This window comes from Duganella margarita, from assembly GCF_009857535.1.
Classification (GTDB): Bacteria; Pseudomonadota; Gammaproteobacteria; order Burkholderiales; family Burkholderiaceae_D; genus Rugamonas; species Rugamonas margarita.
Genome location: NZ_WWCS01000017.1, coordinates 57,672 through 113,950 on the forward strand (window position 1 = coordinate 57,672; position 56,279 = coordinate 113,950).

At 63.4% G+C, this 56,279-nt stretch carries 56 protein-coding genes and 1 riboswitch (2 of these 57 cut by a window edge); of the genes, 26 read left to right on the top strand and 30 right to left on the bottom strand.

Annotation, left to right across the window (positions count from 1 at the left end):
• The 3 genes from lpxK to GTP55_RS22240 form a co-directional block, all read right to left on the bottom strand.
• A protein-coding gene (gene lpxK, locus GTP55_RS22230) for a tetraacyldisaccharide 4'-kinase (RefSeq protein ID WP_161047015.1) crosses the window boundary here: on the bottom strand, nt 1-512 show its beginning. 589 nt of this gene lie to the left of the window's left edge; the window shows 512 of its 1,101 coding nt (coding positions 1-512); its start codon is at nt 510-512; its stop codon lies beyond the left edge, outside the window.
• A gap of 97 nt (nt 513-609) precedes the next feature.
• Entirely contained in the window at nt 610-1,044 is a 435-nt protein-coding gene (locus tag GTP55_RS22235; RefSeq protein WP_161047016.1) for an ExbD/TolR family protein, read from the bottom strand.
• Between the two features lie 21 nt (nt 1,045-1,065).
• Nucleotides 1,066-1,671, bottom strand: a complete 606-nt coding sequence (locus tag GTP55_RS22240; protein WP_161047017.1) for a MotA/TolQ/ExbB proton channel family protein — start codon at nt 1,669-1,671, stop codon at nt 1,066-1,068.
• A gap of 1,092 nt (nt 1,672-2,763) precedes the next feature.
• Here GTP55_RS22240 and xseA point away from each other — a divergent pair.
• Complete coding sequence (xseA, locus tag GTP55_RS22245; protein ID WP_161047018.1) at nt 2,764-4,113, top strand: exodeoxyribonuclease VII large subunit; 1,350 nt, start codon at nt 2,764-2,766, stop codon at nt 4,111-4,113.
• On the opposite strand, the gene glk is transcribed toward xseA, so the two are convergent.
• Nucleotides 4,110-5,102, bottom strand: coding sequence for a glucokinase (gene glk, locus GTP55_RS22250; RefSeq protein WP_161047019.1), 993 nt, complete (start codon nt 5,100-5,102; stop codon nt 4,110-4,112). The two genes, xseA and glk, sit on opposite strands and share 4 nt — an antisense overlap.
• Nucleotides 5,103-5,354: 252 nt before the next feature.
• Here glk and GTP55_RS22255 point away from each other — a divergent pair, with 252 nt between their 5' ends.
• The 7 genes from GTP55_RS22255 (at nt 5,355) to GTP55_RS22285 (ending at nt 10,204) form a co-directional block, all read left to right on the top strand.
• Complete coding sequence (locus GTP55_RS22255; protein ID WP_110846820.1) at nt 5,355-6,332, top strand: LacI family DNA-binding transcriptional regulator; 978 nt, start codon at nt 5,355-5,357, stop codon at nt 6,330-6,332.
• A 121-nt stretch (nt 6,333-6,453) separates the two neighbouring features.
• Nucleotides 6,454-7,032, top strand: a complete 579-nt coding sequence (sodB, locus tag GTP55_RS22260) for a superoxide dismutase [Fe] (protein WP_110846821.1) — start codon at nt 6,454-6,456, stop codon at nt 7,030-7,032.
• Between the two features lie 63 nt (nt 7,033-7,095).
• Nucleotides 7,096-7,638: an alpha/beta fold hydrolase gene (locus tag GTP55_RS22265; protein WP_161047020.1), complete on the top strand. Its 543-nt coding sequence runs from the start codon at nt 7,096-7,098 to the stop codon at nt 7,636-7,638.
• Nucleotides 7,639-7,704: 66 nt separating this feature from the next.
• The gene (locus GTP55_RS22270) at nt 7,705-7,911 is read left to right on the top strand and encodes a hypothetical protein (protein ID WP_161047021.1); all 207 of its coding nucleotides are present in this window, start codon (nt 7,705-7,707) and stop codon (nt 7,909-7,911) included.
• Nucleotides 7,892-8,206 (top strand): hypothetical protein, encoded by a 315-nt coding sequence (locus tag GTP55_RS22275; protein WP_161047022.1) that lies wholly within the window; start codon nt 7,892-7,894, stop codon nt 8,204-8,206. Before GTP55_RS22270 ends, GTP55_RS22275 begins: the two co-directional genes overlap by 20 nt.
• A gap of 54 nt (nt 8,207-8,260) precedes the next feature.
• A complete protein-coding gene (gene mgrA, locus GTP55_RS22280; RefSeq protein ID WP_161047023.1) occupies nt 8,261-9,301 on the top strand; it encodes an L-glyceraldehyde 3-phosphate reductase in 1,041 nt (346 codons plus the stop codon).
• Nucleotides 9,302-10,204, top strand: a complete 903-nt coding sequence (locus tag GTP55_RS22285) for a LysR family transcriptional regulator (RefSeq protein ID WP_161047024.1) — start codon at nt 9,302-9,304, stop codon at nt 10,202-10,204.
• Between the two features lie 4 nt (nt 10,205-10,208).
• Here the strand turns inward: GTP55_RS22285 and GTP55_RS22290 are convergent, their stop codons facing one another.
• On the bottom strand, nt 10,209-10,562 hold the full coding sequence (locus tag GTP55_RS22290) for a hypothetical protein (RefSeq protein WP_161047025.1): 354 nt from the start codon (nt 10,560-10,562) through the stop codon (nt 10,209-10,211).
• 168 nt (nt 10,563-10,730) lie between these two features.
• Here GTP55_RS22290 and GTP55_RS22295 point away from each other — a divergent pair, with 168 nt between their 5' ends.
• From GTP55_RS22295 to GTP55_RS22325, 7 genes are all read left to right on the top strand, one after another.
• Entirely contained in the window at nt 10,731-11,012 is a 282-nt protein-coding gene (locus GTP55_RS22295) for a DUF4148 domain-containing protein (RefSeq protein ID WP_161047026.1), read from the top strand.
• Nucleotides 11,013-11,022: 10 nt separating this feature from the next.
• Nucleotides 11,023-12,462, top strand: a complete 1,440-nt coding sequence (locus GTP55_RS22300) for an efflux transporter outer membrane subunit (RefSeq protein WP_371868403.1) — start codon at nt 11,023-11,025, stop codon at nt 12,460-12,462.
• Between the two features lie 171 nt (nt 12,463-12,633).
• Nucleotides 12,634-13,017 carry a MarR family winged helix-turn-helix transcriptional regulator gene (locus GTP55_RS22305; protein WP_371868404.1) on the top strand — a complete coding sequence of 128 codons (384 nt, stop codon included), beginning with the start codon at nt 12,634-12,636 and terminating at the stop codon, nt 13,015-13,017.
• Between the two features lie 13 nt (nt 13,018-13,030).
• Complete coding sequence (locus tag GTP55_RS22310; RefSeq protein WP_161047028.1) at nt 13,031-15,172, top strand: FUSC family protein; 2,142 nt, start codon at nt 13,031-13,033, stop codon at nt 15,170-15,172.
• Nucleotides 15,150-15,362 carry a DUF1656 domain-containing protein gene (locus GTP55_RS22315; protein ID WP_229258108.1) on the top strand — a complete coding sequence of 71 codons (213 nt, stop codon included), beginning with the start codon at nt 15,150-15,152 and terminating at the stop codon, nt 15,360-15,362. Before GTP55_RS22310 ends, GTP55_RS22315 begins: the two co-directional genes overlap by 23 nt.
• A gap of 28 nt (nt 15,363-15,390) precedes the next feature.
• Nucleotides 15,391-16,251 (top strand): efflux RND transporter periplasmic adaptor subunit, encoded by an 861-nt coding sequence (locus GTP55_RS22320; protein ID WP_161047029.1) that lies wholly within the window; start codon nt 15,391-15,393, stop codon nt 16,249-16,251.
• Nucleotides 16,244-17,143 carry a LysR family transcriptional regulator gene (locus GTP55_RS22325; protein ID WP_161047030.1) on the top strand — a complete coding sequence of 300 codons (900 nt, stop codon included), beginning with the start codon at nt 16,244-16,246 and terminating at the stop codon, nt 17,141-17,143. The genes GTP55_RS22320 and GTP55_RS22325 overlap by 8 nt, the downstream gene beginning before the upstream one ends.
• Here the strand turns inward: GTP55_RS22325 and GTP55_RS22330 are convergent.
• The 5 genes from GTP55_RS22330 to GTP55_RS22350 form a co-directional block, all read right to left on the bottom strand.
• Nucleotides 17,103-17,585 carry an ester cyclase gene (locus tag GTP55_RS22330; protein WP_229258109.1) on the bottom strand — a complete coding sequence of 161 codons (483 nt, stop codon included), beginning with the start codon at nt 17,583-17,585 and terminating at the stop codon, nt 17,103-17,105. The two genes, GTP55_RS22325 and GTP55_RS22330, sit on opposite strands and share 41 nt — an antisense overlap.
• 102 nt (nt 17,586-17,687) lie before the next feature.
• Nucleotides 17,688-18,434 carry an SDR family oxidoreductase gene (locus tag GTP55_RS22335; RefSeq protein WP_161047032.1) on the bottom strand — a complete coding sequence of 249 codons (747 nt, stop codon included), beginning with the start codon at nt 18,432-18,434 and terminating at the stop codon, nt 17,688-17,690.
• Nucleotides 18,435-18,767, bottom strand: coding sequence for a hypothetical protein (locus GTP55_RS22340; protein WP_161047033.1), 333 nt, complete (start codon nt 18,765-18,767; stop codon nt 18,435-18,437). It abuts the gene before it with no gap.
• A gap of 22 nt (nt 18,768-18,789) precedes the next feature.
• Complete coding sequence (locus GTP55_RS22345; RefSeq protein WP_161047034.1) at nt 18,790-19,452, bottom strand: thiol:disulfide interchange protein DsbA/DsbL; 663 nt, start codon at nt 19,450-19,452, stop codon at nt 18,790-18,792.
• 107 nt (nt 19,453-19,559) lie between these two features.
• A complete protein-coding gene (locus GTP55_RS22350; protein WP_161047035.1) occupies nt 19,560-21,539 on the bottom strand; it encodes a TonB-dependent receptor in 1,980 nt (659 codons plus the stop codon).
• 69 nt (nt 21,540-21,608) lie between these two features.
• Nucleotides 21,609-21,779: riboswitch (cobalamin riboswitch) on the bottom strand.
• A 110-nt stretch (nt 21,780-21,889) separates the two neighbouring features.
• Here GTP55_RS22350 and GTP55_RS22355 point away from each other — a divergent pair.
• Complete coding sequence (locus tag GTP55_RS22355) at nt 21,890-22,684, top strand: DODA-type extradiol aromatic ring-opening family dioxygenase (protein WP_202423824.1); 795 nt, start codon at nt 21,890-21,892, stop codon at nt 22,682-22,684.
• Nucleotides 22,685-22,739: 55 nt separating this feature from the next.
• Here the strand turns inward: GTP55_RS22355 and ylqF are convergent, their stop codons facing one another.
• Entirely contained in the window at nt 22,740-23,690 is a 951-nt protein-coding gene (gene ylqF / locus GTP55_RS22360) for a ribosome biogenesis GTPase YlqF (protein WP_161047037.1), read from the bottom strand.
• Between the two features lie 122 nt (nt 23,691-23,812).
• Here ylqF and GTP55_RS22365 point away from each other — a divergent pair, with 122 nt between their 5' ends.
• Both GTP55_RS22365 and GTP55_RS22370 read left to right on the top strand, forming a co-directional pair.
• The gene (locus tag GTP55_RS22365; RefSeq protein WP_161047038.1) at nt 23,813-25,813 is read left to right on the top strand and encodes an OPT family oligopeptide transporter; all 2,001 of its coding nucleotides are present in this window, start codon (nt 23,813-23,815) and stop codon (nt 25,811-25,813) included.
• Between the two features lie 92 nt (nt 25,814-25,905).
• The gene (locus GTP55_RS22370; protein WP_371868406.1) at nt 25,906-27,900 is read left to right on the top strand and encodes an alpha/beta hydrolase family protein; all 1,995 of its coding nucleotides are present in this window, start codon (nt 25,906-25,908) and stop codon (nt 27,898-27,900) included.
• Nucleotides 27,901-27,916: 16 nt separating this feature from the next.
• Here the strand turns inward: GTP55_RS22370 and GTP55_RS22375 are convergent, their stop codons facing one another.
• Complete coding sequence (locus tag GTP55_RS22375) at nt 27,917-28,843, bottom strand: histone deacetylase family protein (RefSeq protein ID WP_161047039.1); 927 nt, start codon at nt 28,841-28,843, stop codon at nt 27,917-27,919.
• A gap of 85 nt (nt 28,844-28,928) precedes the next feature.
• On the opposite strand from GTP55_RS22375, the gene GTP55_RS22380 reads away from it, so the two are divergent.
• The 5 genes from GTP55_RS22380 to GTP55_RS22400 all read left to right on the top strand — a co-directional run bounded on the left by GTP55_RS22380 (nt 28,929) and on the right by GTP55_RS22400 (nt 34,877).
• The gene (locus GTP55_RS22380) at nt 28,929-29,849 is read left to right on the top strand and encodes an AAA family ATPase (RefSeq protein WP_161047040.1); all 921 of its coding nucleotides are present in this window, start codon (nt 28,929-28,931) and stop codon (nt 29,847-29,849) included.
• Nucleotides 29,850-30,845, top strand: coding sequence for a DUF58 domain-containing protein (locus GTP55_RS22385; RefSeq protein ID WP_161047041.1), 996 nt, complete (start codon nt 29,850-29,852; stop codon nt 30,843-30,845).
• Nucleotides 30,842-32,947, top strand: coding sequence for a transglutaminase TgpA family protein (locus GTP55_RS22390; protein WP_161047042.1), 2,106 nt, complete (start codon nt 30,842-30,844; stop codon nt 32,945-32,947). The genes GTP55_RS22385 and GTP55_RS22390 overlap by 4 nt, the downstream gene beginning before the upstream one ends.
• The gene (mltB, locus tag GTP55_RS22395; protein ID WP_161047043.1) at nt 32,938-34,110 is read left to right on the top strand and encodes a lytic murein transglycosylase B; all 1,173 of its coding nucleotides are present in this window, start codon (nt 32,938-32,940) and stop codon (nt 34,108-34,110) included. The genes GTP55_RS22390 and mltB overlap by 10 nt, the downstream gene beginning before the upstream one ends.
• Before the next feature lie 422 nt (nt 34,111-34,532).
• On the top strand, nt 34,533-34,877 hold the full coding sequence (locus GTP55_RS22400) for a hypothetical protein (RefSeq protein ID WP_161047044.1): 345 nt from the start codon (nt 34,533-34,535) through the stop codon (nt 34,875-34,877).
• Nucleotides 34,878-34,973: 96 nt separating this feature from the next.
• On the opposite strand, the gene cysM is transcribed toward GTP55_RS22400, so the two are convergent.
• Nucleotides 34,974-35,876, bottom strand: coding sequence for a cysteine synthase CysM (cysM, locus tag GTP55_RS22405; RefSeq protein ID WP_161047045.1), 903 nt, complete (start codon nt 35,874-35,876; stop codon nt 34,974-34,976).
• Between the two features lie 148 nt (nt 35,877-36,024).
• Between cysM and GTP55_RS22410 the strand changes: the two genes are divergently transcribed.
• Together GTP55_RS22410 and GTP55_RS22415 are read left to right on the top strand one after the other, a co-directional pair.
• Nucleotides 36,025-37,794 (top strand): FAD-dependent oxidoreductase, encoded by a 1,770-nt coding sequence (locus tag GTP55_RS22410; protein ID WP_161047046.1) that lies wholly within the window; start codon nt 36,025-36,027, stop codon nt 37,792-37,794.
• Nucleotides 37,795-37,800: 6 nt separating this feature from the next.
• On the top strand, nt 37,801-38,397 hold the full coding sequence (locus GTP55_RS22415; RefSeq protein WP_229258110.1) for a nucleotidyltransferase family protein: 597 nt from the start codon (nt 37,801-37,803) through the stop codon (nt 38,395-38,397).
• Here GTP55_RS22415 and GTP55_RS29925 read toward each other — a convergent pair.
• Nucleotides 38,394-38,552 carry a hypothetical protein gene (locus tag GTP55_RS29925; protein WP_229258111.1) on the bottom strand — a complete coding sequence of 53 codons (159 nt, stop codon included), beginning with the start codon at nt 38,550-38,552 and terminating at the stop codon, nt 38,394-38,396. The genes GTP55_RS22415 and GTP55_RS29925 overlap by 4 nt on opposite strands.
• Nucleotides 38,553-38,860: 308 nt before the next feature.
• Between GTP55_RS29925 and GTP55_RS22420 the strand changes: the two genes are divergently transcribed.
• On the top strand, nt 38,861-39,415 hold the full coding sequence (locus GTP55_RS22420; protein WP_229258112.1) for a hypothetical protein: 555 nt from the start codon (nt 38,861-38,863) through the stop codon (nt 39,413-39,415).
• Nucleotides 39,416-39,446: 31 nt separating this feature from the next.
• Here GTP55_RS22420 and GTP55_RS22425 read toward each other — a convergent pair whose 3' ends face one another.
• From GTP55_RS22425 to gyrA, 16 genes are all read right to left on the bottom strand, one after another.
• Entirely contained in the window at nt 39,447-40,370 is a 924-nt protein-coding gene (locus GTP55_RS22425) for a polysaccharide deacetylase family protein (protein WP_161047048.1), read from the bottom strand.
• Nucleotides 40,367-41,677 (bottom strand): MBL fold metallo-hydrolase, encoded by a 1,311-nt coding sequence (locus GTP55_RS22430; RefSeq protein WP_161047049.1) that lies wholly within the window; start codon nt 41,675-41,677, stop codon nt 40,367-40,369. The genes GTP55_RS22425 and GTP55_RS22430 overlap by 4 nt, the downstream gene beginning before the upstream one ends.
• A gap of 55 nt (nt 41,678-41,732) precedes the next feature.
• On the bottom strand, nt 41,733-42,053 hold the full coding sequence (locus tag GTP55_RS22435; protein WP_161047050.1) for a ComEA family DNA-binding protein: 321 nt from the start codon (nt 42,051-42,053) through the stop codon (nt 41,733-41,735).
• A gap of 148 nt (nt 42,054-42,201) precedes the next feature.
• Entirely contained in the window at nt 42,202-43,125 is a 924-nt protein-coding gene (rfaE1, locus tag GTP55_RS22440; protein WP_371868407.1) for a D-glycero-beta-D-manno-heptose-7-phosphate kinase, read from the bottom strand.
• Between the two features lie 12 nt (nt 43,126-43,137).
• Nucleotides 43,138-44,505: a UDP-glucose dehydrogenase family protein gene (locus tag GTP55_RS22445; protein WP_161047051.1), complete on the bottom strand. Its 1,368-nt coding sequence runs from the start codon at nt 44,503-44,505 to the stop codon at nt 43,138-43,140.
• An 83-nt stretch (nt 44,506-44,588) separates the two neighbouring features.
• A complete protein-coding gene (gene lapB / locus GTP55_RS22450) occupies nt 44,589-45,764 on the bottom strand; it encodes a lipopolysaccharide assembly protein LapB (protein ID WP_161047052.1) in 1,176 nt (391 codons plus the stop codon).
• A gap of 24 nt (nt 45,765-45,788) precedes the next feature.
• A complete protein-coding gene (locus GTP55_RS22455) occupies nt 45,789-46,091 on the bottom strand; it encodes a LapA family protein (protein WP_161047053.1) in 303 nt (100 codons plus the stop codon).
• A 108-nt stretch (nt 46,092-46,199) separates the two neighbouring features.
• Nucleotides 46,200-46,505 (bottom strand): integration host factor subunit beta, encoded by a 306-nt coding sequence (locus GTP55_RS22460; RefSeq protein ID WP_072787195.1) that lies wholly within the window; start codon nt 46,503-46,505, stop codon nt 46,200-46,202.
• 13 nt (nt 46,506-46,518) lie between these two features.
• Nucleotides 46,519-48,195: a 30S ribosomal protein S1 gene (gene rpsA, locus GTP55_RS22465; RefSeq protein WP_110846857.1), complete on the bottom strand. Its 1,677-nt coding sequence runs from the start codon at nt 48,193-48,195 to the stop codon at nt 46,519-46,521.
• 76 nt (nt 48,196-48,271) lie between these two features.
• A complete protein-coding gene (cmk, locus tag GTP55_RS22470) occupies nt 48,272-48,940 on the bottom strand; it encodes a (d)CMP kinase (protein WP_161047054.1) in 669 nt (222 codons plus the stop codon).
• A 5-nt stretch (nt 48,941-48,945) separates the two neighbouring features.
• Nucleotides 48,946-50,259 carry a 3-phosphoshikimate 1-carboxyvinyltransferase gene (aroA, locus tag GTP55_RS22475; RefSeq protein WP_161047055.1) on the bottom strand — a complete coding sequence of 438 codons (1,314 nt, stop codon included), beginning with the start codon at nt 50,257-50,259 and terminating at the stop codon, nt 48,946-48,948.
• Nucleotides 50,260-50,367: 108 nt separating this feature from the next.
• Nucleotides 50,368-51,282 carry a prephenate dehydrogenase gene (locus GTP55_RS22480; protein ID WP_202423825.1) on the bottom strand — a complete coding sequence of 305 codons (915 nt, stop codon included), beginning with the start codon at nt 51,280-51,282 and terminating at the stop codon, nt 50,368-50,370.
• The gene (hisC, locus tag GTP55_RS22485; RefSeq protein WP_161047056.1) at nt 51,283-52,392 is read right to left on the bottom strand and encodes a histidinol-phosphate transaminase; all 1,110 of its coding nucleotides are present in this window, start codon (nt 52,390-52,392) and stop codon (nt 51,283-51,285) included.
• A 17-nt stretch (nt 52,393-52,409) separates the two neighbouring features.
• Nucleotides 52,410-53,483: a prephenate dehydratase gene (gene pheA / locus GTP55_RS22490; protein ID WP_161047057.1), complete on the bottom strand. Its 1,074-nt coding sequence runs from the start codon at nt 53,481-53,483 to the stop codon at nt 52,410-52,412.
• Between the two features lie 4 nt (nt 53,484-53,487).
• Complete coding sequence (serC, locus tag GTP55_RS22495; RefSeq protein ID WP_161047058.1) at nt 53,488-54,585, bottom strand: 3-phosphoserine/phosphohydroxythreonine transaminase; 1,098 nt, start codon at nt 54,583-54,585, stop codon at nt 53,488-53,490.
• Nucleotides 54,586-54,741: 156 nt separating this feature from the next.
• Nucleotides 54,742-56,279, bottom strand: the 3' portion of a protein-coding gene (gene gyrA, locus GTP55_RS22500; protein WP_161047059.1) for a DNA gyrase subunit A. The gene runs 1,093 nt beyond the window's last position; 1,538 of the gene's 2,631 nt are visible here — the last part of the coding sequence; the start codon falls outside the window, past its right edge; its stop codon occupies nt 54,742-54,744.

Consider the following 56,279-nt stretch of genomic DNA (forward strand, 5'->3'; position numbering starts at 1 on the left):
ATTTCCACATCGCGTTGCAGCTTGTAGTGCTGCAAACCGTCGTCGGTCAGCAGGATATCCACATCGGGATGCGCGGCCAGCAGCGCCAGCCCGGTGGCGGCACGGTCACGTCCCACCATCACCGGTGCACCGGTGCGCTGCTTGATCAGCAAAGGTTCATCGCCCACCTGCGCCGGCGTCGAGGCTGCGCCTACTTCGCGCGCGCCCTCTTCCGCACTGCCAAAGCCGCGCGAAATCACGCCCGGCCGCATGCCCGCCGCCTGCAACGCCTGCACCAGCCAGATGGTCAATGGCGTCTTGCCCGTGCCGCCGATGTAGATATTTCCGACCACCACCACGGGCACCGGCAATCGCGACGACTTCAGCACGCCGGCCCTGAACAACGCCACGCGCACGCCGCTCAACGCCCGGAACACCAGCGACAGCGGCCACAACGCACAAGCCAGCGGCCCGCGCCGCAGCCAGTTACGGGTCAGGGTGGATTCAAGGGACGAAGGATGGGAATCAGACAAGCGATTTCGCCCGCACGTCGTTCCCGCGCAAACGGGAACCCATGCTGAGCGTCCAGGTTGAGCGTTCTATGGATTCCCGCCTGCGCGGGAATGACGGTTATTTTGCGCCACCGGTTTGCGCCGCAAAAGTCAGTTTTTCGTAGCCGGCAATGCGCGCCGCTTCCATCACGTTGATGACCATCTGGTGCATGGCGAACTGGTCGGCATTGACGATCACCACCGGCGACTTGCCGGCGTCGCCGCCCTTGCCCGCCGCCTCGCGCATCGCCTGCGCAAAGCCGTTCACGTCGCGGAACGAGACCGGCTCGCCGTTGATGGTGTAGTTGCCCTTGGCGTCCACCGTCACGTTCAGCTCGAACGGCTTGTCGGTCGCTTTCTGCGCGTCGGCAGTCGGCAGCGTGATCTGCAATTCGGTGAATTTGCTGTAGGTGGTGCTCACCATCAGGAAAATCAGGATCACCAGCAGCACGTCGATAAACGGGATCAGGTTGATCTCCGGATCCTCGCGGCGCTGGCCTTTGCGGAAATTCATGGCGCGTCCTTATTTGCTGCGTTACTTGCGCTTGCTGTGAACGATGTCGACAAACTTCACCGCCTGCTGTTCCATGTCGATGATGAAGCTATCCACCAGCGCGCGGAAGTGGCGGTAGAACACCAGCGTCGGCATCGCGATCGCCAGGCCGAAGCCGGTGTTGTACAAGGCCACCGAGATACCGTGCGCCAGCGCCGCCGGATTGGAACCGGCCGTGTTCTGCGAACCGAAGATCTCGATCATGCCGACCACCGTGCCGAACAGGCCCATCAGCGGCGCCAGCGTGGCGATGGTGCCCAGCGTGGTCAGGAAACGTTCCAGCGTGTGCGCCACGCCGCTGCCCGCCTCTTCGATGGACTCCTTCATCACCTCGCGCGGGGCCTCGACATTGCGCAGCGCGGCCGACAGCACGATGCCCAGCGGCGAACTTTTTTCCAGCTTGTCGATGACGTCGGGGGTAATTTGCTTGTTGCGGTAGACCTGCACCACTTCGTCCAGCAGCTTCTTCGGCAAGAGCTTGCCGCGGCGCAGGTACAGCAAGCGTTCGATGATCAGGGCGGTTGCGACGATGGAAGCGATCAACAACAACCAGATAGGCCAACCTGCAGCTTGGAATATGGCGAGCAAAACGAACTCCTGTGTAGAAAATCGGTACTTGAATGGCGCAATGTATCGTGTTGGGCGAAACTCAGCAAGTGTCTGGCGGAGTTCTCAACATTTTCTGTGGACAATGATGTGTGCAAGATCATCCCTAACTTCCTAAGTGCCTGATCCACAAAGGAATAGTTGCTACGCTTAAAAATCACGCAGGCGCGCACAGTTAATCACAGTTATGCCCACATTCTGTGGACAACGTTGTGAGCAAAGAGCACGACCCATGACTAAGTATATGATTTATAACGATATTTCCACCATGCGCAAAAATAACGCATGCTTTTGATGGGCGAACCGGCCTGTGCACTTCCCCACATTAACTGTGGAAAAGATTGTGTGCAAGCGCTCCCATAACCTGAAATAGCGTTGATTTAAAAGGAAATTTTTGCCTTGAGTAAAAATGTGGCAGATGGGTGTTTCAGGCATGTTTACGGGGCGAAAACGGTGTTATCCACCGCTCTGCAGGGCAAAGCGACCAATCACTTTCAACTATCGGGTTCAACTGTGCACTTCTGCACATTTTGTGTGGATAAGATTGTTAGCAAGGCGCAAGTTAAAAACTCAAGTGATTGATTCGTAATCATTTTTTTGCCATGCGCAAAAATCAAGCACGGCATTTGACAGAGGTCAGACGGGTCCGCAGCGCTTGTCACCTCGCCGTTCGGGATATTCACTTCCGTAGGGAAATCCGGGACAACGACAGAGTTTTGCACAAATTCTGTGGATAAAAGTGTGTGAAACAGCGCATAGCCCATCTTAAGTCATTGATTCGTCACAATATAATTTCCTTGCGTAAATTTTAAGCATGATAAAATCAACAAGAAGAAAAAGACTATCGCTCACTAAAGTTTCACACATCTTTTGTGGATAACTTTGTGCGTAACCCCCATGGGTACAGGCAAAGTGCTTGATCTGTAAGGGTTTTTCCTCCGTGCACGCAAATACGGCAGAAATGTTTCCCCTTTAAAATCAGGCATTTATCTATAATACCTACCGCTTTAGATGCTCTGTGACCGCTGTGTGACCAAACTCACATAGTGTGGATAGTTTCCTTTTTTGAAATCTATGAACCTCGACGACAGTAACGATTCCGCCCCGACCGGCGCTCCGGTCATCACCGTCAGCGCGCTCAACCAGGCGGTGGCGCGCCTGCTGGAACGCTCGTTTCCGCTGACGTGGATTTCCGGTGAGGTGTCCAACTTCACCAAGGCGGCATCCGGCCACTGGTACTTCACGCTCAAGGACGACGGCGCCCAGGTGCGGGCGGTGATGTTCCGTGGCCGCGCGCAGTACGCCAACTTCATCCCGCGCGAAGGCGACAAGGTCGAGGTGCGCGCGCTGGTCACGCTGTACGGCGCGCGCGGCGACTACCAGATCAATGTGGAAGGCATCCGCCGCGCCGGCGTGGGTTCGTTGTTCGAGGCCTTCCAGCGCTTGAAGGAAAAGCTGGAAGCGGCCGGCCTGTTTCAGGCTGACCGCAAGCGGGCGTTGCCGATGTTTCCGCGCACGGTGGGCATCGTCACCAGTCCGCAGGCCGCGGCGCTGCGCGATGTGCTGACGGCGCTGAAGCGGCGCGCGCCGCACGTGCAGGTGGTGCTGTATCCAACGCCGGTGCAAGGGCAGCTGGCGGCCGAGAAGATCGCGGCGGCCATCGATACGGCCTCGCTGCGCGGCGAATGTGACGTGCTGATTGTGTGCCGGGGCGGCGGCAGTATCGAGGACTTATGGTCGTTCAATGACGAGGAAGTGGCGTACGCGGTGGCCAATTGCCGCATGCCGGTGATTTCCGGCGTCGGCCACGAGACCGATTTTACGATCTGCGATTTTGCCGCCGACTTGCGCGCCGCCACGCCGACGGCGGCGGCGGAACTGGCAGTGACGCCGCGCGCCGACTGGATCGGCTCGCTGAAGGCGGATGTGATTGATATTCGCCGCGCCATGCGCCGCGCGGTCAACGATGCGGAGCAGACGCTGGATGGCTATACGCGCCGCCTGCTGAATCCTGGCGCGCAGATCGAGCAGCAGCGCCACAAGCTGCGCGCACTGGCCACGGCTATGACGCACGCCAACCGCGCGCCGCTCTCGCAGGCGCGGCACCAGCTCGATCGTTTGAGCGGCCGCCTCGGCGCGCGCAGGCCGGAGGTGACGGCGGCGCGCTCGGTGCTGGCAAGCTTGCAGCATCGGGCCGCCCTCAGCATCCAGACGCGGGTTGGCCAGCAGCGCGATGCGCTGGCGGCGTTGGCCTCGCAGCTGGAACTGTTGAATCCGCAGCGCACGCTGGAGCGCGGCTACGCCATCGTCACCGACGAGCACGGCGTCGTCATGCGCGCGCCGTCGCAACTGAAGCCGCGCAGCACGTTGAACGTGCGCCTGGCCGAGGGCAGCGCACAGATCGGTATCGACTCCGTCAGCTAGGCGGCGGACAGCATCGCCGACATGCCGATCAGCACGGGGTATTGTTCGGTGATGACGTAGGTAGGAATATGCGCCAGGTAATCGGAGAAGCGGCCCTTCTGCTCGAAGCGCGCGCGAAAACCTGAGCGTTCGAAGAACTCGCTCATCTTCAACACCGTGCGGCCGCCGATGTAGATGCCGCCCTTGGCGCCCAGCGTCAGCGCGACGTTGCCCGCCACGGTGCCCAGCATCTCGCAGAACGCCAGCAAGGTCTCCTCGCACACCGGATCGAGCCGGTGCACGCCGCGCTCCATGATCTCCGCCGTGCCCAGATTCTGCGGCTCAACCCGCGCCCGTTCGCACAGCGCCCGGTACACCAGCGCCAGCCCGATGCCGGACACCAGCCGCTCGCTCGACACATGCTCGTGATAGCGCCGTGCATAGCGCAGGATATCGATCTCGCGCTCGTTCATCGGCGCGAAGGTGGCGTGGCCGCCCTCGCTGTCGATGGCGATCCAGCGGTCGCCGGCCGGCACCAGGCCGGACACGCCCAGCCCCGCATCCGCCCCCACCAGGCCGATGGTGGCGCCGCTGCGGATGATGCCGCCGCCAACCTGGTGCTTATGCTCGGGCGCCAGGTATGGCAAGGCGCTGGCCAGCGCGGTGAAGTCGTTCACCACCACCAGCGATTTCAGGCTGAATTGCGAGCACACCGCTTCAATCGAGAATGACCAGTGGTGGTTGGTCATGGTGACCCAGTCGCCGTCGATCGGGTTGGCGATGGCGATGCCGGCGAAACGCGCCTGGTAGCCGCCGGCCGCCACAGTGGCTGGCTGCGACAGATAGGCCACCATGGCCGCACCCAGCGTCGGATAGGTTGCGCACTCGGCGATCCAGATTGCTTCGATCTGATTGGGCGCCGTTTCCAATCCAAAGCTGGCGCTGCTGCCGCCAATGTCGGCCAGGATGCGCGGGCCGTGCGCGAGGTGCGAAAATGATTCGCGTTTCATGTCTCTTCCCGTTCTGTCTCTTGTTGTTCTTGCTCCGGCGGCTTGATTATATGTCACGTGTTGTTATGAAAACGATTTCAAACCGCTTTTTCATTAAATACCGCCCCCTGCAGAAAGTCAATCTGTCAGGAGTATTCAAATTGCCTGACAGGTGCAGAATTTATGGTAACCTTCTGCGAAAAGGTTTTCATAACTACATCGACAGGTCATACTTTGGCAGACACTTCCCACTCCTCCGGCCCATCAACCTTGATGGATGTTGCACGCCAGGCGGGAGTGTCCCCCAGTACGGTTTCCCGGATTCTGAACGGCACCGCCAAGGTTTCGGACGACAAGCGCCAGGCAGTATTGGCCGCCATCGCGCAGATGAATTTCGCCCCCAACCAGATGGCGCAGGGCCTGAAAAAAGGCTGTTCGATGACCATCGGCATTGTGGTGCAGGATATCTCCTCGCCGTTCTTTGATGAAACACTGCGCGGCGTCGACGACGGCCTGAAAGGCACTGGCTACGCCTCGGTGATCGTCAGCGGCCACTGGAATGCGGAAGAAGAAACCGACCGCATCCGCCTGCTGCTGGCGCGCAAGGTGGATGGCATCATCCTGCTGTCCGGCCGCATCGGCGACGAGGCGGTGCTGGCGTTTTCCGGCCAGCGGCCGATCGTTTCCACCGGCCGCGCCCTGCATACCCGCAGCGCGCTCGGCTTCAAGATGGACAATGAATACGGCGCCTATCTGGCGGTGCACCACCTGATCGAACTGGGCCACCGCGAGATTGCCTTCATTTCCGGCCCCGCCAACAATATCGACGCCAACGAGCGCCTGGCTGGCTATCAGCGCGCCTTGCAGGAGGCCGGCATCGCAGTCGATCCGAACCTGATCGTCGAAGGCAATTATCACGAGGCCAGCGGCATGCTGGCCATGAACCGCCTGTTCGATACGCATCAGCAATTTACCGCCGTGTTTGCCGCCAATGACCTGAGCGCCTATGGTGCGCGGCTGGCCCTGTACCGCAAGGGCATCCGCGTGCCGGACGATATCTCGCTGGTCGGCTTCGATGATTTGCCCGGCTCGTCGTACACCACGCCGCCGCTGACCACGATCCGCCAGCCGCTGTACGACATCGGCCGCATCGCCACCCAGGCCTTGCTGCGCATCATCAATGGCGAGGAAGCGCGCGGCGAAGTGCCGCCGCTGGAGCTGATCGTGCGCGAAACCACGCGCCGCCGCTAAGTAAAGTATCCACACGAATCCCGGGTGATTTCAGCAGGGACGGCGTAACCGCTTTACAATAATGATCGTTTCGCCAAAAATACCCGGTTTTCAAAAACCAACTCACACCAAAGGAAGAACAATGGAACATACTCTGCCACCTCTGCCATATGCCATCGACGCCCTGGCGCCGGCCATCTCGCAAGAAACGCTGGAATACCACTACGGTAAGCATCATCAAACGTATGTCACCAACCTGAACAACCTGATCAAAGGTACCGAGTTCGAAAACCTGTCGCTGGAAGAAATCGTCAAGAAATCGTCGGGCGGCATCTTCAACAATTCGGCCCAGGTATGGAACCACACCTTCTTCTGGAACAGCCTGACTCCAACCGGCAAAGGCGCACCAGACGGCGCGCTGGCGGACGCCATCAACGCCAAGTGGGGTTCGTTCGACAAGTTCAAGGAAGAGTTCACCAAGTCGGCCGTTGGCAACTTCGGTTCGAGCTGGACCTGGCTGGTGAAAAAAGCCGACGGTTCGCTGGACATCGTCAACACCTCGAACGCCGCTACTCCGCTGACCACCGACGCCAAAGCGCTGATCACCGTCGACCTGTGGGAACACGCTTACTACATCGACTACCGCAACGCGCGTCCAAAATTCCTGGAAACCTTCTTCAAGCTGGCCAACTGGGACTTCGCTGCCGCCAACTTCGCCTGAGCGATGCCGGCAGCGTAATGAAAAGCCCGCTTTGATGCGGGCTTTTTTTTGGGGGAGAACATGATGAACACGCTCGCTTACCGGAAATGCCTGGCCGCCACACTCGCCCTGCTGGCCACAACCGCCACCGCCATGGCGCAGACCGACTCCGGTTTCGCCGGCGGTGCTGCGCGCGGCGCGTATATCTCGCCGCTGCTGCCGGGCAGCCATCAGGTCAGCCTCAACGGCATCGCCACCCATTACCAGGTGAGCGGCGAAGGGCCGCTGCTGGTGATGCTGTCGCCATCCTGGGAAACCGGTTCAGCCGAGCTGTCGAAAAGCTTCACACTGGTGGCCTACGACATGCCGGCCAGCGGCGACCAGCCGACGGCCGATCACCTCGAAGCACTGCGCCGTTACCTGAAGCGCGAAAAGCTCGACCTGCTCGGCTACGCGCAAGGTAGTGAGCTAGCCATCGCCTACGCCTCCCGTTATCCAGACCGCGTGCGAAAACTGGTGCTGGTCGATAGCCAGCCACTCATCAAACCCCGCACGCTGGTGATCTCCGCTAACAGCAGCCACTTCGTCAAGGATGTCTCCATCTTCCTGCTGGACAGTGGTTTTTGACGTTGGTTTGCGCTGCGACAAAGCTTCGACATCGTGCTAGCATATCTTCGCAAGACGGAGGACGTCATGAAAAAGCTACCCGAATACGAAGTTGACCCTAATCTCGGCAAACCACCAAAGGGGGCCGTTTTCGAGCGCCGCCCAATCCATGCGCACGAAATTGATTGGGAACTCCATCGCAAGCTGTTAGAGACCCGTTCATTCAAGGCCGCAACGCACGAGGACTTTGACCGCATCCGCGCTGAGCTCAGAAATGAGCAGGGTAAAGTTTGACGTTGAGAGCGACGGACGATTTTTAGCCTCACTCAGAGATCTCGGCACGGAGCCTGGGGACCGAATTCTTGCCATGCTGGATGGCATGGATGATTGCATCTCGTGGACCGCGATGCTCAGGGATTACGGCTGGCATGAAATTATCCTCGTCCCTACTGACGGCTTCCCGGGCGGCAATCGTCTATTTAGTTTCATCCTCTATTTTTCCCCCGATGAAGTCTATGAAATCGTCGCTCACAATTATGCGCCGCCTGAAGTGGTGTGCGTCCTGGCGCGCGTAACCAGGCTGGTGTGAAGTTGTCGCGGCGCGACTATAATCGTTGGACTCAACCTAACCCGGAGACCTTCGATGACCTATCTCGCCGCGCCGCACCGTTACGATGACATGCTGTACCGCACCTGCGGCCGCAGCGGGCTGAAATTGCCGGCGATGTCGCTCGGGTTGTGGCACAACTTTGGCGACACCAATACCCTCGCCTCCCAGCGCGAAATGCTGCGCACGGCGTTTGACCTGGGCATCACCCACTTCGACCTGGCCAACAACTACGGCCCGCCGTACGGCTCCGCCGAAGCCAATTTCGGCCACCACTTCAAGCAGGATTTCAAACCTTACCGCGATGAGCTGATCATCTCCACCAAGGCCGGCTGGGATATGTGGCCCGGTCCTTACGGCCAGGGCGGCGGTTCGCGCAAGTACGTGCTGGCCAGCCTCGATCAATCGCTGCAACGCATGGGCCTCGATTACGTCGACATCTTCTACTCGCACCGCTTCGATCCGGACACGCCGCTGGAAGAAACCATGGGCGCGCTGGCGCATGCGGTCCAGCAGGGCAAGGCGCTGTATGTGGGCGTGTCGTCCTACTCCGCCGAGAAGACCGCCGAAGCCGCGCGCCTGCTGAAGGAGTGGAAAGTGCCATGCCTGATCCATCAGCCTTCCTACAATATGCTGAACCGCTGGATCGAGACCGAAGGCCTGCTCGACACGCTCGGCCAGGAAGGCATCGGCTGCATCACGTTTACCGCGCTGGCGCAGGGCATCCTCAGCGACAAGTACCTGAACGGCGTGCCGGCCGATGCGCGCGTCAACCGTCCGGGCGGCGGTTCGCTGCTGCCGTCGCATCTGAGCGAAGCCAATCTGGAACGCGTGCGCGGCCTGAACGAAATCGCCAAGCGGCGCGGCCAGACCCTGGCGCAGATGGCGCTGGCCTGGGTGCTGCGCGACGAACGCATCACCTCGACGCTGATCGGCGCCAGCAACGCCACGCAAATCCGCGAAAACGTGGCCGCGCTGCAGAACCTGTCCTTCAGCGCGGAAGAACTGGCGCAGATCGACGCGCAGGCCCAGGAAGGCGCCATCAATCTGTGGGCCGGTTCGTCGTCGCACAGATAAATGGACCGTTTCAATGCCATGCGCATTTTCACCCGCATCGTCGAACTGGAAAGTTTCAGCAAGGCGGCGGAGGATTTGCAGATTCCCGCCGCCACCGCCACCTACACCATCAAGCAGCTGGAGGCGCGGCTGGGCGTGCGGCTGTTGCAGCGAACCACGCGCCACGTCAGCACCACGCTGGATGGCCAGGCCTACTACCAGCGCTGCGTGCGCATCCTGGCCGACGTGGAGGAGACCGAGGTGGGGTTCGGCAACAGCGGCGTCGCGCCGCGCGGCAGGCTGCGCGTGGATTTACAGGGAACGCTGGCGCAGCATTACGTGCTGCCCCGGCTGAAAGAATTCTTCGCGCGCTATCCGGAGATGGAACTGGAAATCGGCATGGGCGACCGCCTGGTCGATCTGGTGCGCGACGGCGTCGACTGCGTGCTGCGGGTGGGCGAGTTGCGCGACTCCAGCATGGTGGGCCGGCGCGTCGCCAGCCTGCAGCAGGTCACTTGCGGCAGCGCCGCCTATTTTGAACAATACGGCACGCCGCTGACGCTGGACGACCTGCTGACGCAAGGCCACCGTGCGGTGAACTTCTTTTCGTCCAGCACCGGCAAGATGTTTCCGTTCGATTTCATCGTCGACGGCGAACAGCGCAGCATCACCCTGCCCGGCCACGTCTCGGTTGCCAGCGCCGAGGCGTATGCGGCCTGCTGCACGCATGACCTGGGCCTGGTGCAGGCGCCACGCTACCACCTCGACCAGCAACTGCGCAGCGGCGCCTTGCGCGAAGTGCTGGCGCAATGGCGTCCGCGGCCGATGCCGGTGTCGGTGCTGTATCCGCAACAACGCCAGCTATCGCCGCGCGTGCGGGTGTTTGTCGACTGGTTGAGCGACGTGATGACCGCCGCCAGCTAGTTTTTTAGTTACTGCGCGACCAGTCGCGGCGCTCTTCGCGCGGCGGCTGTGGCGGCACGTCGCGCTCAAGATCCTCATCTTCCGGCACGGCCTCGTGGAATTCGCCGTCCACCAGGGGCATGGTCTCAACCCGGTCGAAGCCAATGTCGCTGCCCTCTTCGCCCATGCCGACGCCGCCGCGTTCGCCGGTGCCTTCGGCATCGGTGTCGCTATCGAGTTCGCTATCCGGTTCGCCGGTCACATCGCTGCCGCTGTCGGAGTTGTCGCTCGGACCCAAAGCGCGCGTGCCGTGGCCGCGGCCCAATACACGGTCGGTGCCTGCGGGGATGTTGTCCGGGTCCAAAGTGCTGTCAGCCATGATCGCCTCCTTGCCATAAAAATCACATTACACCACAGTTCGTGCCCCAGTTCGGTGCGCCGCACCGCATAAGGCTGCGCATAAACGCTATCGTGCTCATAGGAATTTTTTACTTTACAAATGTAATGTTCATCTCTATAGTTATATTCATCCAAACCGGAGAACATCATGAGCACAACCACCAAACACCTGCTGAGCGCTGTCGCCACCGTCGCCTTTGCGATCGCCGCAACGGCGACCACTGTCACCAACGCCTTCGCCGAAGCACCCGCTGCACCAGCAGCACCCGCTGCGCCGGTCACCAAAACCGTCAAGGTGGAAGCTCCTGCGGGCAAAACCCGCGCCGAAGTGCAGGCCGAGTACCTGGAAGCGCGCAAAAACGGCACGCTGCTGGAAACCGAAGCCGACTTCGACGTCGCCCAGACCCGCAAACAGGTTGTAAAACACTAAGCATCCGCCCGTGAAGCAGCTCTCGTCCCGCCTTGCTGTTCCCATGCTCGCCTGCGCGCTGGCTGTCCTGGCCGGCTGCGCCGACATGGGTAACATCAAGCCGCAAGCCACCCAACTCAAGCCCGCCGAACTGAATCCGGGCCGGGCCATCGCCGCCGCCAGCGAAAACATCGCCTGGCCCGACGAGCGCTGGTGGGAAGCGCTGCACGACGAGCAGCTGAATCAACTGGTGAATGCCGCCCTGAGCGACAACCCCAATCTGCGCGCCACGCTGGCCCGCGTGCGTCAGGCCGAAGCACTGGCCGGCGTCGCCAAAGCGGCAACGCTGCCGCGCGTGGACGCCTCGGCTTCGGCCGACCGCGAGTTGTACTCGGCGCACAGCACGATCCCCGCGCCACTGGCCGGGAACTACGCGTGGAAGAACACGGCCACGCTATCCGGTTCCTACGATCTGGATCTGTGGGGTCGCAATCGCGATGCGCTGGCCGCAGCGCTGGACGAGGTCCACATGGCTGCCGCCGAATCGCAAATGGCGCGCCTGACGCTGGAGACCTCGATCGTGCGCAGCTACATCCAGCTGTCGCTGGAGTACGCGTTGCAGGACAGCGTGGCCGACAACCTGGCGCAGCGCCAGCGCATCCTGGAGATCACGCGCCGCCGCAAGGCGGCCGGTCTGGCCAGCGATATCGATGTAACGAGCATAGAGACCACGCTGCCGGCTGGCCGGCGCGAGCATGAGCAATACGGTGAAGCCATTGCCCTGCTGCGCAACCAGCTGGCGGCCCTGATCGGCAAAGGACCGGGCGACGGTGACACGATCGCCCGGCCGACGCTGGCCCTCAAGCAAGGCCATGGCGCCGCCGTGCCATCGACACTGCCGGCGGAGCTGGTCGGCCGCCGTCCCGACATCGTGGCGCAACGCTGGCGCGTGGAAGCGGCCGGCGCCCGCATCGACGGCGCCAAAAAGGATTTTTACCCGAACATCAACCTGGCGGCGTTTGTCGGCATGCAGTCGCTGGGTTTTGGCCACTTCCTCGACGCCGGCTCGCGCATGCGCGGCATTACGCCGGCCATCAGCCTGCCGGTGTTTGAGGGCGGCCGCCTGCGCAGCCAGCTGGGCAACCAGACCGCCGTGTACGACGGCGCGGTCGAGCAGTACAACGCCACCGTGATCCAGGCCATGTCGGACGTCGCCAACGCGGTGGTGAAAATTGAATCGGTCAAGGAGCAGGATAAACTGGCGCAACGCGCGCTGGAATCGGCGCGCCGTCAGCAGCACCTGTCCGAGCAGGCCTACCGCGCCGGCCTGACCGATACGCTGAACGTGATCAACGCCCAGCTGACATTGTTGAACGAGCAGCAGCAGATGGCGCAGGTAGCCAGCAAACAGCTGGATAATTACGCTTTATTGATGTCGGCGCTCGGCGGAGGCATTAAACTGGATTTTTGATTGACACTTTAAATAGTACAATCAGGTCCTTTCCAGAAAAATATCATAGGAGTGGCAATGAGTAGTTTTGAAGCGACTAAAAAGCGCCTTAAAAATATCCATGGCCGAATACCGGAGTTCCCTGAGGAGTTGATGCGGCTGTTGCGCATGACTTACCACATCCAGAAACGGATGAAAGATTTAAGTAACGCCGCACTGCGCAAATATGAGCTGGTAGACGCCAGCTACATGGTGCTGGCGGTGCTATACGGTTCGGACAATGAGACCTCGACCGCGTCCACGCTGGGTGAGGCTTGTATGGAAAAGCCGGCCAACCTGACGCGCGTCTGCAACGACCTGGAAGCCCAGGGCCTGATCACGCGCGGCAACCGGCCCGGCGACCGCCGTTGCGTGATGATCTCGCTGACGGATGAAGGCCGCGCGCTGGCCGAGAAAGTGCTGCCGGAAGTCTGGAGCACCACCACCCGCGCCTATGACGGCTATAGCGCGGAAGAAGTCAAACAGTTGGAAAGCCTGCTGAAGCGGCAGCTCGATAATTTAGAATCACTCACCTAGTCAGCCAGTCCACATGAACGCCTCTCCCGCCGCCTCGCCCTCTCCGGACCACAGCGCGGCGCGCAGAGCGTTCAACTGGCTCAAAGCCGAGACCAGCGCCTGGGCCGGCACCGACGGCCAGCGCTGGATATTCGTCGCCAAGGCCATGCTGGCCTCCTTCTCGGCGCTGTGGCTGGCGTTCCGCCTCGGGCTCGACGCCCCTTACACCGCCCTCGCCACCACCATCGTACTGGCCCTGCCCAGCAGCGGCATGGTGCTGGAAAAAGCCCTGCACCGTTTTCTCGGTACGCTGGTCGGCTGTTCGGCCGCGCTGGCGCTGGTGGCGCTGTTCCCGCAATCGCCGCCGGTGCTGTTCCTCGGCCTGGCGCTGTGGGTGGCGCTGTGCACCGGCGGCGCCGCCATGCACCGCAACCAGCAGTCGTACAGCTTTGTATTGGCCGGCTACACCGCCGTGATGATCGCCGTACCGTCGGTCGATGCGCCGTCCGGCGTGTTCACGCTGGCCGTCACCCGCGTGACCGAGGTTAGTCTCGGCATCATCTGCTCGGCGGTGGTGCACGACGTGTTCTTCCCGCGCCGTCACTCCGGCGCCGTGATGCGCACCGTGCAGGCGCGCTACGCCGGCTTCATCGGCTTTTGCCGCCAGGTGCTGGAGCACCGCATCACGCCGGCCGACGCGGAGCTGAGCCACCTGAAGTTCGCGGCCGATATCGCCGCGCTGGAATCGGGCCGCGCCGCCGCCTTCTTTGAAGCCGGCCATTCGCGCGCGCAAACGCGCCAGCTGCACGCCTTCAACGCCGCCTTCATGACGGCGCTGACTACCTTCTACACCTTGCATCGTCTGAGCGACCGCCTGCGCGGCGCCGGCGAAGGTCCGGTGCTGGCGCTGGTGGAACCGATGTACGCCCATCTGGCGCAAGCCATGAGCGAGGAGCTGACGCCGGCCCGGCTGGCGCAGATGCGCAGCAAGCTGGCCGACGACAGCGCCGCCGCGCGCACGCAACTGGCCGCCGGCGCCGAACTGGAACGCGCGCAGCAGATCGACTTCGACACGGCGGTGGAACTGCTGCAGCGCTTCGCCGGCAACCTGGCCGATTTCGCCGCGCTGTACCACGGCCTGGCGCAACAGAAGCGCCAGCAGGTCAGCGATCCTGGCGCCTATTCGCCCAAGACGCCACCCGCCATCATCGTCGCCAGCGGTTTCCGCGCCGGCGCCACGCTGCTGGTGACGGTCGCCATGTGGTACTGGCTGGCGTGGCCGGCCACTGTCAACGCCATTTTGATGGCGACCATTTTCTGCGCGCTGGCGTCGTCGTCGCCGCGTCCCACCGCGCTGGTGCAGCAGGTGGCGATCGGCTTCATCATCGCCATGCCGCTGGCCTTCATTACCGAATTCTTCATGGTCTCCAGGGCCGACAGCTACTGGCCAATGGTGCTGGCCGCGCTGCCGCTGTTTTCACTGGCGGCCTGGCTCACCAGCAGTCCGCGCTGGTCCGGCGTGGGCATCGGCATGGGCATGTTCTCCGCCACGCTGGTGGTGCCGGCCAACCTGATGCACTACGACGTCGAATCCTTCATCAGCAACGAACTGGCGCTGACCATGGGCGTGGTGGTCGCCTTCCTGATGTTCAAGGTAGTGCTGCCGGAGCACACGATGGGCCATCGCGGCCATGTGGCGGCGGCGCTGTGGCGCGAGGCGCAGAACGCCTGCCGCGCGCGCCTGCACCGCCTCAAGCGCCGTTTCGACAACCGGGTGCGCGACTTGCTGAGCCAATTGAACGCCACCGCCGGCCCGGTGCCGGATGCGGCTACCCGCGCCGTGGTGCGCCAGGGCCTGACCTTGCTGGAGCTGGGCCACGCCGCCATCGAGCTGCGCCAGCTGATCGCCGCCTCGCATGCCGGCAACGCGCGCGACAGCCTGGAAACGGTGCTGCGCCAGTTGGCCGCCTATCTCGACGCGCCATCTGCCGCTACCGGCCAGGCCACGCTGGACGCCGTGCTGCAAGCCGGGACGGCGGTGCGCGCCGCGCTGCCGGACGCCCATCCCGAGCGCCGCGCGCGCCTGCATATGGCCCTCACCGACCTGCATTCCATTTATACGTCCTTGCTGGACCAGCTTTCAGGAGAACCGCATGTTCCAACACCTGCCGCGTGAAGTCGATTTTTTCGGCGTGCTGCTGCCCGGCGTGCTGCCGGTATTCCTCCTCAGCGCCGTGCTGCAACTGGTGCTGGACGCGGCGCTGAGCCACGTCGGCGCCTACCGCAACAGCTGGCACCCGGCGCTGGTGCGGCTGTGCATGTTCGTCTGCATCTTCAGCATCTTGCTGGTCACGCTGTACCAATAACACCTTCATTTTTCCGTGAGAGCCTTCTGTGAGCGCATCTAAAATTTTCCGTTTTTGTCTGACCATGCTGTTGCTGGGCGCCGCGCTGTTCGCCGGCCGCACCGCCTGGGATCACTATATGGAATCGGCCTGGACCCGCGACGGCCGCGTCAAGGCCGACGTCATCACCATCAGCGCCGATGTCTCCGGCATCGTCACCGAGGTGCTGGTGCACGACAACCAGCTGGTGCAGAAAGGCGATGTGCTGTTCGTGATCGACAAGGCGCGCTATGAAAACGCGCTGCTGCAATCGAAGGCGCTGCTGGCGTCGCAGCAGGTGGAAAAAGGCCGCCGCACCAGCGAAGCCAAACGCCGCGCGGACCTCGACAGCTCGATCGTCTCGGCCGAAAGCAAGGAGACCGCGCAGGCCGCAGTCGGCACTGCGTCGGCGCAATACCAGGCCGCCGTCTCCGCGCGCGACCTGGCGCAGCTGAATGTGGAACGCACCGTGGTGCGGGCGCCGGTCACCGGCTACGTCACCAACCTGAATGTGTATGCGGGCGACTTCGCCGCCGTCGGCGCCGCCAAGCTGGCGCTGATCAACGCATCGTCGTTCTACGTGGTAGGCTACTTTGAAGAGACCAAACTGCCGCTGCTGAAAGTGAACGACAAAGTGGAAATCCATATGATGAGCGGCCAGGCAGTACTGCAAGGCCATATCGAAAGCATCGCGCGCGGCATCACCGACCGCGATGCGAACCTGGGCCGCGAACTGCTGGCCGACGTCAACCCCACCTTCAACTGGGTGCGGCTGGCGCAGCGCGTGCCGGTGCGCATCCACATCGACGCCAAGCCGCAAGACCTCGACCTGGTGGCCGGCACCACTTGCACGGTGGTCATCCATGGATAGCCAGGTAATACGCCTGTTCCTCGACGCCGCGCAGCTGGGCAGTTTTTCCGCTGCGGGCCGCAAGCAGGGCATGTCGCCGGCGGCAGCCAGCGCCAGCATCCAGCGGCTGGAGGCGTCATTGCAGGTCAAGCTGTTCGAGCGCACCACCCGCCAGCTGCGGCTGACCGAGGAAGGCAGGCTGTATCGCCACTTCAGCGAACAGGCGATGGCGTTGATGGCGGAAGCGGAATCGAGCCTGCACGCCGGCACAGATAGTGTGCGCGGCATGGTGAAGATTTCGGCGCCGTCGGACCTGGGCCGCAATGTGCTGATGCCGATGCTGGACGCGTTCCGCGCGCAGTATCCGGAAGTGCAGTACGCGCTGACGCTGAGCGACAACACTTCGAACATGGTGCAGGATGATATCGACTTGGCGCTGCGCTACGGCCAGCTGGCGGACAGTGACATGGTGGCGCGCGTGCTGGCGCCAAGCCGGCGCGTGGTATGCGCGGCGCCGTCGCTGATCGCGCAGACCGGCGGCCCGGTATTGCCGGAAGACCTTGCCGACCTGCCGACACTGGTGCTGGTGACGGCGCTCGGCCCGATGCAGGACTGGCGCTATTGCAGCAACGACGACGCCGACGAACGCCTGTCGGTGCGCGTGCGCCGCACGCAGCAGAGCAACGACGGTGAGATAATCCGCAAGTGGGCGATTGCGGGCCAGGGCTACGCCTACAAATCGATCCTGGATATCTCGGACGACCTGCGCTGCGGACGGCTGGCGACGGTGCTGGACGAATACTTCACCGACAGCGCGCCGCTGAATATTCTCTACCACCGCAACCGCTATCAACCGCCGCGCATCGCCCTGCTTATTGCGTTTTTGATGCAGCGCTTTGCGGACCTGGCATAACGCCCATCTGCTGCAACAGCGTCAGGTTGTCTTCCAGATGCCAGTTCTCGGCGATGCGGCCATCCACCACGTGATACAGGTCGAAGGCCTGGAAGTCGATCGCCTGGCCCTTGCCCTGCACCTCGCCGAACTTGCCGGTGAAATGGCCGGTGAAGTGCAGCCGCACCGATACCAGTTCGCCGTTTGGCACGATGTGGGTGGCTTCCGCTTTCAGATCCGGCACGGCGGCGCGGAAGCCTTTGGAGGCCTGCAGCGGACCGTTGACGCCCTGCTCCCGGCCAGCCGGCAGCGTGCGGTCGATGAAGTCGGGGGACAGCGCTTGCCGCGCCAGCGCCGGGTCGCCGGTATTCCAGAACGCGGCGTAGATACGGGCGGCGTCGGTCACCGGGTCGGCATAGGCCGCGCCAGCTGCCAGCAGGCTTGCAAGAATCAGAGCTTTCATGGTGCTTCCTTTCATAGAGGGGATGCACCATTCTGCCCGCGTCCCGGCAGGCGGGGAATGTGGCCAGCGCTTGAAGCACTTTCAAGCTGGGATTGAATATCTCTAGCGCGCGCCGCCGGCGTCGACGATGGCGCCGCTGACGTAAGAGGACTGCTCGCTGAGCAGCCACAGGATGGTTTCGGCGATTTCCTCCGGCTGGCCGCCGCGTCCCAGCGGCACGCTGGCCGCCAGCTTGTCGACGCGGTCCGCATCGCCGCCGCTGGCGTGGATCTCGGTGTAGATAATCCCCGGCCGCACGCAGTTGACGCGGATGCCTTCCGGGCCGACTTCTTTGGACAAGCCGAGCGTCAGCACATCCACCGCGCCTTTGGACGCCGCATAGTCGACATACACGTTGCCGCCGCCATGGCGCGACGCGCCCGACGAGACGTTGACGATGCCGCCGCCCTGCCCGCCGCGCACGGTGGACATGCGGCGCACCGCCTCGCGGCTACACAGGAAGTAGCTCAGGACATTGGTATTCAACACGCGCTGCAAGCGTTCGGCCGACATATCGGCCAGCTTGCCCTGCTGTTCCAGCACGCCGACGTTGTTGACCAGCGCCGTCAAGGGTCCCAGTTGCGCGTCGATGGCGGAGAACAGGCGCAGCACATCAGCCTCGATGCCGACGTCCGCCTGCACCGCGATGGCCTCGCCGCCTTCAGCTTCAATCTGTGCGCGCAGGCGTTCGGCGGCGGCAGCGTTGCTGACGTAGTTGATGCACACCGCATAGCCGCGCCGGCTGGCCAGCAGCGCGGTCGCGGCGCCGATGCCACGGCTGCTGCCGGTCACTAGGAGCACTTGCTTCATTTACTTCTCAGGGCTGAGGTGGGACATCGCGTACGTCAGATGCTGCCACCAGTGATCGCGCGATTGCACGCTGCGCAGGCACTTTTTATCCAGCTCGGTCTTGAAGATCGGGTCGCGGCACTGCTTGGTGATCAGCGCATTGCGCTGGTTCTCGGCGTTCACCAGGGCCACGCCCAGCCACAGGATCACGCCCAGGAACACAATCACCAGGCTCCACGCCACGTGGTTGATGTAGGACCATTCAAACAAGGTCTCCAGCGCTGGCGAAGATTCCTTGTAAATCTTCATGACCTGCTGTTCGGCCTCTTCACGATCGTTGCGTGGAAATTTCATTGCCCTACCCGTCCTTCCTTGATTACTTTTTGCCGGCGCGTTCCTGCAGCGACTTCGCCACCAGGCTATCCATCACCGCAAACATCGCCGTATGTGCAGCCGCCGCCGAAGTCAGACCATGGCCTGCCACGGCTGGCGAGGTGGTGTAACGGCCGTCGATGACCACCGCCGGCACGCTATCGAGTTTATACTGGTTTGCCACTTGCTGGCCGCGTTTCAATTTGGTCTGCACGCCGAAGGAGTTGAAGGTCTCCAGATACTTGGTCTTGTCCACGCCGTTCTTGACCAGGAAGTCCAGCAGCGCCTGATCGGTGTTGAGGCGGTTGTGATCGACGTGGATGGCGCGCAGGATTTTTTCATGCAGGCCGTTGCCCAGCAGGTTCATCGACTCCAGCGTGTAGAACGCCTTGGCCTGCGGATCGTCGCCCATGTGCATGCGGCGGAACACGATCTTGTCGCTGTTCTTCTTGACCCACGCGGCCAGGTCCGGGTCCAGCGCGTTGCAGTGCGGGCAGTGGTACATGAAGAACTCCAGCACTTCAACTTTCTTGCCGGTGTCCGGCGCCGGGCCGTTGACCGAGTTGTAATCCAGGCCATCCTTGAAGTCGGCGGCGGATGCGCCGGCGGCAGCGGCCATAAAGGCAACGGTGGCAATCAGTGGACGCAGCAAATTGAGCAGACGCATAACTATCCTTCAAGTGTGAAATAAGTGGCAAACGCGGGGAGATTACCACTTTTCCGCGGCTTCGGCCGGGGTATTAAGCCAGCCTTAAGGCCAGCTTGGAACCGGGTTTAAAACTCATAGCGGGCCGACAGTTTCAGCTGGCGGCCATCAGCTGGATAAATGCTGCCCTTGCAATCGAACGCCTGCGAGAAGTAGTGCTTGTCCGCCAGGTTCTGGCCCGACACCGCCCACTCCCACTGGCCGAACTTGCGCGCATAGCGGGCGTCCAGCGTGGTGAACGACGGCATCTGGCCCGAGCAGCTGTTGTCGAAGTCCGAACCGTAGCGTTGCTTGTCCACCCACTGTGCGCCGACATCGGCGGTCTGGCCGCTGCCCGGGATCCAGCTCAGACGCGCGGTCAGCACGTTCTTCGGTACCAGCACCATTTCGCGGCCGTTGTTGACGCCTTCGCGGAACTTGGCCTGCACATGCTGATAGTGGGCGTTGACGGTCCAGGCAGCGGCGATGCGTTGCTCCGCATCCAGCTCGAAGCCCTGGCGACGGGTCGGGTCCAGATTGGTGTTGGCGCCGAAGCCGAAAACCGATTTCACGGTTGGATCGTAGAAGATTTCGTTGGTCAGGTTGTTGCGGAACACGCGTGCGGTGACCTTCTGCATGGCGTTGGCGTAGCTAGCGCCGACTTCCGCATCGTGCGACTGTTGCGCCGCCAGCGCCTTGTTGGCCACCGGCGTCTGAGCATTTTCGTCGGCATTGGCCACGCGGTAACTCTGTCCCAATTTGCCGAACACCGTCAGGCTGGTTACCGGCATGTAGCTCGCTTGCAGCTCCCACGCGTTCAGGCCCTGCACCACGTTGTAGCCGGCGAAGGCCAGCGGGTCGGTAAAGTCCTTGTCGAAGATTTCGCGGCGCACGCCTGCCGAGATGCGGCCTTCATGCACTGGATCAAAGCGCAGTTCATCGCGAAGGTAGATCGCCTTGGATTTCTGGTCTGCGTCAGCGGCCGAGTAACCCGCCTCGGTAGTGCGTTCCCATTTGATGAAGTCGACGCCGGCCACCAGCTCATTGACCATGCCGTTGACTGCGCCAAGCTTGCGCACGCGCGGCGAGAATTGCAGCTGCCTGCTGTCGTAGGTGGCGGTCGATGGGAAGCCGCCGAACACATAAGTCGACTGCACGGTCTTCTTGCGGTACGACAGGTCGGCGGCGACATCGTGGCCGAACAGGCGGTACTGGCCGGACACGGTCAGGCGGTCGCTGTCGAGCGAGCCGTTGTCGTTTGGGGTGTTGGTCTGGCGCGGATTGGCTTTAAATTGCGCTTCGGTCAGCGAACCGGCAAAGCGCATGTCCTGGCGCGCGCCTTCGTAGCGGAAACCGATGCGGTCGAATTCATTGGCGTACCACTGGGCGCCGCCGCTGAAGTTGGTCTGCTTGAAGTCATTGTTGTCGCGGTAGTTGTCAGTGCGCTGGTGGTCCAGCGTGGCGTCGGCGGCGAAGCCGTTCCAGGCCTGGGCGGCGGAAATGCGCGCCTCGCCCGCGTGGAACTGGCCGCCCTGGAGGAACACGCTGCCACGGCTGCTGTATTGGCCCGAACGCTTGGTGACGATGTTGATCACGCCGGCGGTGGCGCCGTCGCCGTACAACACGCTGGCGCCGCCGCGCAGGATTTCGATGCGCTCCACGGTGTCGATCGGGATGGTCGACAGGATGGCGTTGCTCAGTTCGTTTTCCGACAGGCGCACGCCGTCCACCACGATCACCATGTTCTGGCTGCTGTTGGTGCCGAAGCCGCGCAGATCGAGGCCGTAGTCCGGGCTGCCGTCCAGGCTCTGGCGACCATACACGCCGCCGATCTTGCGGATCGCCGCGTTGACGTCGCTGGAGCCGGCGCGGCGGATCTCGTCGGCGCTGATGATGGTGGCGCCGATCGGCGCCAGCGACGGCTCGGCGTCAAAGCGGGCGCCGGTGACCACCACCGAGGTCAGGCCGGCACCGGCGCCGGCATCGTCAGCCTGGGCGGCGAAGGGTACGGCGAAGCACAGGGAAACAGCGGCAGCCAGCAGGCGCGGGCGAAATACGGAGGCGTTCATGATTTGTCATTTTCAAAAGAGACGTCCGCCTGCGTCCCCGCAGGCTGGAGGTGTACGGAAGCCGCGCTGCGACCTCCCCCTGATCTGGCCGATATCCGGGCTGGCACGGCGATGTCGCCGGCGTTACCGTTGCGGGGGCAGCACACCTTGGCCGGCGCACGAAGGGCGACAGCGGCTTTGTGTTTCCCGTTTAACCTCACCTGCTTGCGCACGGCGGGCACCAGAAGCCGGCATTATACGCCTGACAAGGCGCGCCATCGATCATTCAGGATTTCGATACGATCCATCTATATTTACCCCATTGATACCGGAGGCTGGCGTACTTATAGTGAAGGATGAAAGGAACTCCTATGACACTCCCTACTTATTTCCTGTCTCACGGCGGCGGCCCATGGCCGTTCATGATGGACCAGGTTGGCCATCTGTACGCCAAGCTGGATGCGTCGCTGCGCGATATTCCGCGCCAGATCGGCGTCACGCCGAAAGCGCTGCTGGTGATTACCGCGCACTGGGAGGGCCGCGATTTCATGCTGTCGTCCTCGCCGAAGCCGCCGATGATTTACGACTACGGCGGTTTTCCGCCGCATACCTACGAGGTGCAGTATGCCGCGCCGGGATCGCCGCAGCTGGCGGCGCAGGTGAAGGACTTGCTGGAAGCCGGCGGCCACACGGCGGTGCTGGATGACCAGCGCGGTTTTGACCATGGCACCTTCAGCGCGCTGTATCCGATTTATCCGAACGCGGATGTGCCGGTGGTGCAGCTGTCGCTGCGCTATGGCCTCGATCCGAAGGAGCATCTGGAGATCGGCCGTTTGCTGGCGCCGTTGCGCGACCAGGGTGTGCTGATTATCGGCAGCGGGCTGAGTTTCCACAATCTGCGCGCGTTCAATGCGGCCGGCGCGTCGGCCTCGCATGCGTTTGACGCGTGGCTGCAGCAGACCATGGCCTTGCCGCCACAGGAGCGCGCGGCGCAGTTGATGCAGTGGGAACAAGCGCCGGCTGCGCGCATGGCGCATCCGCGTGAAGAGCATCTGCTGCCGCTGATGGTGGTGCTGGGCGCGGCCGAGCAGGAAGCCGCCGCCATGCCGTATCACGAAGATGCGTTTATGGGCGGACTGGCCGTCAGCAGTTTCCGCTTCGGCTAGCGGTCCAGGCTCCGCCGGCGTGGCATGGGTTCCCGCGTTTGCGGGAACGACGGGGTCAGGTGCCGCGCTTGCCGTTGGCGGCGGCCTTGGCTTTTTCGGCGGCGATGGCGGCTTTTTCAGCTGCCTTCGCTGCCATTTCGGCTTCGTGCTGCTCCAGCCGCACGCGGCGCGTCTCCGGCGTTTCCAGCGAGATGCGGCCCAGGATGCCGCTGCGGTAGTCGCCCAGGAAGGTGTGCGACGCCTTTTCGTAATCCAGGTCGCCGCCCTTCTGCCGGAAGCCGCGCTTCAGGCCGACGCCTTCCACCACGCCGATCGCATCAAACGTTTCGATGTCTTTAAAGCCGTAGCGCGCCACCAGCAGTTCCGGATAGTGCACCAGCAGCTCGCCGGCCAGGAACTCCGCCACTTCTTCTTCAATCAGCGCGTTCGAGCCGATCGCGTGGCTGGCTGCCAGCATCAAACCATCGCTCGGCAGCGCGATTTTCGGCCACAGCATGCCGGGCGTGTCGACCAGCACCGTGTTCTTGTCCAGATAGAGCTTCTGCTGCTGCTTGGTGACGGCCGGCTCGTCGCCTACTTTGGCCACGCGTTTCTTCAGCAGCGCGTTCATCAGCGTCGATTTGCCGACGTTGGGAATCCCCATGATCATGATGCGCAGCGGCTTGGTCGGCACGCCGCGGTGCGGCGCCAGCTGCTTGGCCAGGTCCGGAATGCGCGCCACGTCGGCCGGCTTCTTGGTGGTCATCGCATACGCGGTCACGCCTTCCTGGGCGTTGTAGTACGCCACCCAGGCCGCCGTGGCGGCCGGATCGGCCAGGTCGATCTTGTTGAGGATCTTCAGGCACGGCCGCTGGCGGAACTTGCGCAGCTCCTCCACCATGGGGTTGGTGCTGGCTTCGGGCAGGCGCGCGTCGACCACTTCGATCACCAGATCGGTGTTTTCCATCTGTTCCGCCGCCTTCTTCCTGGCGGCGTTCATATGCCCTGGGTACCATTGTATCGACATGCTCTGACCTTCAAAAACGTTCTGACAACCCGCTATTTTACCTGCTAACCAGCCCGGTATTCGTTTATCATGGGGCGCCTTACTTTCAAAATTATACAAACAACAACTCCGGAGTGCTGAAGATGAGCATAGCTGCACCGTCCAACCCGAAGGAAATCACCCTGCGCGGGATTATTCTGGGCATTCTGATTACGCTGGTATTTACCGCCGCCCAGGTCTACCTGGGCCTGAAGGTCGGCCTGACCTTCGCCACCTCGATCCCGGCCGCCGTGATCTCGATGGCCCTGCTGAGCGCTTTCAAGGATGCCACCATCCAGGAAAACAACATCGTGCAGACCATCGCCTCGGCTGCCGGCACGCTGGCGTCGGTGATTTTCGTGCTGCCTGGCCTGTTGATGATCGGCTGGTGGGCCCACGTGCCGTTCTGGCCGACCTTTGGCGCCTGCGCCATCGGCGGCGTGCTGGGCGTGATGTACACGGTGCCGCTGCGCCGCGCGCTGGTGTCGCAATCGAACCTGCCGTATCCGGAAGGCGTGGCCGCCGCCGAAGTGCTGAAAGTCGGCATGGCTTCGCGGGCCGGCGCCGCTGAAGGCAAGGCCGGCCTGCGCGCCGTGATCTGGGGCGCGCTGACGTCGGCGCTGTTTGCCGCCGGCGCCGCCGCCAAGCTGATGGCCGCCGAAGTGTCGATCTACTTCCGCACCGGCGCCGGTGCAACCGCTGGCGCCACCGGCATCGGCGCATCGAGCTCGCTGGCGCTGATCGGCGCCGGCCACCTGATGGGCATCACCGTCGGTGTCGCCATGGGTGTCGGCACCATCATTGCCTGGGGCGTGCTGGTGCCGCTGATGACCAGCCTGACGCCGGCCGCCGCTGGCGTGGACGCCGCCGGCCATGCGCTGGGCGTGTGGTCCAAGGAAGTGCGCATGATCGGCGCCGGCGTGATCGGCATCGCCGCCATCATCACGCTGGCCGGCCTGGCCAAGCCGATCCTGGGCGGCCTGAAGTCGGCCATGGAGACCGCGCGCAAAGCCAAGCTGGAAGGCGCGGTCATGGATCGCACCGAAATGGATATGCCGATCTACATCGTCGGCCTGGTGACGCTGATCGCATTGGTGCCGGCCGGCTGGCTGCTGGCCAGCTTCCTGCAGGGCGGCCCGCTGATGTCGCTGGCCGTGCCGCTGGTGGCGGTGGGCGTGGGCTACATCCTGATCGCCGGTATCTTCGCCGCCGCCGTCTGCGGCTACATGGCGGGCCTGATCGGTTCGTCGAATTCGCCGGTGTCCGGCATCGCCATCCTGACCATTCTCGGCGCCGCGCTGAGCGTGGGCTTCGTCGGCCGCAGCGTGATGGGGCCGGAAGTGGCGCAGGCGCTGATCGCCTTCGCGCTGTTCGTCACCACCGTGGTGCTGGCCGTGGCCGTGATCGGCAACGACAACCTGCAGGATCTGAAGACCGGCCAGCTGGTCAACGCCACGCCATGGAAGCAACAGGTCGGCCTGCTGATCGGCGTGGCCGCCGGTTCGTGCGTGGTGCCGCCGGTGCTGGAGCTGCTGAACCACGCCAACGGTTTCGTCGGCGCGCCGAATCTGGACGCGATTTCCAACGAACCGCTGGCCGCGCCACAGGCGCTGCTGATTTCCACGCTGGCCAAAGGCGTCATCGGCGGCAACCTGGACTGGAAGCTGCTCGGCTATGGCGTGCTGATCGGCCTGGCGCTGGTGCTGATTAACTTCCTGCTGAAAAAATCCAGCAACGACAAATACAGCCTGCCGCCGCTGGGCGTGGGCCTGGCGATCTACCTGCCGAGCGCCGTCATCACCCCGGTGGTGATCGGCGCCGTCGCCGGCTGGGTGTTCGACCGCGCGGTCGAGAAACGCGCCGGCGGCGAATCGGCCAAGCGCATCGGCGTGCTGGTGATGTCCGGCTTCATCGTCGGCGAAAGCTTGTTCAACGTCGCGCTGGCCGGCCTGATCGTGCTGTCCGGCAAAGGCGAGCCGCTGGCCATCGCCAACAGCATGAGCGAAGGCACCACCATGACCATCGCGCTGGTGGTCGGCACCGCCATCGTCTGGAGCCTGTACCGCTGGTCGGCCAAGAACGGCCGGGCAGTGCATCAGCAATAAACCGGCTTGCCGGCGTGGGGAACTAATTGCTAATAGACAAATAATTAGTTGCCATTTATGATTGCGTAATTACCAATTGTAAAAGGCTTGCCGTGATCCCACGCCGTGTAACGTCCCTCCTGCTGCTGGCCGGCGCCCTGCTGGCCAGTCCGGTCTTCGCGGCGCCCAGCGCTGCGAGCTTCTTTCAGACGCCGGCAGCCAATCACGTCGAGCTGTCGCCCAAGGGCGGCTATGTGACCATGGTGACCACGCTGCCCGGCGGCGCCAGCGTGCTGACTGTGCACGACACCGCCGACACGGCCAAGTACAAGCACATCATCCGCACCTCCAACGAGGAGGTGATCATCGCGGTCCACTGGATCAACGAGAACCGTGTCGGCTTCACCATCAAGAACCGCCGCATCGAATTCAACAGCAACCTCGACGAAATGGCGGCCGACCGCGACGGCGGCAACCTGACGCATCTGATCACCGGCAACTTGCAGCACCAGCAAGAGGCGACCGGCAGCTTTATCGCCAGCAAGCTGCTGACCTCCGACTACGCCTTCTTCGACGTCCTGCACGACGGTTCGGACGACATCCTGCTGAAGAAGTACTTCTGGAATAACATCGATCCCGCGCCCGACCACGCGCGCCTGTACCGTCTGAACACCCGCACGCGCCAGTTGCGCGGCCTGGAAGGCACGCAGCCGACCTCGGCGCTGGAGTGGCTGGCCGACAACCACGGCGTGCCACGCGTGGCGGTGTCGCAGCGCAAGGGCCGCTGCATCACCGCCTACCGCCCCAACCTCGGCGGCGAGTGGCGTGAACTGGACAACGACGACTGCATCGTCGGCAAAGGCTTTTCGCCCGCCTTCTTCGACGGTGACGACACCCTGTACGTGCAAGCCAACCACAAGGGCTATGGCGCGCTGTTCCGCTACGACCTGAAAACGATGAAGACCGACGCCGAGCCGATCGTCTCGGTGCCCGGCTTCGACTACCGCGGCGAGCCGGTGATCGACTACGCCAGCCGCCGCCTGGTCGGCCTGCACCTGTACACCGACGCCGGCACTACCTACTGGATGAATCCGGCACTAAAGGCCGAGCAGGCCAAGATCGACGCCATGCTGACCACCACCACTAACAGCGTCTTCTGCGCCGAGGAGTGCCTGACGGCGCCGGTGCTGCTGGTGGTGGCATCGTCCGACCGCCAACCGAAGCAATACATCATCTATCACCGCGACAGCGGCAAGATGGACGGCCTCGGCTACGCCCATCCCGACATCAAGGCCGCCGAGATGGGCCTGCGCGATTTCCACCGCTTTACGGCGAGTGACGGCCGCAGCATCCCGGCCTATGTGACGCTGCCGCCCGGCAAAGCCAGCGGCCCGCGGCCGACGGTGGTGCTGGTGCACGGCGGCCCGGCGGCGCGCGGCGCGTATTGGGATTGGGAGCGCGAGGCGCAGTTCCTGGCCACGCGCGGCTACGTGGTGATCCAGCCGGAATTCCGCGGCGGCACCGGCTTCGGCGCCGACCACTTCAACGCCGGCCTGAAGCAATGGGGCATGGCCATGCAAACCGATCTGGTGGACGCGGCGCAGTGGGCCGTCAAACAGGGCTGGGCTGATCCGAAGCGCATCGGCATCATGGGCGCCAGCTACGGCAGCTATGCCACGCTGATGGGGCTGATCCAGAATCCGGAAGTATTCCGCTGCGGCGTGGAATGGGCCGGCGTCACCGACATTGACCTGCTGTTCAGCACCAGCTATTCCGACGCTTCGCAGGAGAACCTGAAGTACGGCATGCGCACGCTGATCGGCGATCCCGACAACGCCACCGACGCCGCCCGCTTCCGCCAGTATTCGCCGCTGCTGCGCGCCGCCGAGCTGAAACAGCCGCTGCTGATGGCGCACGGCCTGGAAGACAGGCGCGTGCCGATCGTGCACGCCACCCGCTTCTACGACGCCGTCAAGCGCAGCAATCCGAACGTCGAGCTGATCACCTATCCCAACGAAGGCCACGGCTGGAGCAAAGAAGAGACCAGCATCGCCTTCTGGCAGCGGGTTGAAACCTTCCTCGACAAGAACCTCAAACAGGCGCCCTGACGGCGCCGGCGCTGGCTTAGATCTCGGCCAGCGCCTTCAAATGGGCGACCACGCTGCGGCCTAGCGCCGACAGATTGTAGCCACCTTCCAGGCAACTGACGATGCGGCCCTTGGCGTATAGCCGGGCCACGTCCATCATCTGCTCCGTGATCCACGCGTAATCCGCCTCCACCAGCCCCATGCCGCCGATGTCGTCCTCGCGGTGGGCGTCGAAGCCGGCCGAGATGAAGATCATCTCCGGCTGGAAGGCGTGCAGCGCCGGCAGCCATTGTTCCGTCACAATCTGGCGCACCACGTCGCCCTTGGTGTAGGCCGGCACCGGCACGTTGACCTGGTGGTCGGTGATCGGCTGCGGATCGCAGTACGGATACAGCGGATGCTGGAAGAAGCTGACCATCAGCGCGCGCGGCTCGTTCTTGAAGGCTTCTTCGGTGCCGTTGCCGTGGTGGACGTCGAAATCGACGATGGCCACACGCTGCAAGCCGCGCACGTCCAGCGCGTGCTTGGCGGCGATGGCGACGTTGTTGAACAGGCAGAAGCCCATCGGTTCGACCGGCCGCGCGTGGTGGCCGGGCGGACGCACCGAGCAAAACGCGTTGTCGATTTCACCGTCGATGACGGCATTGGTGGCCGCCACCGCCGCCCCGGCCGCGCGCTGGGCGGCGCGCCAGCTCCAGGCGTTGAGCGAGGTGTCGCCGTCGATCGGGTAGGTGTCGCCTTCGGCCGGCACGTTGTCGCGCACGATGGCGATGGCGTTGGCGCTGTGATTGCGCGCCAGGTCGGCCGGATCGACCAGCGGGGCTTCGCGGTGGTCCAGCAGGTCGCTGATGTGCGAGCCAATCAGCTGGTCGGCGATGGCTTGCAGGCGCGCCGGCGATTCGGGATGCCAGTCGCCCATGTCGTGGCGCTGGCAGTCGGGATGGGTGTAAATGGCTGTGCTCATGTGACTTTGGTGTCTCGTTTTTTTTGCTGCGACAAGCGGTTTCTCGCATAGAATCGCTTCTAGGCGCTAATCTACCATACATATCATGACCACAAAATTGCATGCGGTCGCCCGCCAGGTGGGCAGCATCATCGTCGGCAAGGATTTGCAGATCCGCCAGGCCCTGGCCTGCCTGCTGGCCGGCGGCCATTTGCTGGTGGAGGACGTGCCGGGCGTCGGCAAGACCACGCTGGCGCACGCGCTGGCCATTTCGCTCGGCCTGCGCTTCAACCGCATCCAGTTCACCAGCGATCTGCTGCCGGCCGATGTCAATGGCATTTCGATTTTCGAGCGTGAGCGCAATGGCTTTGTATTTCATCCGGGGCCGATCTTCACGCAGGTGCTGCTGGCCGACGAAATCAACCGCGCCACACCCAAGACCCAATCGGGCCTGCTGGAGGCGATGGAGGAGCGCCAAGTCAGCGCCGACGGCGTCACGCGCCCGCTGCCGGAACCGTTCTTCGTCATCGCCACCCAGAATCCGGCCCACCAGGTGGGCACCTTCCCGCTGCCGGAATCGCAGCTTGACCGCTTTTTAATGTGCCTGTCGCTGGGCTATCCGGATGCCGCCGCCGAGCGCGCGCTGCTGATGGGCGAAGACCGGCGCGCGCTGCTGAAAACCCTGCCGGCGGCGATGACGGCGGATGAACTGATGCAGGCGCAGCAAGCGCTGCGCCAGATTCACGCGTCGGCGGCGCTGATCGATTACGTGCAGGCGCTGGCGGCGGCCTCGCGCCAGAACGGCATGTTTGCGGAGGGACTGAGTCCGCGCGCGGCGATCGCGCTGTTGCAGGCGGCGCGCGCGTGGGCGGCGCTGGAGGGCCGCGACCATGTGCTGCCGGAGGATGTGCAGGCGGTGCTGGTGCCGGTGTGCGCGCACCGCCTGCGGCCGTTGAAATCGGCGCACGGCGTGGCCCTGGCCAGCCGCGATCTGGTGCTGCAACTGCAAGCGTCGGTGCCGGTGTAAATGGCCGGCGTGCTGCACGCGCTGTACCAAAAAGGCCGCGACCAGTGGCTGTTCCAGCTGCGCGACAGTGAACCGGGCACGGTGACGCTGACCATGCGCCGCGTGTTCATCGTGCCGACCCGCGCCGGGATGATGTTTGCTGTGCTGCTGCTGGTGATGCTGGTCGGCGCATTGAATTACAACCTGGGCCTGGGCTTTGCGCTGACCTTCTTCGCCGGCGCCTGCGCGGTGGCCGATATGGTGCTCACCGCGCGCAACCTGGCGCTGCTGCAATTGGCGCCGGGCCGCGCGCCGCCGGTGTTTGCCGGCGAGGAGGCGCAGTTCGAACTGTATCTGCGCAACCGCAGCCGGCGCGATCGCTATGCGGTGTGGCTGGGCTTTCAGGTGGACGGCGAGCCGCGCCAGGCGCTCGACGTGCCGGCGGGTGGCGATAGCGCGGTGAGTTTGTCCACGCCGGCGCCGGAGCGCGGCTGGCTGGCCGCGCCGCGCGTGCGGCTGGTGACGCGTTTTCCGCTTGGGCTGTTCAAGGCATGGAGCTACTGGCAGCCGGATGCGCGGATGCTGGTGTATCCGGCGCCGGAGTGGCCGGCGGTGGCGCTGCCGTCGTCGGGCGCCGCCAGCGAGGATGGACATGGCACCGTGGGGCTGGATAATTTTGCCGGCATCCGGCCGTATCAGGCCGGCGACCCGATGCGGCATCTGGCGTGGCGGCAGATTGCGCGCCACGATCCGGCGCTGGGCGGGCAGCTGGTGACCAAGCATTTCGAGGGCGGCGCGGTGGCCGAGCTGGCGCTGGATTTTGCCGCGCTGCCGTTGCAGATGGATCTGGAGCAGAAGCTGTCGCGCATGACCAGCTGGGTGCTGGAGGCCGAGCAGCGCGCGCTGCCGTACCGCTTCCGCCTCGCCCAGCACGACTACGGCCCGGCGCTCGGCGAAGCCCACCGCGCTGCCTGTCTGCGCGCGCTGGCGCTGTTCGGCCAGGACGACCAGCGATGAGCAGCGCGCGGCCGCCCGGCCTCCCATCCGCCGCTGGCGCACCGCCTGCCGCCGCCACGCAGCCCGCCGGGCCGGCCCATGGCGCACCGAGCGGGCCCCGCGCGCAGCTGGCGCTGCGGCTGACGCGCGACAAGTCGGACACGCTGCTGTTGCTGGCCGCCGCGCTGATGGTGCTGGCGCCGCACTTTGCCCATCTGCCGCTGTGGATCAGCGCCCTGGCCTGCGCCACGCTGCTGTGGCGCGCGGCCATCACCTGGCTGGGCAAGCGCATGCCGCCGACCTGGCTGCTGGTGCCGATCGCCGTGGCGGCCATGGCCGGTGTCTACCGCAGCTATCACACGCTGCTGGGCCGCGAGGTCGGCGTCGCCATGCTGGTGCTGCTGCTGGCCTTCAAGCTGCTGGAGATGCACGCCCGGCGCGACCTGTTCGTGGTGACCTTCCTCAGCTTCTTTGTCCTGCTGACCAATTTCCTCTACACGCAGTCGATGCCGACCGCGCTGTGGACGGTGCTGACGCTATTGGTGCTGCTGACCGCGCAGCAGTCGTTCCAGTACACCGGCCGGGTACCGCCGCTGGCGCGCCGCCTGCGCACCACGCTCAAGGTCGGCGCCCTGGCCGCGCCGCTGGCGCTGCTGCTGTTTGTCGCCTTCCCGCGCATTCAGGGGCCGCTGTGGGGACTGCCGGGCGACACCAGCAGCGCCCGCTCCGGCCTGAGCGACAGCATGGCGCCGGGCACGCTGTCGTCGCTGGCGCAGTCGGACGAGATCGCGTTCCGCGTGCGCTTTGCCGGAGCGGCGCCGGCGCAGCAGCAGCTGTACTGGCGCAGCATTGTGCTGGGCGATTACGACGGCCGCACCTGGACCCGCGTGCCGCGCAAACGCGGCCTGCAACGGCTGGAAGTGGCGATCCACGCGCGCGGCGCGCCGGTGCGCTACGAGACCACCATGGAGCCCAGCAACACGCGCTGGCTGGCGCTCCTGGAACTGGCCGCGCCGGACCTCGGCGTGCCCGGCTTCCGCCTGCGCGACAGCGACGAGATGGAGCAGTTCACCACCGAACCCATCGCCCGCCGCGTGCGCTACGAGGCGTCGGCCTATCTCGACTACACCTTGCAGGCCGGAGAAAGCCCGCAGCGCATGACGCACTGGCTGGAGCTGCCGGCCGGCTTCAACCCGCGTACGCTGGCGCTGGCGCGGCAGCTGCGCGCCGCCGCCGACGACGACGCGCCGGTGCAGCAACTCAGCAACGCCGTGCTGACGCGCTTCCGCACGCAAGACTACCGCTACACGCTGGAACCGCCGCGCACCGGCGCCAACGCGGTCGATGACTTCCTGTTCGCGACCCGCGCCGGCTTCTGCGAACACTACGCCGGCGCCTACGTGGTGCTGATGCGCGCCATGGGCGTGCCGGCGCGGGTGGTCACCGGCTACCAGGGCGGCGAACGCAATCCGGTCGACGGCTACCTGACCGTGCGCCAGTCCGACGCCCACGCCTGGGCCGAGATCTGGAGCCAGCAAGCCGGCTGGCAGCGTGTCGACCCCACCGCCGCCGTCGCTCCCGAACGGGTCGAGCGCAACCTGGCGCGCGCCCTGCCGCGTCCCGCCCCGTTCGGCCTGGCGCCGTTGCTGGACCTGCAAAACAATCCCGATTCGTGGCTGGCGCAACTCAGATTCGCCTATGCCGCACTGAATAATTCATGGAATCAATGGGTACTGGATTACAATCCCGAGAGGCGGCGAAGTTTCCTTGAGGAACTAAGCAGCCTGTTCGGCCACTGGCGCACGGCACTCGGTGCGGTGCTGGTGGCGGTCTTGCTGGCCGTGCTGCGCTGGCAGCGCGCGCGCCGCCCGGCCGATGCGCTGGAGGCGCTGTACGCGGCCTTCTGCCGGCAGCAGCTGCGCCACGGCTACGGCCGGGCGCCGTCCGAGGGCCCGCGCAGCTATGCGGCGCGGCTGCGGAGCATGCCCGCCAGCACGGATAAACACGCTGCCATGGAGCAGTTTTTGCACCTGTACGGTATGCTGAAGTATGGCGCCGGCGGGACCGAATCACGTTCGGCGTCGCTGGCGACGCTGACAACCTTGCTACCTTTATGCCGATGAAGACTTTGATCACTGCCCTGCTGCTGAGCGCAGCCACCGTCACCGCCAGCCACGCCGCGCCGGTCGACCAGTACGGCTACAAGCTGCCGCCCAGCATGCAGTCCAAGAAGAAAGCCAAGAAAGCGCCCGTCAAGAAAGCTGCGCCGGCGGTCGACTACACCGGCGAATTCGTCAACTTCGGCGACTGGAAAGAGGTGCGCGCCTTCCTCGACGATATCGCCACCCGCGACGGCTTCGACCGAGCCGAGCTGACCACGCTGATCAATCAAGTCCGTTATGTGGACGCCGCCGTGCAGCTGGTCAAGCCGGCGCCGCCCGGCAAGCCGAAGAACTGGCAAGCCTACAGCAAGCTGATGATCGATCCGGTGCGCACCGACGCCGGCATCAAATTCTGGAATGACAACGCCGAGGCGCTCAACCGCGCCGAATCGCTGTACGGCGTGCCGGCCGAGATCATCGTCGGCATTATCGGCATTGAAACCGTGTACGGCCGCAACACCGGCCGCTTCCGCGTGCTGGACGCCATCACCACGCTGGCGTTCTCGTATCCGGAAGCGCCGCAGCGCCGCGAGCGCATGGAATTCTTCCGCGGCGAGCTGGAAGCCACGCTGCTGTTCGCGCGCCAGAGCGGTACCGATCCGCTGTCGCTGAAAGGCTCGTTCGCCGGCGCGCTCGGCATGCCGCAGTTCATGCCCAGCAGCCTGATGAAATACGCGGTGGACTTTGACGGCGACGGCAAGATCGACCTGCTGAACTCCCCGACCGACGCGATCGGCAGCGTGGCGGCCTTCCTGGCCGCGCACGGCTGGCAGCGCGAACTGGGCGGGCCGCCGGTGTATGCCGCCACCGTCTCGCCCAACCACGCCTGGGACAGCCTGCTGAACCAGGGGCTGGTGGCCAAGTACCGCAACGGCGAACTGAGCGCGGCCGGCGTCACCAGCGCCACGCCGGCGCCGGATCAATTGTATGGTCTGGTGGACTTGCAGAATGGCGCCGAGCCGACCGAATACTGGCTGGCCAACGCCAACTTCTTTGCCATCACACAGTACAACCGCAGTTACTTCTACGCGATGTCGGTGGTGGAGCTGGGACGGACGGTACGGCTGGCGCGCGGCGGCGCCGCCATTACCCCGGCGACGTCAACCGGCGCTTCAGGAATGTAAGCAAGCGTAAATCGACTTGTACCGTGCAGTCATGCACGGTATTGTTTTGTTGACACTTGGCAATACTTTGGTCAGACTTGCGGCATTGACACCGCTGCAGTGAGCTGCTTTACAACGCAATTGTTATACAATTAACTTTAATCGATAAACAAAGCGTGCACGACTGAGCTTATCACACAACTCGGTGTATAATTCTCACACAATGTTGCAGACCGACAACAATACCTTGCGGGAAGAGCTTTTTTGTATTGCTGCTGAGTATTAGATTGCGGAGTGTTGTACAATTGTGTATATATTATGAAACTTGTTATCCTGAAATCCGTGTCCGTGTGTGAATTCTCCCTTGGTAAGGATGGACATTGACGCAGCAAAGCTCCGAGTGTTGTACTTTGCAGGACAACTTTACAGAAGGAAAAGACGACATGACAAACCAAGTCGGCATTGACATGAACAACGATGCGGATGGCGATGATCTGCTGCAATACAATCCCAACCGCCTGCTCGATACGTTGATCGAGAACCTGCGCCTGAAAAACGACGCAGCGCTGTCGCGCGCGCTGGAAGTCGCACCGCCTGTGATCAGCAAGATCCGTCACCACCGCCTGCCGGTCGGCGCCTCGCTGCTGATTCGCATGCACGAAGTAAGCGATTTGAGCATTCGCGACCTGCGTTACTTGATGGGCGACCGCCGCAACAAGTTCCGCATCAGCGACAAGCAATTCAAGCCTAAAGAAGGCGAAACCCCAGGCGGCGGCAACAACGGCTAATCCGGCCCGCGTTACCCCGTCCTGTCAGCACGCCCTCCTCCCTTTTCGAAGGGACGAGGGCGTTGTTGCTTGTGCGCCGGCGTTGTAGACGGGCGCTTAGGCAGGGAACACGCCAGTCGACAAGTACCGGTCGCCGCGGTCGCAGACGATGAACACGATGGTGGCGTTTTCCACCGTCTGCGAGATGCGCAGCGCAATCTCGCAGGCGCCGGCCGCCGAAATCCCGCAGAAGATGCCTTCCTCAGCCGCCATGCGGCGCGCCATGCGCTCGGCCGCCGCCTGCGACACCGCTTCCACCCGGTCCACGCGCGAGCGGTCATAAATTTTCGGCAGGTAAGCTTCCGGCCATTTGCGGATGCCGGGAATCGACGACCCCTCTTCCGGTTCGGCGCCGATGATCTGGATGTCCGGATTCTGTTCCTTCAGGTAGCGCGAGGTGCCCATGATGGTGCCGGTGGTGCCCATGGCGCTGACGAAGTGGGTCACGCGGCCGTCGGTGTCGCGCCAGATTTCCGGGCCGGTGCCCTCGTAGTGCGCGCGGGCGTTGTCCTGGTTGGCGAACTGGTCGAGGATGATCCCTTTGCCATCTTTTTGCAGCTGCTCGGCCATGTCGCGCGCGTATTCCATGCCGCCGGTCTTCGGCGTCAGCATGATTTGCGCACCGTAGGCAGCCATGCTCTGGCGGCGCTCGACGCTGAGGTTTTCCGGCATCAGCAGCAGCATCTTGTAGCCGCGGATGGTGGCCGCCATCGCCAGCGCGATGCCGGTGTTGCCGCTGGTGGCTTCGATCAGCGTGTCGCCCGGCTTGATGTCGCCGCGCTCCTCGGCCCGCATCAGCATCGACAGCGCGGCGCGGTCCTTGACCGAACCGGCCGGATTGTTGCCTTCCAGCTTGCCGAGGATGATGTTGTTGCGGGCGGCCGCATCGGCGCCGGGCAGGCGCGTCAGCTGCACCAGCGGCGTGTTGCCGATCGTATCTTGCAGGGTCTTGTAAGCCATCGTCTTGTTATGTGTAGGTTCGCCAAAACAACCATTTTAGCCGAGTTGCCTGAAAGCGGTCCGCTACCCCATAAGACTTTGCACGGAGGGTGCCGCATCGGCTAGACTGGCAACAATTGTGCAACCATCTTCATACCCCGGATTCACCATGGCTACCTCCCCCTCCGAACTGCTGCCGGAAGAAACTCCGGACGAGCCGACGCCCCGCACCACGCTCGACCTGGAGCAGCGCGCGCACCAGATTTTTCCGACGCTGAGTGCGTCCGACATCCGCCACATGCACCGCTTCGGCCATGTGGTCTGCTTCAAGGACCGCGAGACGATTTTCGAGGCCGGCAAGACCAGCTTCGGCCTGATGCTGGTGCTCAAGGGCGGCATCGAAGTCAACCGCTATGACGGCCTCGGCAACACATCGTATGTGACCACCCACCTGCCCGGCCAGTTCAGCGGCGAAGTGGCGCAGCTGTCGGGCCGGCCGGCGCTCGGCAACGGCCATGCGGTGGGTGATGTGGAAGTTCTGGTGGTGCCGTCGGAGTCGCTGCGGCAGTTGCTGGTGGCGCATGCCGATCTGGGCGAGCGCATCGTGCGCGCGCTGATCCTGCGCCGCGTCGGCCTGATCGAGCAAGCGTCGGGCGGCCCGGTGATCGTCGGTCCGCGCGGCCATGGTCGCATTCACACGCTGCAAACTTTCCTGGCAGCCAACGGCCACCCGCACGTGGTGCTCGATCCGGAACACGACCAGCAGGCCGCCGACCTGATGAAGCATTACGAACCCAAATCGGAAGAGCTGCCGCTGGTGGTGTGCCCGGACGGCGCGGTCAAGAAAAACCCGAGCGTGGTCGACATCGGCCGCTGCCTCGGCATGCTGCCGGCACTGGATACTGAAAAGGTATGGGACGTGATCGTGGTCGGCGCCGGTCCGGCCGGGCTGGCAACTGCCGTGTATGCGGCCTCGGAAGGCCTGTCGGTGCTGGCGCTGGAAACCCGCGCCTACGGTGGTCAGGCCGGCGCCAGTGCGCGCATCGAAAACTACCTCGGCTTCCCGACCGGCGTCTCCGGCCGCGCGCTGGCCGGGCGCGCTTACGTACAGGCGCAGAAGTTCGGCGTCGAAATCGCCATTCCGGCGCCGGCCGGACGGCTGGTATGCGACACCTATCCGCTGCAAGTGGAAATGTGCGGCAGCCTGCAAATGCTCAAGGCCAAGACCGTGGTGCTGTCGTGCGGCGCGCGCTACCGCCGGCCTTCGCTGGCCAACCTCAAGCAGTTTGAAGGCAACGGCGTGTACTACTGGGCGTCGCCGGTCGAGGCCAAGCTGTGCAAGACAGAAGAAATCATCCTGGTCGGCGGCGGCAATTCGGCTGGCCAGGCAGCGGTATTCCTGTCCGGCTATGCCAAGAAGGTGCACATGCTGATTCGCAAGGACAGCCTGTCGTCCACCATGTCCAGCTACCTGATCGACCGGATTGCCGCCACGCCGAATATCTCGCTGCACACCTGTACCGAAATCGTCGCGCTGGAAGGCGACGAGGACGGCCTGAAGCAAGTGCGCACGCGCAATGCCAAGAGCGGGCAGGAGTGCGATTACGACGTGTGCCGCGTGTTCCTGTTCATCGGCGCCGATCCGAATACCGGCTGGCTGGGCGACTGCGGCGTGGATGTCGATGCGCATGGCTTCATCCGCACCGGTTTCGACGTCACCAAGTCGCAGTGCAAGGCCAACTTCGCCGAGGGCGTGTACCCACGCGACCTGCCGTCGCGCGCGGCGCTGGAGACCAGCGTGCCGGGCGTGTTCGCCATCGGCGACGTGCGCGCGTCGTCCACCAAGCGCGTCGCGGCGGCGGTGGGTGAAGGCGCGGCCGTGGTGGCGCAGATCCACCAGTTCCTGGCCAACCTGCCGGCGGACAAAGTGGCGCAGTAACGCCGGATGAGCGGCCATGAACAAGAACTGGAAGAACGCCTGGCCCGGATGGTGCGTTCTTCCTCAACCTTGATGGCGCTTCTGGCAGCGGCAAGAAGTCTTCATCTGCAATCCTGGTGCATTGGCGCGGGCGTGGTGAGGGGGCTGGTGTGGGACCATCTGCATGGATTCAGCCAACCGTCCCGCTACGAGGATGTTGACGTGACGTATTACGACGCCACCGCCGACGAAAAGCAGGATGAAGGTCTCACCAGGCGGCTGCTCGACATTCACCCTTCAGCGCGGTGGGAGGTAAGCAACCAGGCTTTGATTCATCAGTGGTTCCTGAAAGCGCACGGCCAAATTGTGCCGCCGCTGCGCTCACTGGCAGACGGGATTGCAACCTGGCCGGAATACGCTACGTGTGTCGGCGTGACGCTCAACGCGGACGACACCATCGAGGTGATTGCGCCGCACGGCCTGCAGGACCTGTTTGACTTAAAAATCAGGCACAACGCCGCGCGAGCAAGCGCAGGCGTTTTCATGCAACGTGTAACGTCGAAAAGATTGATTGAACGCTGGCCTATGCTTTCACTGGTGAACCCCTTTAGCGGACCCGACTAGCGTAGTAAATCGTGCCGGAGCAGCATCAGCTCCTGCAGCGACAGGAGCTGGCCGAACGCAGACATTACCGGTTCCGATAGCAACTGGCGAACATAGCCAGAACAATCATGCGAATATTCGGCCAGCAACGGAACGGAGTCCGAACTGGCGATCATCTGCAACACCTCATTGAGATGCCGCTGGTAAGACGACAGCGCGCCGCAAAGGTTTCTTAATATGACCATTTCATGATGGTATCGTATTTAACCAAGGAGGATATACGTAGGGGACGTAATATGGGGGGCGTGCAGGAACGTGTCTCTTTCGGCTATCTGATTCTTTCTCCTTTTGTAGATTTTGAACTCCTCGCGCGGCCAACGGTCTACCAGACAGAAAGAGACAAGATCCAACCGTTCCCGCAAGGAGTTTCAGAATGAATGCTACACGCCCCTCAGACACACCACCCCCACCTATACTCCCGGCAATGGTTTATGCCGAGCTGCGCAGCTATTTACGTGAGAGCGGCAGCACGCTCTCGCCAAGCGAAGCATTGATCAAGGCAGTGCAGTGCTGGATCGCCACGGGCCGCGCTGACGCCAACTCCGTACGAGGCTATCAATGGAAGCAACTGTTCCTCCCGGAAGGCACGCGCCTGCGCCTGCGCGTCCATGAAGTCTGGCACAACGCCAGTGTCGTCGGGGATGACCTTGTCTACAAAGGCCAGTCAGTCTCCCCCAACCAAATGGCCAAACTAGCCGCCGGCGATGTTCGCAACGCATGGCGCGAGATCTGGGTGCTCATGCCAGGACGCAAGCAATGGATCAACGCTGCCATCCTGCGCGCGCAATTGCTCAAGCAAGCATCCAAGGTTCCGCCTACTGCCGCAGAGGCAATGACGATCGCCGCCAAGGCCATGAGTGACGCCCTCAGCACCGCCGTCACCCTGGTTGCCCATGCCAACGATCAAGCGCAGAACACACTGGAACGCCGCCTGCCCAAATACCGCCGCTCATGGGATCTGCTGGAAGACATCGATTAACACAATGCCGATTACTGCGGTGCTGCAATGATTACAGGCCTTGCGCTTTGAGCGCGTCGATTTCGAAATCGCCGTCGTCGACCAGGCGCTCCCAGCCGGGGAACTTGCTCTGGCCTTTGCTCCGGGCGATGGAGCGCAACAGGCTTTGGCCGCCGCGCTGCTGTTCCGGCGGCTGCTGGTAGACCGGGTCGGCAAACGCCGCCGCCGGCGTGATGACGGTCCAGCCCATGTCCTTGAATTGCTGGATCGCGTCCTTCAGCCACAGTGCGTTGATCAGGTTGTGGTGCAGCAGCAGCACCTGCGGGATGTCGCGGCCGACCATTTGGCGCGACAGGTCGCGATAGGCGTCGGCGCGCTGGCGCAGGTGCGACAGGTAGGCTTGCCGGATCGGCGCCAGGTCGGCTTGAGGGTTGGCGCGCAGCACTTCGTTCAGTTTCTCGTCTAGCCGCCAGTCGCTGGTGTCCAGGCTGACGTAACCGTTGCGGTAGCCGGTCTGCTGGAGGAAGCTGCGCATGCCCTGCAACTTCTCCGGCGTCTTCCCTTCGCGCAGGAAGGTGAAGCGGAACCATTTCTGATAACCAGGCAGCGTGGCGGTGATGCGGTCGCAGTCGGTAATCTCTTGCTGGTATTGAGCCAGCGTCACAGCGGAACTCTCCAGATCCGGGTGCGTCATGGTGTGGTTGCCAAGCGCGTGGCCCTCCCTGCCCCAGGCCTGCGCCAGCGCGTAGCCGGCCGGCTTGTCGGCGCCAAAGCCACAGGTGACGAACAGCGCTGCCGATACCTTGTGCGCCGCCAGCGCATCCAGCAAGGACTGGTTGCGCTGTTGCGCTGACAGCAGCGGCGTCTCCGCCAGCTGCGGCCCGTCGTCAAACGTGAATGCGACCGATTGCGCGTGCGCGGTTGCGGTGAGCGCGGTGGCGGCACATAACGCCAGCAGGTAAAGCGTCTTCTTCATACGGTGATCCCCAAACGCCGCAGTTGCGCGGCTTGATAGGCGCCAATGGCGTTGTTGAACAGGCAGCGGATCAGCGGATCGTCGACGATGTCGGCGTCTTCCGGCGCGCCGCCGATGCGCATGTACATCGAGGTCAGCGACTCGCCCAGCGCCAGTCCGGCGTACAGCTTTGCCAGCGGAATTTCGGTGGTCCATGTCGGCGCCTCCTCATCGCCAGCCAGGGCGATGCTGTCGCCATGCACGCGGTAGCGGAACTGCTCTACGCCGCCCGCGTGATCGTAGACCGATAGCTGCCACACGCACGGCGTGGCGAAGTAGCTGTCGTCCGGCAGCTCCATTTCCTCATAGCGTTCGATCAGGCCAGTGCGGCAGAAGTCCAGCGCCAGTGCGGCCTGTTCCGCCGTCAGCGGCGCGAAGTGGCGCGCGATGTCGGCGGTGGCCGGCGGCACGATGTTTTCGTCGTATTGAAAGTCGCTATCCTGATCGCCCACCGGCAGCACCCACGGCAGCGGCGCAGCTGGTGTCAGGCTATCGGCCGTCAGCAGCACCGACACCGATGGATTCAGCCGCACCACCTGCGCCGACGGCAGCCACTCGCCCACCGCCTGCGCAAAGCGCCGGTAGGTGATCGGGAACATCGCGCGGTTGTACCACGACCACGGCTCCTGCTGGAACTGGCAGGAACTCGGCACCACGTAGCGTGGCGCCAGCGCTTGCAGCTGCTGCGGCCATTCTTCCGGCAGCGCCACCGGCCCGCGTGCGGCGCGCGACGGCGCAATCACGTCGACTTCGCGCATGGTCTGGAACGGCCACAGCACCATGTCCCACGGCGCGTAGGGTTGGAGCTGCGCCAGCGTCGCCGGGTCCATCCACGCATCGACCACGTTCAGGACATTCAGGCCTTCGGCGCGGATCTGGAACATGGAGTCGACATCGGCGTCCAGCGCGCGGCGGGGAATCACTTCGAAAGCGCCAATGGTGACCGGCGCATCCACCGCCAGCGCCTGCACATCGGCGAAACCCAGCGCGCGTATCATCGCGAACAGTTCGTCGAAGACACAGTACAGATAAATCGGCGTGGCGCGGTCCAGCAGGTCCAGGCTCTCCATCGAACAGTGGTCGTCGTGGAGGTGGGAGATGAAGACCGCATCGGGGCGCAGCTGGCACACCTGCGCCAGGTCGAAGCGCGCGTCGGGAAACGCGTGGCAATTGCGGCTGAACGGATTTTCGAACACCGGATCGAACAGGATCTGCGTGGCTCCGCTTTCAAAGACGTAGCCGGCATGGAGGATGCGGGAGATTTTCATAGCCCGCATCATCTCATGTGCCGCGCGCGGCGTCATCCGGTGCGCGGCCGGGCTGCTACTTGGTAGACTTGGCGGGGGCGGTGGCGGCAGCCTTGGCCGGCGCGCCGTCTTTCGATTTGCCATTCACCTGCAAACCCGCTTCCGACAGGCGGATGGCGCTCTTCTCGCCGACGCCTTTGACGCGCTGTTCAAAATCGGCCCAGTCCTTGAATTCGCCTTTCTTGCGCTCTTCCAGAATGGCCTTGGTTTTGGCCGGTCCCAGGCCGCGAACGCTGTCCAGCGCGGCCTCGTCGGCCTTATTGACGTCGACCTGGGCCCAGGCCAGCGTGATGCTGGCCGCCAGCGCGGCCACCGCCAGTATCAGTTGCTTGATCATGATGTCTCCTTGGTTATCTGCAAGCGCGACCATCGCAGCTTGCAGCCACCATAACGACACCAGCGCGCCAGCGTTGACGCGCCCGCCTGAGCCAGATCAAGCCGCTTACTTTTCAAACGTATAGGCGGACGTTGCCGGCACGGGCCAATCAGGACGCGAACAATTCCTCGCGCGTGACGGTAGCCGTGCCCAGCTTGCCGACCACGATGCCGCCGGCGCGGTTGGCGGTTTCCACCGCCTGCTGCCAGCCGGCGCCCGTGCCCAGCATGCAGGCCATGGTGGCAATCACGGTGTCACCGGCGCCGGAAACGTCGAACACTTCGCGCGCCTGCGCCGGCATGTGGACCTGCGCGCCGTCGGTGTACAGCGTCATGCCTTCTTCCGAGCGGGTCAGCAGCAGCGCGTCCAGCTTCAGCTCCGCGCGCATCGCCTGCGCCTTGGCGGTCAGCTGGTCTTCGGTACTCCACGAGCCGGCGATCAGCTTGAATTCCGCCTTGTTCGGCGTCAGCACCGTGGCGCCGGCGTAGCGGGTGAAATCGTCGCCCTTCGGATCGACCATCACCACCTTGCCGGCCGCGCGCGCGGCGGCGATCATGTCGGCCACCGCCACCAGGCTGCCCTTGGCGTAGTCCGACAGCACGATCACGTCGTAATCCGGCAGCAGCGTCTTGAACTGTTCCAGCTTGTCGCGCAACACGGTGTCGGTCGGCGCTTCCTCAAAGTCGATGCGCACCATCTGCTGCTGGCGGCCGATCACGCGCAGCTTGATGATGGTGGAAATCGCAGCGTCGCGCTTCAGGTAGCTGCGGATGCCGCTGCCTTCCAGCAGCTGCTGCACCTCGTCGCCCGCCTCGTCGTTGCCGACGATGCCCAGCAGGCCGGCCTGCGCGCCCAGCGCGGCGGCATTGCGCGCCACATTGGCGGCGCCGCCCAGACGCGCCTCGCGGCGGGCGATGCGCACCACCGGCACCGGGGCTTCCGGCGAAATGCGGCTGACGTCCCCGAACCAGTAACGGTCCAGCATGACGTCGCCCACCACCAAAATGCGTACATTATCCAGATTCGTCGTCACATTACGCCTCGTTCAGCTGCGGGTCAGGATGGAACGGCCGATGCCGTGGTATTCAAAGCCCGCGTCCACCATCGCGTCCGGCGCGAACAGGTTGCGGCCGTCGAAGATCACCGCATGCTTGAGCAGCGTCTTGATCTTGACGAAGTCCGGGCTGCGGAAGGCCTTCCATTCGGTGACGATCACCAGCGCCTCGGCGCCGCTCAGCGCATCGGTCGGGCTGCTGGCAAAGCGCACGCGCGCCAGTTCGTCCGCGCTCAGGTCCAGCGCCAGTACGCGCCGGGCTTCTTCCATCGCCACCGGATCGTACACCGCCACCGTGGCGCCGGCGTCGAGCAGCTGGCGCACCAGCACGCGGGCCGGCGCTTCGCGCATGTCGTCGGTATTCGGCTTGAAGGCCAGCCCCCAGATGGCGAAATGCTGGCCGCTCAGGTCTTGGCCGAAGCGCTTGATGACCTTCTGGCCCAGCACCAGCTTCTGCTTGTCGTTGACCGCTTCCACCGCGCGCAGGATCAGCAGATCCTGATCGTACTGGCGCGCGGTGCGCTCCAGCGCCTGCACGTCTTTCGGGAAGCACGAGCCGCCGTAGCCAGCGCCGGCGTACAGGAAGCTGTGGCCGATGCGCGGATCGGAGCCGATGCCGTGACGCACCGCTTCAATGTCCACGCCGACGCGGTCAGCCAGGTTGGCCAGTTCGTTCATGAACGAGATGCGCGTGGCCAGCATCGAGTTGGCGGCGTACTTGGTGAATTCGGCCGAGCGCACGTCCATCCAGAAGGTGCGTTCGTGATTGCGGTTGAATGGCGCGTACAGCTTCTTCATCATCGCCGCAGCCTTTTCGCCTTCCGGCGTTTTGTCATGGCCGATGACGATGCGGTCCGGACGCATGAAGTCCTCGACCGCCGCGCCCTCTTTCAGGAATTCCGGATTCGACACCACCGAGAAGGTGGCAGCGACGCCGCGCGCGGTCAGCGCTTCCTGCAGCGTCGCCTTGACGCGGTCGCCGGTGCCGACCGGCACGGTGGACTTGTCGACGATGACCTTGAAGCCGGTCATGTGCTGGCCGATGTTGCGCGCCGCCGCCAGCACGTATTGCAGGTCGGCCGAGCCGTCTTCGTCAGGCGGCGTGCCGACCGCGATAAACTGCACATCGCCATGCGCCACCGAAGCGGCGACGTCGGTCGAGAACTGGATACGGCCGGCGGCGCGGTTGCGCGCCACGACTTCCGCCAGGCCCGGTTCGTGGATCGGGATGCCGCCGCTGTTGAGCAGGTCGATCTTGCGCTGGTCAAGGTCCAGGCAGAACACATCGTTGCCCAGCTCCGCCAGGCAGGCGCCGGTGACCAGGCCGACGTAGCCGGTGCCGATAATGGTAATTTTCATAGTTTGCAGTCTTTCATCACCGTCGTTCCCGCATCGGCGGGAACCCATACTCAGCATGGATTCCCGCGTGCGCGGGAATGACGTCAGTTCATAACATTCAATTCTTCGGTGCGGCGCGGCGGGTACGTCTCCCAACGGCTGCAGCCAGGGCACTGCCAATAGAACTGGCGCGCCTTGAAACCGCAATGGCTGCACTGATAGCGCGCCAGCTTCTGCGTGTAGCTGTGCACCAGGTTCTTCACCATCGACAGCTCCGACACCAGGTTCGGCGGCGCATCCATCAGGCGCGCTTCGAGCAGCTTGTCGAGGCCCAGCAGCGTTGGCGTGCGGCGCAGTTCATTGGAGATCAGCTGCTTGGCGGCGTCCATGCCGTCCAGCTCCAGCACCGCCTTGTAGACCACTTCGATCAGGTCGATCGACGACGCCTGCTCCAGATAGGACTTCAGCAGGTTGACGCCTTCCTGCGGGCGGCCCACCTTGCGGTAGCCGTCCATCAGCCGCTGCGCCACCAGCGCCACGTGCGGCACGCTGATTTGCTCGACACGGCGCCAGGTCATCAGCGCGCCTTCGACGTCGCCCTGCACCAGCTGCGCGTCGCCGGTCAGCATGGTGGCGCGGACGTTGACGCGGTCGGCCTGCAGCGACTTCTCCAGCAGCTCCAGCGCCTGTTCCGGATGCAGGTGCACCAGCGCGTCCTGCGCCAGCTCGCAGTAGAACTGCGCGATCTGCTTCTGGCGCGAACCGGCGCCGGCTTCCTGCAGGCCGATGGCCGCCTCGATGGCGCGCGGCCACTCCTTCTCGCGCTGGAAGATCTCCAGCAGCGCGCGGCGCGCCTGCACGCCATACTGCCCTTGCAGCATGGTGTTGAAGGTTTCCTCGGCGCGGTCCAGCAGGCCGGCCTTCAGGTAGTCCATGCCCAGCTCATACTGCGCCTGCTCCTTCTGCACCTGCGGCAGGTCGGGCCGCGCCAGCAGATTCTGGTGCACGCGGATGGCGCGCTCGGTCTCGCCGCGGCGGCGGAACAAACTGCCCAGCGCGAAGTGCATGTCGGCCGATTCCGGGTCCAGCTGCAGGATCTCGATGAAGGCGTCGACCGCCTTGTCCTGCTGGTCATTCAGCAGGAAGTTCAGGCCCTTGTAATAGCCGCGCGGCAGCGTGCGCGACTCCGAAATCAATTGGCGTATATCGACGCGGGCCGCCAGCCATCCGAGGGCGAAGAAGACCGGGATGCCCAGTAACCACCAGAGTTCAAATTCCATGTGTTTGTTATTGTGCTCGTGCTGTTATTCGGTAATGACGCTGTCGGGCTGCGGCTGGCGGGTGACCTGCTGGGCCGAGCTTTGCAGCGTGTTGATGGTGGTTTTGTGTTTATTGGTTTCGCGACGGTGGCGGAACACGGTTGGCGTCAGCGCCAGCACGCCCAGCGCGGCGCCGGACACGAAGAAACCGAGCAGCATCAGCACCAGCGGGCCGCGCAGCTCATAGTGCAGGAACAGATGCAGGTCGACTTCCTGCGTGTTCTTCAGCGCGAAGCCGAAAAACAGGATGAAGATGACAAAACCAATAAGGGTGGAGATGAATTTCATCAGCCGTTGTCCTGTGGAGTGGTGTACGAGGGTGCCAGTATCGCACCTCGGCCAACAAAAAAAAAGCGGCATCCATCGGACGCCGCTTTTACTTAACTATGGAATGCTTCAGTCCTCGATGATCGGTTGCCCGACCATCGCGTCAACCCGTTCACGCAACTGCTTGCCCGGTTTGAAGTGAGGCACCCTTTTCTCGGGCACCATCACTTTATCGCCCGACTTCGGATTGCGTCCGATGCGCGGCGGCCGGCTGTTGAGGGCAAAGCTGCCAAAACCGCGGATCTCGATGCGCTGACCGGTCGACAAAGCGTTGGTCATCGCATCCAGAATGGTCTTGACGGCATATTCCGCATCCTTGGCCACCAGCTGAGAATAACGCTCAGCCAGGCGGTTGATCAGTTCGGACTTAGTCATCGACTAGTTCTTCTTAGTTCTTGTTGTCCAGCTTGGCTTTCAGCAGTGCGCCCAGGCTGGTGGTGCCCGAAGCGGCGCTGCTGTCCGAAGCGATCGATTTCATCGCTTCAGCGGTGTCAGCCGAGTCTTTCGCCTTGATCGACAGCTGGATCGAACGTGCTTTACGGTCGATGTTGATCACCAGAGCTTCGACGGAGTCGCCGACTTTCAGGTGGGTGCCAGCATCTTCCACGCGGTCACGCGAGATTTCCGAAGCGCGCAGGTAGCCTTCAACTTCTTCCGACAGTTGGATCACGGCGCCTTTAGGCTCAACCGATTTCACGGTACCGGTCACCAGCGAACCTTTGTCGTTCATGGCGGCGTAGTTGTTGAATGGATCGCCTTCCAGTTGCTTGACGCCCAGCGACACGCGCTCACGCTCAACGTCGATGGCCAGAACGATGGCTTCCAGTTCGTCACCTTTCTTGAACTTGCGTACGGCTTCTTCGCCGGACTCGGTCCACGACAGGTCGGACAGGTGCACCAGGCCGTCGATGTTGCCAGCCAGACCGATGAACACGCCGAAGTCGGTGATCGATTTGATCGCGCCGCGGACTTTGTCACCTTTCTTATGGGTCACACCGAAGTCGTCCCATGGATTGGCTTTGCACTGTTTCATGCCCAGCGAAATACGACGACGCTCTTCGTCGATTTCCAGAACCATCACTTCTACTTCGTCGCCCAGCTGGACAACTTTGTTTGGCGCGACGTTTTTGTTGGTCCAGTCCATTTCGGACACGTGAACCAGGCCTTCGATGCCTTGCTCGACTTCGACGAACGCGCCGTAGTCGGTCAGGTTCGTCACTTTACCGAACAGACGGGTGCCTTGTGGGTAACGACGGGACAGACCGGTCCAAGGATCGTCGCCCAGTTGTTTCACGCCCAGCGAAACACGGTTCTTCTCTTGATCGTATTTCAGGACTTTGGCGGTGATCTCTTGACCCACGGTCAGCACTTCCGATGGGTGACGCACACGACGCCATGCCAGGTCGGTGATGTGCAGCAGGCCGTCGATGCCGCCCAGATCCACGAACGCGCCGTAGTCGGTGATGTTTTTCACCACGCCGGTGACCACGGTGCCTTCTTTCAGCGTTTCCATCAGTTTCTGACGCTCTTCGCCCATCGAAGCTTCGATGACGGCGCGGCGGGACAGAACGACGTTGTTACGCTTGCGGTCCAGTTTGATGACTTTGAATTCGAGGGTCTTGCCTTCGAATGGGGTGGTGTCTTTGACCGGACGGGTGTCGACCAGCGAACCTGGCAGGAAGGCACGGATGCCGTTGGTCAGAACGGTCAGGCCGCCCTTGACTTTGCCGTTCACGGTACCGACGACGATCTCGCCCGATTCCATTGCTTTTTCCAGTGCCAGCCACGAAGCCAGACGCTTGGCCTTGTCGCGCGACAGGATGGTATCGCCGAAACCATTTTCCAGCGATTCGATGGCCACGGAAACGAAGTCACCTACTTTGACTTCCAGTTCGCCTTGGTCATTTTTGAATTCTTCAACAGGGATGAAAGCTTCCGATTTCAGGCCTGCGTTGACGATCACGAAGTTGTGATCCAGACGAACGACTTCAGCCGAAATAACTTCGCCCGAACGCATGTCTTGACGCGACAGGGATTCCTCGAAGAGGGCTGCAAAACTTTCCATATTAGACATTGTATTTCCAGGTAACCAGTAAGGTGCGCGGTATGCGTCTTCAACTGGGTTAGGTTAATAAAAGGTACTACTTGGTGCTACCGGCATACCATTTCAAGACCTGGGCGACCGCTTCATCAGCATTCATTTCCGAGGTATCGAGCACGTATGCCCCTTCTGCCGGGACCAGCGGCGCAATGGTCCGTTTCGTATCACGGTCATCGCGGGCCTGCAAATCCATCAGGAGGTCTTCCATATTAGCAGAAAAACCCTTGTCTATCAATTGCTTATATCGGCGACCCGCGCGCGCTGCCACGGAAGCCGTCAAAAACACCTTCAATTGGGCGTGCGGGAAGATCACCGACCCCATGTCGCGGCCGTCGGCCACCAGGCCCGGCGCCTTGCGGAAACCCAGTTGCAGCCCCGTCAGCGCATGGCGCACCGCCGGGAACGTGGCGATCTTGGACGCCGTGTTGCCGACCTCTTCCGCGCGGATCGCGTCGGTGACGTTTTCATGCGACAGAATGATGTTGCCGCCCTGGAAACTGCAATGCAGGTGCTCGGCCAGCTTGGCCAGCGCATGCTCGTCGGTCAGGTCGGTGGCGCGGCGCAGCGCCGACAACGCCGTCAGGCGGTACAGCGCGCCGGAATCCAGATAATGGAAGCCGAGCTGGTCGGCAACGCGGTGCGCGACCGTGCCCTTGCCGGACGCGGTCGGGCCGTCGATGGTGATGACTGGAATCTGGGAAGTTGGCATATCGGTTATCGTGCTATTTTGGCAAAGGCGGCGAAGTACTCGGGGAACGTCTTGTTCACGCACTTGGGATCGTTGATGCGGGTCGGCGCGCCCTTGCGCGCGGCGCCATCCAGCGACACCAGCGAGAAGCACATCGCCATGCGGTGATCGTCGTAGGTGTCGATAGTAGCAGGCGACAGCGCGGCCGGCGGCGTCACCTTGATGTAGTCCGGGCCCTCCTCCACGATGGCGCCAACCTTGCGCAACTCGGTCGCCATGGCGGCGATGCGGTCGGTTTCCTTGACGCGCCAGCTGGCGATATTGCGCAGCGTCGACGGACCGTCCGCATACAGCGCGGCGATGGCGATGGTCATGGCGGCGTCGGGAATGTGATTGAAATCGGCATCGATGGCCTTCAGCGGACCATTGGCGCGCGCTTCGATCCAGTTGTCGCCCATGGTGATCTGCGCCCCCATCTGCGCCAGCGCGGCGGCGAAGCGGACGTCGCCCTGAATGCTGTTATTACCCACGCCCTCGACCCGCACCGGACCGCCGCCGATCGCGCCGGCCGCCAGGAAGTACGACGCCGACGACGCATCGCCCTCCACGTGAATGGTGCCGGGCGACTGGTAGACCTGGCCGGGCTGGATGGTGAACGCGGCCCAGCCATCCTGCTCGACCTGCACGCCGAAGCGGCGGATCAGGTTCAGCGTGATTTCGATGTACGGCTTGGAAATCAGTTCGCCGATGACGTCGATGGTGATCGCGTGCGCCTTGGCCATCAGTGGCGCCACCATCAGCAGCGCGGTCAGGAACTGGCTCGACACATCGCCGCGCACCGACAGGCGCTGGGCGGTGATCTTGCCCTGCTTGATGTGCAGCGGCGGAAAGCCGGGATTGCCGGTGTATTCGACGTTGGTGCCGGCGGCGTTGAGGGCGTCGACCAGATCGCCGATCGGCCGCTCGTGCATGCGCGGCACGCCGTGCAGCGTGTAGTCGCCGCCGATGACGGCCAATGCGGCGGTCAGCGGACGGATCGCGGTGCCGGCGTTACCCATGAACAGATCGGCCGATTTATTCGGCAGCACGCCGGCCACGCCGGTGACGTGGTGGATGGTGCCGGTGGCGGTCTGCTCCTCGGTCCACTGCACGCCGAGCGAGCGCAAGGCGGCCAGCATGACGGCGGTGTCGTCCGACGCCAGCAGGTCGACGATGGCGACCTGCCCTTGCGACAGTGCCGACAGCAGCAGGATGCGGTTGGAAATGGATTTCGAGCCCGGCAAACGCACCGTGCCTTCAACGTGGGCGACCGTTTGCAGGTCGAGGTATTCGTGAGTCATATTGTTCCTTTAGCGCCCGCACCGTCATTCCCGCGCAGGCGGGAATCCATTGCTGAGCGCGCGTTCTATAGGCTCCCGCCTGCGCGGGAGCGACGGCGGCTATCTTCTTTATCCTGCTTTATCCGGCGACTGCGGCGCCTCGGCGGCTTCGATCGCGGTGATCCATTGGTGACGGGCGTGCTGGGCGTTGCTGTAGACGCGCTCCAGCGCTCCGCCGTCGTGGGCGGCCAGATGCGCGCGCAGTTGCGTCAATTGTGCCATGTACGCATCCAGCTCCGCCAATAACGCCGGCTGGTTGGCCAGGCTGATGTCGCGCCACATCTCCGGCGACGAGCCGGCGATGCGCGTGAAATCGCGGAAGCCGCTGGCGGCATACTGGAACAGCAAATCCGCATGCGGCTTGTTGGCCACATCGTCCACCAGCGCATACGCCAGCAAATGCGGCAGATGGCTCACCGCCGCAAACACCTTGTCATGCGCTTCGGGCGTCAGCCGATGGATCAGCGCACCGCAGGCACGCCAGGCAGCCGCCACGCGCTCAATATCCGCCTCGCTGTTTTCGGCCAGCGCGGTCAGCACCACTTTCTTGCCGATGTATAGATGGTCGATGGCGGCGTCGGGACCATTGGTCTCGCGGCCGGCGATCGGGTGGCCGGGCACGAACTGCGCGACCTTGCCGCCCAGCGCCTGGCGCGCGGCAGCCACCACGTCCGACTTGGTGCTGCCGGCGTCCGTGACGACCGTGCCTGCCGCCAGATGCGGCGCTATCGCCGCCAGAATGGCTGCGGTTTGCGCCACCGGCGCGGCCAGCAGCACCAGATCGGCGCCGTGCAGCGCGCCAGCCAGCGACGGCTCGACGGTCACGCCGATGCTGTCGATAATGCCCAGCTCCAGCGCCCGCGCCATCGACGCTGCCGAACGGCCGACGCCGACGATCTCGCGCACCGCGCCGGCCTTCTTCAGCGCCAGCGCAAACGAACCGCCAATCAGGCCAACGCCAAATATAACGACTTTGTTCAGCATTTACTCCGCCAACGCGACCGTCAGCGCCTCGATGAAAGCCTCATTCTCTTCCGGCAGGCCGATGGACACGCGCAGCCACTCCGGCAGACCATATCCGCCCACCGGACGCACGATCACGCCCTGCTTCAGCAGCGACAGATTGACGCGCGCGCCGGCGCCGGCATCGTCACCAACCTTGACCAGCACGAAGTTACCGTACGACGGCACGTACTCCAGCCCCAGCTTGTCGAACGCCGCTACATATTGCTGGTAGCCGGCGGTGTTGTTCTCTGCGCCTTTTTGCAGGAAATCCATGTCGTTCAGCGCAGCGATGGCCGCAGCCTGCGCCAGCGAGTTGACGTTGAACGGCTGACGCACGCGGTTCAGCAGATCGGTCAGCGCCGGCTGCGCAATCGCGAAGCCCACGCGCAGGCCAGCCAGGCCGTACGCTTTCGAGAAGGTGCGCGACACCAGCAGGTTGGGATACTTCTTTACCCACTCCGCCGATTCAAACTGGTCCTGCTGCGCCAGGAATTCGTTGTACGCCTCGTCCAGCACCACCACCACGTGCGATGGCACCTTGGCCAGGAAAGCCTCGATTTCGGCGGCTGGAATAAACGTGCCGGTCGGGTTGTTCGGGTTGGCGATGAACACCAGGCGCGTGTCGTCGCGGATCGCCGCCAGCATGGCCGACAGGTCATGGCCGTAGGCCTTGGCCGGGGTGACGATGTGCTGCGCGCCGACGCCCTGCGCCGCCAGCGCATAAATCGCGAACGAATACTGCGAGTAGACAATCGACTGGCCGCGCTCCACCAGTGCGTGCGCGGCGATTTCCAGGATGTCGTTGGAGCCGTTGCCCAGCGTGATCCAGTCGGCTGGCACGTCGTAGCGGTTGGACAGCGCGCCTTTCAGGTCGAAGCCATTGGCGTCCGGGTAGCGGCCCAGTTCCGCCACGGCGGCGGCCATGGCCTGTCTGGCCGATTCCGGCACGCCGAACGGATTCTCGTTCGACGCCAGCTTGATGATGCTGGCTTCATCCAGGCCGAATTCGCGCGCGACTTCCGCGATCGGTTTGCCGGCTTGGTAAGGAGCGATAGCGCGGATGTATTCCGGGCCGTAGTTGTTGGTCATGGTGTCTCTCTTTATTATCAGGTCAGGCTGACCGGGTAGGAACCCAGCACCTTGAAGAAGGCAGCGTTGCTCTGCAATTCGGCCAGCGCGCTGGCCACCGCAGGATCCTGCAGATGGCCTTGCACGTCGACGTAGAAGTAGTATTCCCAGGTGCCGGTGCGCGCCGGGCGCGATTCAAAGCGCGTCATCGACACGCCGTGCTGCGCCAGCGATCCAAGCAGGCGGTAAATCGAACCCGCCTTGTGCGGCGCGGCCAGCGCCAGCGAGGTGCGGTCTTCGCCCGACGGGCCGGCCTGCAGCGAACCAATCACCGCAAAGCGCGTGCGGTTGTGCGGATCGTCCTGGATGTTGGCCTTGACGGTGCCCAGGCTGTAACGCACGCCGGCGCGTTCGCCGGCAATCGCCGCCAGCTTGTGGTCGTCGCGCGCCATGCGCGCCGCTTCGGCATTGGACGAGACGGCGATGCGCTCAAGGTCCGGGTAGTTGTTGTTCAACCAGATCTGGCACTGCGCCAGCGCCTGCGCGTGGGCACAGATGGCGGTGACGCCGTCCATATTGCCGCTGCCGGTCAGCAGGCTGTGACGCACGGCGATCGACACTTCGCCGCTGATGGTCAGCGGCGTATGCAGCATCAGGTCGAGCGTGCGGCCGATCGCGCCTTCGGTCGAATTCTCGACCGGCACCACGCCGAATTCGGCGGTGCCGGCTTCGGTGGCGCGGAACACTTCGTCAATCGAGGCGCATGGCAGCACGTCGACGGCGGTGCCGAATTGTTCGTACACCGCCTGCTCGCTGTAGGTGCCGGCCGGGCCGAGGAAGGCCACGGTGACGCGCTTTTCCAGCGAACGGCAGGCGGACATGATTTCGCGCCAGATGGTCTGCAGTTCGGCGTTGCCCATCGGGCCCGGATTGCGTTCGGCCACGCCGCGCAGCACCTGCGCTTCGCGTTCCGGACGGAACACCGGTGCGCCGGTTTCGGCTTTGACATGGCCCACTGCCTGCGCGACGCGCGCGCGCTGGTTCAGCAGGTCGAGGATTTGGGCGTCGATCGAGTCGATCTGTTCGCGCAATGGTTTGAGTTTGTCGTTCATGGAATTATCGGCCAGCGAATTCGTTCAAGTAGTCTACGAGCGCTTGCACGCCCTCGATAGGCATCGCGTTGTAGATCGATGCGCGCATACCGCCGACGGACTTGTGGCCCTTCAGTTGCAGCAGCCCGCGCGCTTTGGCGCCGGCCAGGAATGCTTCGTTCCTGCTCTCGTCCTTCAGGTAGAAAGGCACGTTCATGCGGGAACGGTTGTGCAGCGCCACGCGATTCTGATAAAAATCGTCGACGTCCAGCGCCGCGTACAGCAGCGCGGCCTTGGCCTTGGCGCGGCGCTCCATCTCGGCCACGCCGCCCTGCGCCTTCAGCCACTGGAACACCAGGCCGGCGATGTAGATGCCATAGGTCGGCGGCGTGTTGTACATCGATTCGTTGTCGGCCACCAGCTTGAAGTCGAACGCCGACGGACAGGCCGGCAGCGCCTGACCCAGCAGGTCGTCGCGGATGATGACGATGGTGACGCCGGCCGGACCGATGTTCTTCTGCGCGCCGGCGAAGATCACGCCGTATTTGGCGACGTCGATCACGCGCGACAAAATGTGCGACGACATGTCGGCCACCAGCGGCACGCCGGCCAGACGCGGGTCGGCCGCATCCGGCACGCCGCCGTCAAAGTCGTACTCGACGCCGTCGATGGTCTCGTTGGTGCACATGTGCAGATAGGCCGCGCCGGGCGTCAGCTGCCACTCGCTCTGCGGCGGCACCGACGTCATCGACGACGCGGCGATGTTCACGCTGGCGTACTTGGCGGCTTCCTTGATGGATTTGCCCGACCACGAACCGGTGTGAATGAAATCGATGGTTGCGCCGGCGGGCTTGTGGCCCAGCAGGTTCAACGGGATCAGGGCGTTCTGCGACAGTCCGCCGCCCTGCATGAACAAGATCTTGTAATTGTCCGGTACTGCCAGCAGCTCGCGCAGATCGCGCTCGGCCGCCTTGTAAATCGACATAAACTCCGGTCCGCGGTGGCTCATCTCCATCACCGACATGCCGCTGCCGTGCCAGTCCAGCATTTCGGCGGCTGCTTGCGTCAGCACTTCCTTCGGCAGTACGGCAGGGCCGGCGGAAAAGTTGTAGATGTGAGTCACGTTGCATTCCTTTTGCAGCCCGTCGTTCCCGCGCAAGCGGGGACCCATGCTGCGTATGGATTCCCGCCTGCGCGGGAATGACGGTATTAATAAAACGGGGCCAGTTCTATTGTCGCGCAATAGTCGTGGCCCCGCTGGCTCCTCACAGAGTGAGTTTTACTCCGTCGCTGAATCCGGGCCCGGTTCCAGCTCGACTTCGTCAATGTCGGTCTCGACCACGCGCTGCAGGCCGGACAGCTTGGTGCCGTCTTCCACGGCGATCAGGGTCACGCCCTGGGTCGCGCGGCCCATCTCACGGATCTCCGACACGCGGGTGCGGATCAGGACGCCGCCGGTGGTGATCAGCATGATCTCATCGGTCGGTTCCACCAGCGTTGCCGCCACCACGCGACCATTCCGTTCGGACGTCTGGATCGCTATCATGCCCTTGGTGCCGCGGCCATGACGGGTGTACTCGGTGATCGGAGTGCGCTTGCCGAAGCCGTTTTCGGTCGCGGTCAGCACCGACTGCTGCTCGTTCTCGGCCACCAGCAGCGCAATCACGCGCTGGCCTTCGTCGAGGTTCATGCCGCGCACGCCGCGGGCGTTACGGCCCATCGGGCGTACGTCGTTCTCGTCGAAGCGCACGGCCTTGCCGGCGTCGGAGAACAGCATCACATCGTGTTCGCCATCGGTCAGCGCGGCGCCGATCAGGAAGTCGCCCTCGTCCAGGTCGACCGCGATGATGCCGGCCTTGCGTGGATTGCTGAAGTCTTTCAGCGGCGTTTTCTTCACGGTGCCCAGGCTGGTGGACATGAAGACGTAGTGGTCTTCCGGGAAGGTGCGGTTCTCGCCCGACAGCGGCAGGATCACGGTGATCTTCTCGTTGTCCGCCAATGGGAACATGTTGACGATCGGCTTGCCGCGCGAGTTGCGCGAGCCTTGCGGCACTTCCCACACCTTCAGCCAGTACAGACGGCCGCGGTTGGAGAAGCACAGGATGTAATCGTGGGTGTTGGCGATGAACAGCTGGTCGATCCAGTCCTCGTCCTTGGTGGCCATGGCCTGCTTGCCGCGGCCGCCGCGTTTTTGCGCGCGGTACTCGGAGATCGGCTGCGCCTTCATGTAGCCGGTGTGCGACAGGGTCACCACCATGTCCTGCGGCGTGATCAGATCTTCCGTATTCAGGTCGCTGGCGTTGTGCTCGATGTTGGAACGGCGCGGGTCCTTGGTCGGATCGCCGAATTCGCCCACGATCGATGTCATTTCGTCGGTGATGATGGTGGTCACGCGCGACGGCGTGGCCAGGATGTCCAGCAGGTCGGCGATTTCCGCCATCACGTCCTTGTACTCGTTGACGATCTTGTCCTGTTCCAGGCCGGTCAGGCGTTGCAGGCGCATTTGCAGGATCTCTTGCGCCTGGTCGTCGGACAGCTTGTACATGCCGTCGGCCTGGATGCCGTAGTGCTTCGGCAGGTGTTCCGGACGGAACGCCTCGATACCGCCGACGGTGGTGCCTTCGCCGGTACGGGCCAGCATCTCGCGCACCAGCGACGAATCCCACGAACGGTCCATCAGCGCCGATTTCGCCACCGGCGGGGTGGGCGCGGCCTTGATCAGGGCGATGAAATCATCGATATTGGCCAGCGCCACCGCCAGGCCTTCCAGCACGTGGCCACGTTCGCGCGCCTTGCGCAGCTCGAACACGGTGCGGC

Bases quoted from the DNA above. Each gene is read 5' to 3' on its own strand.
- mltB (WP_161047043.1), top strand. From the start codon at position 32,938: ATGCCGATGAAGACTTTGATCACTGCCCTGCTGCTGAGCGCAGCCACC.
- GTP55_RS22430 (WP_161047049.1), bottom strand. From the start codon at position 41,677: ATGAAAATCTCCCGCATCCTCCATGCCGGCTACGTCTTTGAAAGCGGA.
- hisC (WP_161047056.1), bottom strand. From the start codon at position 52,392: ATGACCAACAACTACGGCCCGGAATACATCCGCGCTATCGCTCCTTAC.
- GTP55_RS22335 (WP_161047032.1), bottom strand. From the start codon at position 18,434: ATGAAGCAAGTGCTCCTAGTGACCGGCAGCAGCCGTGGCATCGGCGCC.
- aroA (WP_161047055.1), bottom strand. From the start codon at position 50,259: ATGACTCACGAATACCTCGACCTGCAAACGGTCGCCCACGTTGAAGGC.
- GTP55_RS22445 (WP_161047051.1), bottom strand. From the start codon at position 44,505: ATGAAAATTACCATTATCGGCACCGGCTACGTCGGCCTGGTCACCGGC.
- GTP55_RS22390 (WP_161047042.1), top strand. From the start codon at position 30,842: ATGAGCAGCGCGCGGCCGCCCGGCCTCCCATCCGCCGCTGGCGCACCG.
- rpsA (WP_110846857.1), bottom strand. From the start codon at position 48,195: ATGGAAAGTTTTGCAGCCCTCTTCGAGGAATCCCTGTCGCGTCAAGAC.
- GTP55_RS22385 (WP_161047041.1), top strand. From the start codon at position 29,850: ATGGCCGGCGTGCTGCACGCGCTGTACCAAAAAGGCCGCGACCAGTGG.
- GTP55_RS22365 (WP_161047038.1), top strand. From the start codon at position 23,813: ATGAGCATAGCTGCACCGTCCAACCCGAAGGAAATCACCCTGCGCGGG.
- mgrA (WP_161047023.1), top strand. From the start codon at position 8,261: ATGACCTATCTCGCCGCGCCGCACCGTTACGATGACATGCTGTACCGC.
- cysM (WP_161047045.1), bottom strand. From the start codon at position 35,876: ATGGCTTACAAGACCCTGCAAGATACGATCGGCAACACGCCGCTGGTG.
- cmk (WP_161047054.1), bottom strand. From the start codon at position 48,940: ATGCCAACTTCCCAGATTCCAGTCATCACCATCGACGGCCCGACCGCG.
- GTP55_RS22400 (WP_161047044.1), top strand. From the start codon at position 34,533: ATGACAAACCAAGTCGGCATTGACATGAACAACGATGCGGATGGCGAT.
- GTP55_RS22305 (WP_371868404.1), top strand. From the start codon at position 12,634: ATGAAAGATTTAAGTAACGCCGCACTGCGCAAATATGAGCTGGTAGAC.
- GTP55_RS22350 (WP_161047035.1), bottom strand. From the start codon at position 21,539: ATGAACGCCTCCGTATTTCGCCCGCGCCTGCTGGCTGCCGCTGTTTCC.
- GTP55_RS22420 (WP_229258112.1), top strand. From the start codon at position 38,861: ATGGTTTATGCCGAGCTGCGCAGCTATTTACGTGAGAGCGGCAGCACG.
- GTP55_RS22460 (WP_072787195.1), bottom strand. From the start codon at position 46,505: ATGACTAAGTCCGAACTGATCAACCGCCTGGCTGAGCGTTATTCTCAG.
- GTP55_RS22325 (WP_161047030.1), top strand. From the start codon at position 16,244: ATGGATAGCCAGGTAATACGCCTGTTCCTCGACGCCGCGCAGCTGGGC.
- GTP55_RS22345 (WP_161047034.1), bottom strand. From the start codon at position 19,452: ATGCGTCTGCTCAATTTGCTGCGTCCACTGATTGCCACCGTTGCCTTT.
- GTP55_RS22295 (WP_161047026.1), top strand. From the start codon at position 10,731: ATGAGCACAACCACCAAACACCTGCTGAGCGCTGTCGCCACCGTCGCC.
- GTP55_RS22410 (WP_161047046.1), top strand. From the start codon at position 36,025: ATGGCTACCTCCCCCTCCGAACTGCTGCCGGAAGAAACTCCGGACGAG.
- GTP55_RS22330 (WP_229258109.1), bottom strand. From the start codon at position 17,585: ATGAAAGCTCTGATTCTTGCAAGCCTGCTGGCAGCTGGCGCGGCCTAT.
- GTP55_RS22425 (WP_161047048.1), bottom strand. From the start codon at position 40,370: ATGAAGAAGACGCTTTACCTGCTGGCGTTATGTGCCGCCACCGCGCTC.
- xseA (WP_161047018.1), top strand. From the start codon at position 2,764: ATGAACCTCGACGACAGTAACGATTCCGCCCCGACCGGCGCTCCGGTC.
- GTP55_RS29925 (WP_229258111.1), bottom strand. From the start codon at position 38,552: ATGATCGCCAGTTCGGACTCCGTTCCGTTGCTGGCCGAATATTCGCAT.
- lapB (WP_161047052.1), bottom strand. From the start codon at position 45,764: ATGGAATTTGAACTCTGGTGGTTACTGGGCATCCCGGTCTTCTTCGCC.
- GTP55_RS22285 (WP_161047024.1), top strand. From the start codon at position 9,302: ATGGACCGTTTCAATGCCATGCGCATTTTCACCCGCATCGTCGAACTG.
- GTP55_RS22435 (WP_161047050.1), bottom strand. From the start codon at position 42,053: ATGATCAAGCAACTGATACTGGCGGTGGCCGCGCTGGCGGCCAGCATC.
- GTP55_RS22310 (WP_161047028.1), top strand. From the start codon at position 13,031: ATGAACGCCTCTCCCGCCGCCTCGCCCTCTCCGGACCACAGCGCGGCG.
- GTP55_RS22270 (WP_161047021.1), top strand. From the start codon at position 7,705: ATGAAAAAGCTACCCGAATACGAAGTTGACCCTAATCTCGGCAAACCA.
- glk (WP_161047019.1), bottom strand. From the start codon at position 5,102: ATGAAACGCGAATCATTTTCGCACCTCGCGCACGGCCCGCGCATCCTG.
- GTP55_RS22265 (WP_161047020.1), top strand. From the start codon at position 7,096: ATGAACACGCTCGCTTACCGGAAATGCCTGGCCGCCACACTCGCCCTG.
- GTP55_RS22415 (WP_229258110.1), top strand. From the start codon at position 37,801: ATGAGCGGCCATGAACAAGAACTGGAAGAACGCCTGGCCCGGATGGTG.
- GTP55_RS22315 (WP_229258108.1), top strand. From the start codon at position 15,150: ATGTTCCAACACCTGCCGCGTGAAGTCGATTTTTTCGGCGTGCTGCTG.
- GTP55_RS22375 (WP_161047039.1), bottom strand. From the start codon at position 28,843: ATGAGCACAGCCATTTACACCCATCCCGACTGCCAGCGCCACGACATG.
- pheA (WP_161047057.1), bottom strand. From the start codon at position 53,483: ATGAACGACAAACTCAAACCATTGCGCGAACAGATCGACTCGATCGAC.
- ylqF (WP_161047037.1), bottom strand. From the start codon at position 23,690: ATGTCGATACAATGGTACCCAGGGCATATGAACGCCGCCAGGAAGAAG.
- GTP55_RS22455 (WP_161047053.1), bottom strand. From the start codon at position 46,091: ATGAAATTCATCTCCACCCTTATTGGTTTTGTCATCTTCATCCTGTTT.
- GTP55_RS22340 (WP_161047033.1), bottom strand. From the start codon at position 18,767: ATGAAATTTCCACGCAACGATCGTGAAGAGGCCGAACAGCAGGTCATG.
- GTP55_RS22290 (WP_161047025.1), bottom strand. From the start codon at position 10,562: ATGGCTGACAGCACTTTGGACCCGGACAACATCCCCGCAGGCACCGAC.
- GTP55_RS22255 (WP_110846820.1), top strand. From the start codon at position 5,355: ATGGATGTTGCACGCCAGGCGGGAGTGTCCCCCAGTACGGTTTCCCGG.
- sodB (WP_110846821.1), top strand. From the start codon at position 6,454: ATGGAACATACTCTGCCACCTCTGCCATATGCCATCGACGCCCTGGCG.
- GTP55_RS22380 (WP_161047040.1), top strand. From the start codon at position 28,929: ATGACCACAAAATTGCATGCGGTCGCCCGCCAGGTGGGCAGCATCATC.
- GTP55_RS22355 (WP_202423824.1), top strand. From the start codon at position 21,890: ATGACACTCCCTACTTATTTCCTGTCTCACGGCGGCGGCCCATGGCCG.
- GTP55_RS22480 (WP_202423825.1), bottom strand. From the start codon at position 51,282: ATGCTGAACAAAGTCGTTATATTTGGCGTTGGCCTGATTGGCGGTTCG.
- GTP55_RS22235 (WP_161047016.1), bottom strand. From the start codon at position 1,044: ATGAATTTCCGCAAAGGCCAGCGCCGCGAGGATCCGGAGATCAACCTG.
- GTP55_RS22275 (WP_161047022.1), top strand. From the start codon at position 7,892: ATGAGCAGGGTAAAGTTTGACGTTGAGAGCGACGGACGATTTTTAGCC.